Source organism: Marinoscillum sp. (assembly GCF_965229915.1).
Classification (GTDB): Bacteria; Bacteroidota; Bacteroidia; order Cytophagales; family Cyclobacteriaceae; genus Marinoscillum.
On sequence record NZ_CBDDJZ010000001.1, the window covers coordinates 57672 to 115342 of the forward strand.

Here is a 57671-nt window from a genome sequence, read left to right on the forward strand (position 1 = left end):
TGATTGATCTCTGTATTGTAAATAGCCAGCTTTATACTTGCTCACATCCCGATAAAAGACCGGGGTTCTAACCATATCTGAGATCCGGCGAAAACAAACCGACACGCTATCTTCAAACTCTGTCAAGAATATTAAACTTGTGTAGTCGTCACTTAACTCATAAGGCACTGATGGATCAATCGATACACTACCCGGTTCTACTGGTAGTGTATCCAGCACCATTTTGGGAGTGTAAGTGGTGGACTGGCAGACTCGATTCTGCGCTAAGGTGGTCTGTGATGTTAAAATCAGACTAGCTGGAAGAAGTAGTATAGACAGGTAGCGTGATAAAGAACGTAGTGCCTTCTCCCTTTTCAGATTCAAACCATATGTTCCCTCCTGCGTTCTCAATTCCTTTTTTAGCTACCGCCAAACCTATTCCGCTTCCGGTTGATTTCGTACTAAAATAAGGAGTAAAAATCTTTTCCTTCTGATCTTCAGAAATCCCTTTGCCATTATCAGCAATGGCCAATTGGACTTTAGCTCCAAGCTGCCTGACCGAAATCCTGATCTGTGGCTTCCCAGATTGTACGGACTGAATGGCATTAAGAATAATATTGGTAAGAGTCCGACTGAAAATCTTTGGGTCTATCAGCACAGTGACCTGTTCAAGCTCATATTCTTTATAGATGTCGGCATCCTCTCCGTGATACAGATTGAGCGTATTTTCCACCAGCGATAGCAAGTCTAGCTGTTCAGGTTTTGGGGCTGGCATTTTCGCAAATTCTGAGAATGAGTCGGCAATGCTAGACAAGGAATCCACCTGCGTGAGCAAGGACGTATAGACCTGGTATTCCCTGGATGACTGATCGGTCGATCGCATCAGCTGCTGCACTTTTAGGCGCATTGGTGTGAGCGGATTTTTGATTTCATGCGCTACCTGACGCGCTATTTCCTTCCACGCCGATTCTTTCTGACTGACTGCTAGTGCTTCTTTACTCTCTTCAAGCTTGAGCAGCATCTTGTTATATTCTTTCACCAGACTGCCTATTTCATCCTGAGCATCATACTGTATTGGCTGGTTGATTTCCTGCAGACTTGTTTTACTAATTCGGTCTCCGATTTTCTTGAGTGGCTTCACCAATTGACCTACTATGAAGTTGCCACCAATAAGTGAAATCAAAAATATGAAAGAGAAAATAACCACCAGATTATTGAATACTTCCACTTGTTGCCTTCTGAGATGGTTCTTGCTATCAAAATAGGGCATTGCCAACACACCCAACAAGCGACCATCTTTGTAGGATCGCAGAGCGGTATAGGACGTCTTAAAATCCAACCTACCGATCGATTGATCGGTGATAATGTTTTGCTCACGTTTATAATGGATCTTATAAAATGCTGCCGGGTTCAGTAGGCTGGACAAGAGGCCCAGTCTGAAGATTTCTGGCTGTGAAGTAGTCACCAGCTTGCCTTTAATGTCGTATATATTGAGATCAGATTGGGCCAAAGAGGCCGCCTTAGCTATCTCATTGGCATAATCATCAATATTGATTCGACTCGAGAAATAAGCGTCAGATACGTCAATTAGATTTTCTGCAATGTTGAATGATCTCTTTCTGAAATTTCGATCGATCTCTTCTTTGTAGGAAGTGTTCAGTGTGTTAATCAAAGCAATACTAATCACTATCATAGGCAGCAGGAATGACAACCCCAGAAAAAGCTGAATCTTAGTGGAAAGGTTGAAACGATTGTGTTTCAATGCTACTCTCACCACTACAAACACTAATCCCAGGCTAAATAGCTGGATAAGAAACAAAAAACTAAAGTTGGAGAGTGTCGCCTGCAAATCGTACGTTGGAGAAACTATGATCAAGTTCCTACCATCACTGGTCTTCAACCCAAAATAATGATACCCATCCTGCTCTAATCCCTGCTCATACAAATGTGGATTTTTAAAATCCGAACTGTACAGTTTGTTCTCAAATGTAACTCGTCCTTGCTTGTATAGAATCTCTCCATTCTTAAACACCCCATAGTCAAACTCATCCCGACTTCCCATATAGTACTTGCTCTCTAACAAGAGTTCGGGAAACACACTTGTTGGAATGTATTTTTTTAGTGTCAGGTCCAGCACAATATGCCCGACATCTCGACCATAGGCCTCAATATCCATGAAGCACACGTACTTATTTCGGACATTCTCCGCCTTATCTTCTACGAAATAGATGTTTTGATAGTCGGTGGCCAGCGAATCCCTGGCAAATTCATTGCGCCAATCGGCATAGGATTGTGTGTTATCATCCTGCAGGGACTCCCCTTCTGCATCAAATAAATACACATCGATATCATATTTTTTGAAATAAGAAGAAAGGAACTGACGCTTGATTTTCTCACGGATATTCTGCCGCGCAAGTAGCCTGCTTAGCAGGCGTGTTCTTACGTACCGATCATTCGCAATTTCATCAAGAATCTGAGACAAATAGTACTCACCCAGGATGTCGTTCCTAATCAACAATCTATTTGCAAAGCGTTCTTTAGCTATGAGTTCGTCTTTTTCATAATGCTTATAAATGGAAAAAGAGAACAGTGTGGACACGAACGTAAAAATCAATACCAGGTATATGAATGACTGATACCTGATGGTATTGATCACTCTGTTGAGATGCAGGGTATCTATGATGAAGGTTAGCAGTATGAGTAATCCAAATACGAACACCATCTCAAGTCCGATCCATAGATAACCAATACAGGCAACCAATGTCAATGACAGGTAATACTTCCAGTTGGCAATAGCGCTGGCATTTCTTATCTGATTGTTCAACGTACTCATCAATAAAAAGCTCATGGCAGTGAATAACACTACCAGAAACCCTGCGACGCGCAATTCATCAAACTGTATGGACTCGCTGATATCCAGACTTACCTGGGAGTGCTCCAATATCAACCATACGGTCTCATAAAAAAAGAATGCGAATACAGCCTGTCCCAACATGGCCAATAAGCTATACCAATAGTCAGTATTTGAAGACAAGCGCTTACCTCTTGTCCTGTATTTAGTTGTAAACTCAAAATACAAGACGATGATGACGGCCATTGTGAAGAGGGCATTCAAAGCCAGGTCACCTAACGAATAGTTGAGTGTACCGTAAGTAAAATAGATCGGGTTGAATAACTTAAGAGAAGAAACACTGAGTGTGGACCAGGCAAAGAGGATTAATCGCCCAGCAAACAAAACAGTCACCCCCCAAAGACCATTTGATTCGATCTTTATGGAATAAACCCAGGTCAACACTGTAACAATCAATAGCAGAATCAACAATAATTCTACCCATTCATTTGCCTCCTGATTTTGCAACCCAATGCTGAACTGAAATAAGTTAATGCCTCGATAACTGATTTGGTGAGAGCCTTGGTTACTGACTTCTACCGACTGTCCTTGAAATATCGTCTCATTGTAAGTAACATCAAGGTATTGATTGGTGACCGGTGGAAGAGTTACTACCGGTACCACTGAGAAGATCTCAATTAAATCTCTATTGGCTACTACTTCTCGCCGATGGACTATCTTTAGTCCTGTGGCATCATGTAAGGTGTACAGTGTATCAGGCTGCTTAATTGCACTGTATTCGGGAAAGTACTTGGTATCGTTCCAGTAAACCAAACCTCCATTGATAAATACCCGCTTCGGAAAAAGACCTTGATCATCTATACCAAAGGGATTGGTATAGACCGAGAGTTGATTTTCAAAATCATTGAGATCTGCCAGCTGCTGGTTCAACAGTTCTGAGGTTCTCTTTTCTACCTGATTGACAATAGACTCCTCAGATGGCTGATAGTAATGAACCAGCACCAGGGTTGCCAATAACATAATTACTAGAATTCCGTAGAAGAGATTTTTGCGCATTCTTCAGATTATTATCCGAAGATACATTATTTGCTTGGGTCGTATTTTATCCCTCCAAACACGTGTGCAAATAGTATCCTCGAAAACCTAAAATTAAGAGGATACAAAACCAATGCCACAACCACCACAGAAATAATATATGTTTCTAATGGTGGGTCACCGGCTAGAAAATAAAGAATGAAGGCTGTAACTAGAAAAATTCCTACAGACAATGCGTAACTCACGTACATAGCTCCATAAAAGTACCCCGGTTCTACTTCAAACCGATGCCCGCAGTGCGGACAGTTTTCATGCATTTTGTAGAACTTAGTGATCTTCTGCAGGGGATATTCAAACATATCTCCTTTTCTGCAGCGAGGACATTTACCCTGTAATGCGGCTTGCAAGGGACTTTTTGCGGTCATTTACTTTTGCATTCTTAAACCAAAAATAGGCTACGATCCCGATGGCGATGTATGGAGTAACAAACAGGTACAGTATGCCAAAATTCAACCCTGCAGCTAAGGCTGTTTCTCCATGACTAACATTGTTTACCACCTGGGTTCTACACATGGCACACTGAGCCTCCATCATCAAAGGAAGGAGAAGTATCAGCAGCAAAATGTAGGCTCTAAAAAAGACTTTCATACTGGATTAACCTTTTCTATGTGTGTTGAGTTCAAAGGTAGTATGGACTAATCATTAAATAAACCAATACACCCGTTATTGATACATACAACCAAACCGGAAAGGTGTATTTCACTATTTTCTGATGCCTGGATATTTGGTTAGACAGAGCGTAATAAAAAGCCAATAACACAAAAGGAACTACCACAATAGACAAACCAATGTGTGAAAGCAGTGTGAATAAATAAATTCCTCTCATACTTCCAAGCTCAGCCTTTTCCGCACTACTCAAAACGCCATCATGATCTACATCACCGAATACCGTAGAAGTAGTACTCGCATGATATATCACGTAAGATACCAGAAACAAGGTACCAAGCACAAGTGCTGATAACATCAATGTGCGATGCAGTCTAATGTTCTTTTTCTTGATAGCAATCAATGCCGCTATTAAGAGTACAGCCGTCAGCGAGTTGATAACAGCATTCACACCTGGCAGAGCCCTAACCCAACCCTGATCACCCAATGATAGATTAATAGGTGCAAAAAGCAAAACTGCCACGACCACAGGTATAACTACAGACACGATCTGTATCACCCGCAAATAGGTCTTGTTACTTTCCAGTACTTGTTCCATTTCTGTAATTCAATACGTATATATCTACCTCTGCTAAAAAACGATCTACCTCTTCTCGCTTCAAATCATAAATACCACGGATCATGCCATCATGGTCCACTAGACTCATCTCGTAGTTCCATTTACAGCTATCTTTATTGCCTTCTATCAGCTTTACCTCTCCTATATTCATCAGCTTTGTGATAACTCTTTGTCTTTCATTTGGTTTGGTGTTGGCAGCTATTGAATCCAATCTCACCACTGCGTAGCCCTGAGGCTCTTCGCAGTTGCCTTCTGATTTTTCAATCACTGGTAGGGCAAACTTGTTTTCTCCAAAAGCCTGTAAAAACAGATACCACCCAACAGGTAGTCCAAACACAAGGATGAAGAACCCTACAACAATTAGTTTCCTTTGATTCATAGCTAAAAAAAAATCATGTCGCTTGAAACGACATGATTTTCGTATCTCTTATTGTTGATTCAATTAGTAAAGCACATTGAATATTGCAGATCCCTGATACATCAGAATGAAGATCAAAAACACCACGAACAACATCGGGAGAATCACTGAATAAATCAATGACTTCTTCTCGTGCCCCAAGTGCATGAATTCCGCAACTATATAGAATGCCTTTACTATCGTCAAAAAGATGAAGACAAAGGTCTTAAACCCTCCAGCATCTATCGTAAAAGCGATTATGAACTCTACTATAGTCACCGCTGCAAGAATAGATGCTACCCTCCAAATCTTCTTTATTTTGTCTTTGTCCGCAGGGATCACCTGCACATTTGTATTCTCTTGTTCCATTGTAATGCTGTTTTAAGATTAGATAAGGTAGAAGAAGGTGAAAACGAATACCCACACAAGGTCTACAAAGTGCCAGTAAAGACCTACTTTCTCTACCATCTCATAGTGGCCTCTTTTCTCCATAATTCCGACAGTCACTTGATAGAAGATCACAAAGTTGATCATCACACCACTGAATACGTGGAAACCGTGAAAACCAGTAATAAAGAAGAACAGAGCTGCAAAATTAGATGGACCATATTGGTTCATGCTAAGGTTAGCTCCAATAAAATTATTGCTAGCAACATTTTTTGCGATATCCGTACCAGCGATAAAGTGTGACCACTCCCAGGCCTGGCATCCAAGAAAAGTCAACCCACCAACTATGGTCCATAGCATCCACTTTTCAACGGCTTGCTTGTCCATTCTGTGTCCTGCTTCCACTGCCAGTACCATGGTGACACTACTCAAAATCAAGATGAATGTCATGATACCAACGAAAACCAATGGCAAATGCACACCATGTACAAATGGAATAGCATCGTAAACCATCTCTGGTATCGGCCAGTATTCTTGTGAAAATGCAAAATCCGAAATAGCTCCTTCAAAAGCCGGATGGCTGTATCTGATCAAACCATAGGTGATCAATAGAGCTGAGAATGTAAACGCATCCGAAAGCAGGAAGAACCACATCATAAGCTTGCCGTAGCTCACTTTCATTGGCTCGACTCCACCACGCCATGGGCTGCCTTCTTTTACTACCACTGCAGTGTTTGCCATAGTTAAGTTAGTCTAATTATTTAGAATCAAAAATAAGTATAAATACAACCAAAGTCCACCTAGAAAGTGCCAGTATGTAGTACACATCTCAATTTGCACCATACTTTTTGAATGAACTCGATATCTAAATGCATTCACCAATACAATCGCTAAGAAAATAACTCCACCGATCAAATGCAATGCATGTAATCCCGTAAATATGTAAATGAATGAACCCGCTGGGTTACCAACAAAATATACATCCTGGGCAACTAACTGATTCCAAGACATATACTGACCGATTACAAAAGCTACCGCCAATATCCCAGTCAAAACCAGGTTGAGGCGAATTCCTAACAAATTGTTGCGCCGTGCAAAGAAATAGGACAATTGCATAGTAATACTGCTCAACACGATAACTACGGACGTCACGTTGAACAAAGTAGGAAAATCTACAATCAGCCAGTCTCCCTCGGCCCTTTTCACCACATAAGCACTTGTGAGGGACGCGAAAATCATCACCACCGTGATGATAAATAACCACATCGCAAACTTCTTGGGATGCACAGACTTTACTCTAGCCCTACCAATCAATGGAATATCTGCTGCTTTATCCATAGTTAAACCTTATCTAATAAATACGCTATTTGTACAATCGGTAAGTATATAAACGATCCAAACATGATCTTCAATGCTGACCTCCTTGAATAATCTTTCATTAATGAAAATGTTTGCGCTAAAAAAAGCACACCACAGATTGTCACGATCACACCACTAGTAATTCCTACCAATCCAAAGTAGGTAGGCAACAAGCCTAATGGAAGTAAGAACAACGTGTAGATCATGATATTGATAGCAGTATTTAAATCTTGCTTACCACCAGATGGTAGCAGCTTGAATCCTGCCCGTTTGTAGTCTTCATCTGCTACCCAGGCAATGGCCCAAAAATGCGGAAACTGCCAAATGAATTGGATTCCGAAAATGATCATTGCTTCGTAGGTGATGGAACCTGTGGCAGCTACCCAACCTAACAATGGAGGCAAAGCACCGGGAATTGCGCCAACAAATACAGCGATGGGTCCTACTCTCTTCAGAGGGGTATAAACAAATGAGTAGAGTATCATGGAAACAAACGACAGTACCACCGTCAGCATATTGGTTTGCCAAACAAGGATACCAAACCCTAACAGTCCAGTAAGAACTGCAAATTGTCTCGCTTCATTCACTGACAACCTTCCAGTAGGTAATGGTCGGTTCTGGGTCCTTGTCATTAACTTGTCGTATTCCTTTTCGGTAATCTGATTGATAACAATGGAAGTGCCAGAAATCAGAAAACCTCCTAACACCAACCATAGAAAATGTGCCCAATCAACAGTGCCCGTATTTCCGAGTAAATAGCCAAAACCACATGAGAAAGCCACCAAAAAGGAGAGCCTGAATTTCAAAAGCTCATAGAAACTTTTGGCTCTACTAATCATGGAAATGCTTGTCGTTCCTAATGCTTGCATTAATTGTTGTTTACTTTCAAATTGGTGCACAAAAATAAGTAAAATATCACTCCGAATGCCACGCTTGCCAGCAGCAAGTGAAGTGGCTGTGCAAAAGCCGGCATTCCAGCGTAGGTTAATACAATGCCTAGTAAAACCTCCATTCCGATAGCGCCAATCAATAGCTTTATTGGAGTTGTCAATGCTCCTTTCTTCCAGTTGTAGTAGGAGAACCAACCAACTATCGCCACTATCAATAAAGAATATGATCTGTGTACATAGAATAGCGTCCCTATTTCAGTCAGCCATTCGGATCGGACGATCTCAGTCATTGACTTCATCCAGTCAATCTCCTCTCTTACCTGAATACCCAGCACTATCTGAATCAAAAACAGTACAAACAGAATCAGTAATATGCCTTTACCATATACCAAGTTGGATTTGTCTGTATCCATTATAAAGTTTTGTCCAATAAGTAAACATACCAGCAGCAGTGCTAACAGCATATGGAAGGAGATAAACCCAGGTAATAAATTGGTTGATACCACCAGTGATCCTATCCATCCCTGAAATAACACCAAAACGAGAGATAATGCACTCAATAAAACAACTCTCCTATCGATTCTCCAATACTTCAATGAAAACCATAAATTAAGTATGATCAGCAATCCAATCAATACTCCAACCAAACGATTGATATATTCCACCCAGGCTTTGGTGGTATCAAACTTTGTAACTTCTTGTATGGTCGGGTCATCAGCAACTTTTGCGGCAAGTTGGTTAAAGCCGAATGTAGTGAGGGTTTTGGCCAAACGCTTATTCTTTTGCAGTCGAGAGTCTACATAAACCTGTTCGTACCCCTCTGGTAAAGCGGATTCATCTGAAGGCGGAATATACGATCCAAAGCACTTTGGCCAATCTGGACAGCCCATCCCTGCTCCCATACTACGAACAATGCCGCCCACTAAAATTAGAAGGTAGACGGCAATGATCGTAATGAGATTAATTCTATTCGCTAAACGGTTATTTTGATTCATTTGCCGGAGCTGGAGTCACGTTCTCGCTTTTAGCCAATTCAGCTTCGTGTGGCAAGTTTGATTCAGGTGTTTTGCTGTAAGGAACGTTCTGAGGAATGAAGTCATCAGCTGCTCCTGGCTTACTATAATCATATGGCCAGCGATACACTGAAGGTATTGCACCAGGCCAGTTTCCGTGACCGACAACTCTTGGTGTGGTCCACTCAAGGGTGTTTGATCTCCAAGGATTCAAAGGAGCTTTGCGTCCTCTGTATATACTATAGAAGAAATTGAATAGGAAGATGAACTGCGCACCGAATGTAATGATGGCCGCCACACTTACGAATGCATTCAAATCTGTAAATGAACTGAAAGCATCAAAACTTGTAAATGAATAGTACCTTCTTGGAAATCCTGCAATACCAATATAGTGCAGTGGGAAGAATACAAGATATACTCCTACGAATGTTAACCAAAAGTGGAGATATCCAAGTTTTTCATCCATCATGCGACCAAACATTTTTGGAAACCAGTGATAAACTCCTGCCAAAAGGCCGAAGAACGCTGCACTACCCATTACTAAGTGAAAGTGAGCCACTACAAAATAGGTATCGTGCAAAGTGATATCCACAGCAGAGTTACCAAGGAATAGTCCAGTTACACCACCTGAGATAAAGAAAGACACCAAACCAATGGAGAACAACATCGCAGGGGTAAACACAATGTTACCTTTCCACAAAGTGGTGATATAATTAAACGCTTTTACTGCCGATGGTACAGCAATTATCAATGTAAGGAACATGAATATAGATCCAAGGAATGGATTCAATCCTGACACGAACATGTGGTGTGCCCACACGATAAATGAAAGGAAAGCAATCGCTAGTATGGAACCAATCATCGCCCTATAACCGAATATTGGCTTTCTCGAATTAGTTGATATGATTTCAGAGGTGATTCCCAACGCTGGTAGAATTACAATGTACACCTCCGGGTGTCCAAGGAACCAGAAAAGGTGTTGATATAAAATTGGGCTTCCTCCTACATTAGGTAATGCTTCACCATTGATGTAAATTTCGGACAAATAGAAACTTGTTCCAAACGAACGGTCAAACACCAACAGCAGTGCTGCTGCAAACAATACTGGGAACGACAACAAACCAATTACCGCAGTAATGAAGAAGGCCCAGATGGTCAAAGGTAGTCTTGAGAAAGACATGCCTTCAGTTCGCATATTAATGACAGTAGTAATGTAATTGATCCCTCCCAACAAGGTAGAGGCAATGAAGAAAACCATTGAAACCAACCACATCGTCATACCAGCACCTGATCCCTGAATTGCCTGAGGTAACGCGCTCAAAGGTGGATAGATAGTCCAACCACCAGCTGCAGGTCCAGTCTCCAGGAATAAAGAAATGAACATGACCACACTAGACAAAAAGAAAAACCAGTACGACAACATGTTCATGAAACCAGAAGCCATATCTCTGGCACCAATCTGTAGTGGAATCAAGAAATTACTGAATGTACCACTTAGCCCAGCTGTTAAAACGAAAAAAACCATAATGGTACCGTGCATGGTAACGAGTGCTAAATAAAATTCTGAATCAAGCTTACCTGCGTCAGTGATCCATGTACCTAATATCGGCCGCAACCACTCCAGTTGCATTTCTGGAAAACCAAGTTGCAATCTGAATATAATAGATAGTGCACCCCCGATTATTGCCCAGAATATACCTGTGATCAGGAATTGCTTGGCAATAGTTTTGTGATCGGTACTAAAGATGTATTTGCTAATAAATCCTTGTTCATGATGCTCATGTCCATGATCATCATGTGCTAAATGCTCGTCTACTTTAATGTCTGCTACTGACATGTTATTGTCGTTTATTAATTATTGCTAACTACTGCGTTTTCAACCGGTTGTATTTCAGCATTGTTTTCAATGCCTGAAGCAATTTTTGCCATCTCTTGAAGTTCCTCTGGAACCTGGCTCAGGTAGTCGTCATTTTGCTTCAACCAGGCGTCTTGGCTTGCGTACCACTTATCATACTCTTCGGGTTCCACTACCTCAATGAGGTATTTCATGGCAAAGTGGCCTTTACCACATATTTTATTACACACAAGTTCGTATTCGAAATCAGGATTTCCTGTTTCCTGCCGCATCTCTGCTGTAGTTTTTGTAGGAACAAACCAGAACCTGGTCGGCATTCCGGGAACTGCATTCATTTGTAATCTAAAGTGTGGCTGGTACACCGAGTGGATAACATCTCTTGCTCTTATTTTTAGATGAACAGGACGACCTTTAGGTAGAATCAGTTTTGTAGGAATAAAGTCATCGAAAGAAGCCTTATCGCTAAAATCAATTCCTACCTGATTCACCACATCAATCTTCTTGTAGTCATAGTCACCGAGTTGCTTATCAGCACCTCCGTATCTTACTGCCCAGGAGTATTGATAACCCATTACCTCTATTACTTCAGACTCTTCAGGTGCTGGACCTGTTATCTTTGTCCAGGCTTTCCAACCAGAGATAATCAAAAGGGCAAGTACAATTGCGGGTACAGCTGTCCAAACAATCTCCAACGTATTATTGTGTGGGTAGAATGTCGCTTTGTTGCCTTCTTTGTACTGGTATTTGAATGCGAAGAAGAACAAGAATATTTGTGTCACAATAAACACAAAACTGGTGATGGCCATGGTGATCCAAAATAGTCGATCAGTCTCTACTCCATGCTCGGATGCCAATGGCTGTGTGAAGTCATCATCCAACCCTCCGAAAGAGTAGTAGAAGAACCCTACAATTCCAGCGAGTAGGAATAAAAGGCAAATAGCCGCCTGTACCTTGTTACCAGATGTAACATATTTACCGGCATCCCCTTTGACAATCCCTACCAATGTTGTTACCCTGAATACTGCAATCAAAATTGCCAGAACGAGGATTACAGCTAATATTATGATCAAATTCAACATATCGAGTTAATTAACTTTGCTCTTTCTTCAGATTAAATATGGTGATGTAAACTCTCTTCTAACATTGGGTGATTTTTCGCATAAAGAGGAGCTTTGGACATTTGATTTAAGAAAACATACACAAAAGCACCTGCGTAGACGAACATCATTCCAAGTTCTAAGAAACCAAACCCTCCGTTTTCCTTTAATGTTCCAGGAGTAATCATCAAATAAAAATCTAACCAGTGACCAATGATGATCAAAGGAGCTACTACTTTGATAAATCGAGAGTGCCTTTTTGCATCTCTGGTCATCAAAACCAGGAATGGGAAGAAGAAATTAATGACCAGATTTAGGTAGAACAATGGAGCGTAGTGTCCACTTTTCCATCTTTCTAAGAAGTAAATGGTTTCTTCCGGAATGTTTGCATAGTAGATTAACAAAAACTGAGAGAACCAGATATAGGTCCAGAATATGCTAAATGCAAAAACGAATTTACCAAGGTCATGTATATGATTGGAGTTAACAATGCTTAGGTATCCTTTATCCTTTAGAAACACAACCACCAAAGCTGTAAGAGCCAGACCACTCACCCACCAGCTAGCAAAGTTGTACCAACCAAACATGGTACTAAACCAGTGCGTATCGATAGACATTACCCAGTCCCAAGCCGCCATGGAAGATGACACGGCAAAGAAAACGATGAAAATAGCAGATAGCTTTCGTAGCTTGTACCATTTTTCAGTACCACCTACTGTATCCTCTTCATATGCTACTTTCTTCAATTTGGCAAACAACCAATACCATACTCCAAAGAAAATGATCATTCTAGCAATGAAGAAAACTGGAACAGATCCTTTGGCCAGTGGCCAAAAAAAGTATGCTCCCTTGCCGTCAATGATTGAATCATATTCGGCTCCACCCTTTTCATATAAACCACTGTGAGTCCAGTGGAATAAGTCATGACTAGCAGCAAAATAAGTAATGAGCATCAACACTCCTGCGATTGGAATCCAAGCACCAAAAGACAATGGGATTCGCTTGATACCTGCAGACCAACCTACTTGTGCAGCATACTGTATTGCGAAGAAGAGTACACCAACTAGCGCTACTCCCGCAAAGAATACATTGTTGATCCATAAGTTAGCAAATACACGTGTGTACCAATGATACTCACCATGACCACCTGCGGCAGCTTCCGCAGCTTCATGACCACCGTGACCGGCAGCCTCGGCTACTTCATGGTGCCCACCTCCCATCGACATAAAAATGCCTATCACCGTAAGAACAAGCCCTACCGCAATAAATATGAAGAGGTTCTTTTTGGTCTTTGCTGTAAATTCAAAAGTTTCTTCAGCCATATCTCAAATGGATAATTTCGTTGTTATTGTTTTTGAAGCGTTTGAACATAAGTGACGATTTTCCATCGATCGTCCACACTAATTTGAGAAGCATGTGCTCCCATTCTGCCTTTACCGTTGGTGATTACCCAAAAGATGTGTCCGGCTTTCTTGTCTTTCACAGTAGCTGAACTGTAAGCAGTAACACCTTTGTAAACTGCTCCTACTAGTCCATCTCCAAGTCCTTTAGTACCATGGCAGTGTTCACAGAATCGTTCATATAGCGCTTTACCTTCTTTCAACACTTCTTGCTGTCCTTCGTACGGATTCATCAATCGCTCCTCAGCAGTTGCATAATCAGTAGGATCTATTCCATTGTCAGCTAGATAGGTACCACGCTTGATTGTTCCTTCCACTGGCTCAATCATGTTCATCCCGAATTGGTTGTAAGGATTGGAGTTATAGAACTCTCCGTGCTCATCTTCTGGATTGGAGTCCAACCATGAGCCCGATTCTTTGCTTTGTATCTGAGACAATGGCTCATACGGAGTGGAATGGTACATCTGAGGTGCATACTCTACACCAGTATCGTCAGGACCTGCGGTACAGGCTCCCAGCACAGATACGATTACACCTAAAACAAATAGTCTATTAATACTTTTTAGCATTGTCATTAAAGTGTTTTCTTATTCACCTCTGAAGCACCGCTATCTTTCAACATTTTGTCAATAGCAGATTCCTCCAATTGATTAGTTCCTAGATCTATAGCCACAATGTGCTTATCATCTGTAATTCGCTTATCGAACAACTTAGGTTTGCCCCAGGGCTTTAGGTTACTGATGATCATAAAAGTACCAACCATACCAAATGAAGCCAGTAGTACGGTCAACTCAAATGTTACTGGAATAAAAGAAGGGATTGGAGCATAATCCTTACCACCAATAATCATTGGCCAATCCACAGTCATCATACCTAGCTGCATGGTTAGAGCTAAGGAGGTTCCCAGTAAACCGAACATGAAAGCAACGATTGATAATCTTGATCTTCTGTACCCAAGAGCATCTTCTATGCCGTGTACAGGAAATGGTGAATACACTTCGTGGATTTTTACTCCACCATCGCGCACGTTCTTGATGGCCTTTAAAAGCACATCTTCATCATCGTATACACCAAGGATATAATTACTTGTATGTGCCATTACGCTTTCTTTTCTCCAGTTGCTTTAATAATACTTTTAACCTCAGCCATGTTGATCACAGGGAAGAACTTCGCGAAAGCAAAGAACAAAGTGAAGAACAGACCAAAAGTGAATAGGTAAACTCCCACATCGTAGAACGTTGGATAGAACATCGCCCAACTTGAAGGAAGGAAATCTCTGTGTAGTGAAGTGACGATGATTACAAATCGCTCAAACCACATACCAATATTTACAATGATTGAAATCACGAAAGTCGCAGCGATATTCGTTCTGATCTTCTTTGACCAGAAGAGCTGTGGAGAGATCACATTACAGGTCATCATGGAAGCGTACGCCCACCAGTATGGACCTGAAGCTCTGTTGATGAAAGCATATTGTTCCGCTTCAACTCCAGAATACCAGGCAATAAAAAACTCTGTGATGTATGCAATACCTACAATCGATCCAGTGATAATGATCACAATATTCATCAATTCAATGTGCTGGATCGTGATATAGTCTTCTAGTTTGTAAACTCGTCTGGTGATGATCAGTAGAGTCAGTACCATCGCGAAACCAGAGAAGATCGCTCCTGCAACGAAGTAAGGAGGGAAAATCGTGGTGTGCCATCCAGGTATCACTGATGTAGCAAAGTCAAATGATACAATGGTGTGAACTGAAAGTACCAGTGGTGTGGCTAATCCTGCTAAAACCAATGCCACTGTTTCGTATCGTGACCATGTTTTAGCTGCTCCATCCCATCCAAAACTCAAAGCTCCGTAGATAGCAGCAGAAATTTTGTTAGTAGCTCTGTCCCTGATAGTAGCAAAATCTGGAATCAGACCGATATACCAGAAGACCAAAGAAACTGAAAAGTAAGTAGAGATTGCAAAAACATCCCAAAGTAGTGGCGAGTTAAAGTTCACCCATAGAGATCCGAACGTATTTGGGAGTGGTAGTGCCCAGTAAAAGCCTAACCACGGACGTCCCATGTGCAATACCGGGAACATCGCGGCACAGATTACTGCAAAAATCGTCATGGCCTCTGCAGCTCTGTTGATAGACATTCTCCATCTCTGACGGAATAGCAATAGAATCGCTGAAATCAATGTACCGGCGTGACCGATACCAACCCACCATACGAAGTTGGTGATATCCCACGCCCATCCTACTGTTTTGTTAAGACCCCACATTCCAATACCATCCCATAAAAGTCGACCAACGGCATAACCACCTACAGCAAGTGTTGCAAGTGATATGGCCATAGCCAACAACCAGGACTTAGCGGGCTTTTCTTCTACTCTGCCGGAAATGTCTTTAGTAACATCATGAACGGTCTTGCCGCCGGTTACTAAAGGTTCTCTAATGGCTGATTCTGCTATCATAGGTTATTATGCTTCTGCTTTTTCAGTTTTAGACTCTACATCTTTATTTCTGACTTTGGTCAGATACCAAACATTTGGCATTACTCTCAATTCTTCCAGTACGTGATAAGCACGATCCTCTTCTGCAGTTACACTCTTCTCATTCTGCTTGATTTTCAACATTTGAGAGATTTTGCTATTTGGATTTTTCATATCACCGAATACCAATGCTTCTGAAGGACAAGAGCTTGCGCACGCAGATGTTACTTCGCCATCTTCCGGTCTGCGACCTTCTCTTTTGGCTTCCAGCTTGCCTGCCTGGATTCTTTGTACACAGAAGGTACATTTCTCCATCACGCCTCTAGCTCTTACGGTAACATCCGGGTTCAATACCATTTTACCCAGATCGTTGTTCATCGCCATGTTCTTATCGAACTGCTTGTTATCATGGTATTTAAACCAGTTGAAACGACGAACTTTATATGGACAGTTGTTGGCACAATATCTTGTACCGATACATCTGTTGTAAGTCATTTGGTTAAGACCTTCACTACTGTGAGTAGTTGCAGCAACAGGACAAACCGTCTCACATGGAGCGTTGTTACACTGCTGACACATCATTGGTTGGAAAGTCACTTCTGGATTCTCAGCAGCTTTTTCCATCGCCTCGTATCCATCCTCTTTAGTAGCATCCGAACTGTAATATCTATCAATTCGGAGCCAGTGCATCTCTCTTCGATTGAGCACCTCTTGCTTACCTACAACCGGAATGTTGTTTTCCGTTTGACAAGCCACGGTACATGCTCCACACCCAGTACATGAGTTTAGGTCGATCATCATTCCCCAGTGGTGGTTAGGATATTCATGTCCTTTCCAAAGAGAAACCGCGTAGGGCTTCTTCATTCCTTCTGAAGTCGCAATCTTAGGAAAATGTCTTCCAGCCTGATTGTCTTTTTGATACTTACTCAGTACTGTTTCTTGTATCACTGTCTCACGCCCCATGTAAGTTTGGTGAGTCTGTGTCTGAGCAATCTTGTATTCTGATCCACTAATTAACTCAGCGCTTACACCAGAAGTCGCCGTGAAGCTTACAGCTCCGTTTACAATTGAAGCAAACTGATAAGCATTTACACCCACTTCATTGGCTACTTTACCAGCTTTGGTCCTACCATATCCAATAGCAAGCCCTACTGTATTGTAAGCCTGACCTGGTTGTGCCAAAACAGGGATTTCAGCTGATTTACCGTTTGCAGTAAATGTCACCAGCTGAGTAGACATATCACCCAACTCTATGCCCCATTCTGCTGCTTGCTTTGGAGAAACAGTTAGATAGTTATCCCATGTAGCTTTAGTGATCGGATCTGGCATCTCTTGTAACCATGGGTTATTTGCTTGAATGCCCTCTCCAACACTATTGTTTACATACAATGCCAATTCCAAACCAGTGTTGTTTGCACTGTAGGTTTTAGCAATAGCAGATGCAGCACTTGTTAAATCTACATTGACCTCTGGAGACTCAGCTTCAGCTGGTGCTTCGAAAACACCGTCGTGCAGACACTTGTCCCAGAAAGAATCAAAATTGAAATATTCTATGGTAGTAGCTTTTGAGAAAACGTTAGCTTCCCAATTAGCTCGTACAAAATCGTAATAAGAAGTAGTATCTCCTGCCCATGTCAAGAAAGACTGCTGTGCCTGTCTTGTATTGAAGATATTTCTGATAGCGGGCTGAGATAAACTATAAAAACCAGTCACCGGTTCAAAGTCATTCCATGACTCTAGATAGTGATGATCAGGTGCGACATACTTGGTTAAAGAGGCCGTTTCATCTGCTCTATCTGATGTTGACAATGCAAATTTCGCTTTTGCCAATCCAGCTGCAATTTCTGCTCCCTGAGCAGAGTCATACACTGGATTACAGTTGTAGAAAATCACACCACTAACTGCTCCAGAATTAAGTCCTTTAACAAATGATGCAAATGCAGCATCGTTACCTTTTCGCAGGTTGACCGATTTAGATGCATCAATAGTATTTCCATATGCTCCAAGTACAGAGTTAATGGCAATAACCATCAGCTGTACATTGGCATCATTAGATCCTGACGCTACAATGCTCGCACCTTTTGACTTCACCAAATCTGCAGCGGCCTTCATCAACACAGCATCATCCTCTACTTTGGGTACATTCACTTTTTGTGCACCCAGTTTGGAAGCAATAGCGTTGTAAAGATTCGCTACGTACAATCCTTCCTGAGAAGGTTTTATTGGTGTTCTATAGTCAGCATTCGAACCAGTCAAAGACAAGTTGGACTCAAAAGCGTAGAGTCTTGACATGTCTTGCTTGCTCTTTGATAATTTTCTTGTAGAAGCGAACTGCTTATTATTGGCAGTTCTGTTTGGCCATGAGCCTAGAAAATCAGCTCCAAAAGACACGATAGTCTTGGCTTTGGAAAAATCATGATGTGGCATCATTCGTGTGCCAAATGCAGTTTCGTATGCATTCAACATTCCACTGAAAGATACCTGATCGTAGCTCACATGAGTTGCTCCATATTTCTCTGCCAAAGCATTAATTGATGCCTGAGTGGACGGTGAAGCGATGGAATTAGATACAATGGTAAGTTTACCATTTACAGCTGCCAATTCTTTAGTAACTGCAGCATCCAGTTCTTCCCACGTAGCCTTGTTGCCATCAATAGTTGGTTGCTGAAGTCTTTCCTGATCATATAAAGAAAGCACAGATGCCTCAACCTGAGGGGAAGTACCTCCACCACTGATCGTCGATAGCTTGTTGCCTTCTAGTTTAATTGGTCTACCCTCTCTGGTTTTGACCAATACACTGCAATAATCACTACCACTCACATATGTAGAAGCGTAATAGTTAGGAAGCGTTGGATCCACAGCCTCAGGCTTTTTCACATAAGGAATGGCTTTTTTCACAGGGGTCTCGCATGCCGCTAGTGATACTGCAGCAATTCCAAACCCCATCAATTTCAAGAAGTCCCTTCTTGATGGCTCTTCACCATCACCAATCGGTAGGTACTCAGGGAATTCTTTGTTTGCCTGCTCTTGAAACTCAGCGCTGTTTTTAAGCTGTTCTAATCCTTTCCAGTATTTCTTAGTTTCTTTCATATTGCTGGACTAATATCCTTTTTCAAGCTAGATTAATAGTGACATTTTGAACATTCCAAACCACCAATATCTTCTACTTTCATTGGCTCTTTACTATGCTCATTATGCAACTCCACTAACTTGGAGTAGTATTCGTTATCTTTTGTATTCACGTTAGTCTCTCTATGACAATTGATACACCATCCCATTGTCAACGTAGAGTATTGATAAACCACATCCATCTCTTCGATAGGTCCATGACACGTTTGGCATTCAAGTCCACCTACTTTTACGTGCTGTGAGTGGTTGAAATAAGCCAGGTCAGGAAGGTTGTGGATTCTCACCCATTCTATTGGCTGGGTGTTATCTCCATATTCACCCGTAGATGGATCGTAATCTATCGCTTTGTAAATCTTAGCTATTTCTGGAGATTCTGTCTTGATGGCTGTGTGGCAGTTCATACAGATATTGGCTGAAGGTATATTAGCTGCTTTAGATTTTCTAACACCTGTATGGCAGTAATTACAATCAATTTCGTATTGACCTGCGTGGATCTGATGTGAAAAAGCAATAGGTTGAGTAGGCTGATAGCCCTGCTGCACACCGATAGAGAATGCTCCGTCGATTGCTGTTTTTAACAGAACAGCCACAAAAATGAACACCACCGCACCAATGAAGAAATCACTCATGATCAGCTTCTGAAGATCAAATCTTTGTGAAACCACTTCCTGATCTTCTTCGTCAAGCTCCGCTTTTTGGTCTTTTAGGTATTTGGTCAATACCGAAACAATCAAACCAAGCACGACCAGAATCAACACCAATACAACTATCAACACCACCAAAACAGCTGTAAGATATCCAGAGGCTACCTGATTACCTGCCTGAGCTGTTGTGCCATCGCCTCCTCCATCGGTTGCTGCTACTTCAGCTGCTGGCTCTTTTGCTGATTCTACTTTTACGTATGATAATATAGAAGTGATCTCCTCGTCTGAAAACGGATAAGCCGGCATAGCGGTCTTGTTGTATTCTTCCCACAGACTAACCGCCGTTTCGTCACCACTTTGGATCATCTTCTGCGAGTTCTTAATCCAGCTAAGCAACCACGACTTTTCTCTTCTTTCGTGCACATCTTTCAGTGCTGGTCCAATTACCTTCTCATGGATGGCGTGACACTGTGTACAATTTGCCTTGAACAAACTTTCACCAGCTGAAACCACGGCATCATCCGTAGGAATGCCGTCAGCAGCAGCTTCTCCACCTCCAGCATCTTGAGCAGAAAGTGATATAGACAACAATAAGGTAAGGGTGAAAATCAGTGAGGTTAGGACAAATCTGGGTGTTTTGGACATGGATTGTTTCTTTGTCAACATGTATTTTTCTACCGTTCTAGATCAAACGGGTACAAATGTAATACCGTGGGTTAGTATTTCAAAGGCGGTTTTGCAACCTCAAAAAGACTTTCCCGTATGTGGATAACCCCTGTGGATAAATCAGACTGATTATCAGTCGTTTAGATGACATAAATCAGCATTTAGGATCTCTATTTAGAATAATTATAAATAAGCGACGGGTGAAATATTTCTTTTTCCTCGTTTATTCGACGATTTTGTCTATGTAATTGGAGTTCAATAAGCCTAACGCTCCCATGTATTTTAACTTGAATTTAACCCAATCTCCAACTTTATAATTGCGCTTGGTACTGCCCAGGTCTATGACAATCATGTCTGAACTCGCACCAGTGATTTCTATACCTTTATCAATTGGTGTGAGGAAATCAGTAGAGATGTCTAACAAGCCAAGATCCAGTATAGCTCTGTAACTCATTTTACCATAGTCTTCTTCATTGATTTCAAACTGCTCACCAGAAGGGTTTGAAGCTAGCTCTCCAGTAGGAACTTTGGGTTTTTCGATAAGCTCTATTATTTGGGCATGCAATGTGAAAACATCGGTTTTCATTCCCTTGACGGTCTTTTCAGTAAACAGGTTGTTACCGAAGTAAAGCATCTCTCCTATTCTGAAATGATTGATTCCTTTCGGCAATTGCCGATTCAGCAATAACGGAAAAACAACTGATGTTCCTCCAGATACCCATTCAATTTTTCGATTGAATTTGGCTTCTACCAACTGTTTATATAGGCTCAGTTGAATTAGTTTATCCTGTGACGGCATAACTCCATACAGGCAGTTAAGGTTAGTGCCCAATCCAACCACCGTGATGTTTGGCAATTCAAAGATCTTTCCATAAAAATCCAACAGGTGTTCGCCCAACACTCCTTCGCGCAGATCACCCATCTCGATCATGATGATGATTTTGTGAAGTTTGCCCTGTTTACCAGCTTCTTCTGACAGCAGACGAATGGTTGAAAGTTCAGTATTGAAGCTTACATCGGCATACTGTACAATATTCTTGATGGCCTTTTTTGCAGGAGGTTTGATGTAGACTGTTTGAACATCTTTATTGATTTCCTTGACCTTTTTGAGGTTACTCACACGGGAGTCATGTATCTCGGTAACACCCAGATCAATCAATTCCTGAATGTACTTGACTGTACCACAAAGTAGCTTGGAGACCACTCCCCACTCAATGCCTTCTTTGTCGAGTCGTTTAGCAATAAACTGATAGTTATGTTGTAGTGATTTACGCTTAAGCTTTAGATAGGCCATTCGTTGTTGTTTTGTGAGTTAACTCATTTTGGTTGACGACTGTTCTTGGGATGTTTCTTGGAAGTCTGGATAGCAGCTCGTAATTCAGCTGGTTACTGAGCTCACCAAATGAAGCAACAGAGATGGAATTATCACCCTGATCTCCTATTAATACCACTTCATCACCTTTCTCTACCTGAGGACATTCGGATATATCTACAATGAGCAAGTTCATGTTCACGATACCGATTACAGCCAGTCTGTGACCCTTGATCAAAACCCTTCCTTGATTGCTAAGTGATCGGCTGTATCCGTGACTATACCCAACAGGGACGGTGGCAATTTTCATGTTGTCGGTAGCCATAAAAGTGGTTCCATACCCCACAAATTCTCCTGTGTCTACTTCCTTTACATCCATCACTGTACTCTTCCACTTGATCACCCGTCTCAAAGGATCCAATCGGTTTTCCGAATGTTTGATGCAGTCGATAAACGTTTCTTTGCTTGGCCAAAAACCATATTGGAGAATCCCGATTCTCACCATGTCCATCCTACTCTTAGGGTAAGAAATAGCGGCCGCAGAACATGCCGTATGCCGTATATTAGGTGTCAGGCCTTTGGTGGTCAACCACTTATTGACCTTATTGAATCGTTTGATTTGATTTTTGACCCGCACAAAATTGGCGATGCTTTCTGCGCCAGCATAGTGGGTACAACTTCCCATTAGTTCGAAGAGTTCTTCATTGCCCGACAGTAGGTCGATGACATCCGCTAACTGCGTTTTGCTAAATCCAGTTCGATTGAGCCCTGTTTCGTATTCTATGTGAATTTTAGCCTTCTTGCTAAATTTTTTAGCGATCTCCAGTGCTTTGCGCAATCTGTCTCGTTCAAAAACAAAGAATTCAATATCATTCAATATGGCCCACTCCAATTCCTCATTTCCGATGTAGCCCATAATCATGATTGCTGAGTTTGGGCTTATATTGTTGACCTCCAATGCCTCATCGGCACTAAATACAGAGAAATGATTGATGCCAGCTTTCGCCACCATGGGCACAAACTCAAATATGCCATGCCCGTAGGCATTTCCTTTTACTACAGAAGAAATTCGAATATCCGGACCAACTACCGATCGAATAAATTGAATGTTGTTTTCTAATGCAGATTGATCTAATTCTATTTCAGAAGTAGCAAACATGCTTTAGTGTTGTAGGTTGGAGATCACCTGGTAAAAAACATTTGTTGCAGTTTCGATGATTTCATCCGGAAAGTCATAATCCGGATTGTGCAGTGCAGGCCAGTTTTCTCCAGAGCCGATCCCAAACATTGCACCTGGAAACTTTTCTGTAAATATACCAAAGTCTTCGCCCCATTTAAATGGAGTCTCTCTTTCGATGCTCTTTAAACCCAAATCGTCAGCTGCTTTCTTTACTGCGCTGATCACTTCTCCATTGTTTTTATTAGCAAAAAAGCTCTGTGTCCATTCAATTGTCACTTTTAATCCATGCTTTTCACCAATTTCCCGTGCGATACGCTCACACTCATTTTCGAAATCCTGAATGATTTCATTTTGCCATGCTCTCAGAGTGAAATGGAGCTCACCATAGCCTGCAGAGACTCCATAAGAGAAATCTCCCATGGTCGTGTAAATAGGTGTGGCAATTTTAAACTTAGGATCCTTTAAATCCGGAACATTCCGATCCAGAAAAGCCTTCGTCATTTCAGCCATAGCCAAAGCCGGGTTGATGCCCTTCTCGGGTTCCGCAGCATGAGAAGTCTTACCATGTAGTTTGATAATGATGCTATTGGCAGCTGCAGTAAATGTCCCCTCCTTCCAAACGATGGTATTGGTCGGATAACCCGGCAGATTGTGCAAAGCCACCACATGATCTGGTTTTATGTCCTCAAATTTAGGATCGTTGATGACTCCTTTCGCACCCTCGCCGTTCTCCTCAGCCGGTTGAAATAGAAGGATGACATCCCCTTTCTCGACTGGCTTATCGGAGAGCGTTCTGGCCAGGGCATACAATATGGAAGCATGACCATCATGACCACATTTGTGGCTTATTCCATCTTTGGTCGATTTGTATTCAAAGTCATTGGTCTCCTGAATGGGCAACGCGTCAAAGTCACCACGTATCATGATTGTTTTGCCGGGTTCCTTCCCTTTGAATATAGCGGCTATGCCATATTGATCAAATTCAATTAGTTCATCAGGCTGACAATCAGACCGCAATTTTTCCTTAAGTGTATGGGATGTTTCTTTTTCCTCGCAGGATAATTCGGGGTGTTGGTGCAAATGTCTCCTGAGAGCAATTGCATCCTCCAAAATTTGGTTAGTCATTAACTATGATTTATTTAAACGCATCTCCAGATACTTGTTGGTGAACCCAAGCTTCTCATATAAATGCTTTGCAGGGTTATCTGGTTCCACGTGTAAAGCTATATTGCCTTCAGCAGTTTCAATAGCTTTTTGCATCATGGCTTTACCATATCCTTTGCCACGCTTTTCTCTGTGGGCCGCGATATATACGAGGATGTTTTCAGGAATGTAGCCTTCCATGCCGGTTTTGTTGACTACTACGGCTCCTACAATCTCTCCTTCATCACGACCTACTACCACAAAACCACCAGGGGTAATGCCTTTATTTAATGCATAATTGATTGCCTTCATGATGTCCGATTTCTCATCACCATACTGATCGAGGTGGTCGAATAGAAAATCACGGACTTGCTCCATTTCCACAAGTCCAACAGTATCTGAAGGTCTAAGAACTTTTATATCTAACATTCTACTTTAAATTATGAGTGAATTGATTTATAACAACAAACGATACCAGGGAGGCGCTGATTCCGAAAATATTGGCATCCAAACCTAACGGCAACTCGATACCTGTAATAATGAGAGTAATGGTGGTTCCACCTCCTAAAAGCATTGACCAAAATGCAGCATTTGGACTTGGTTTATGGACGAACAGGCCTCCCAGCACTGGAATAAACAATCCAGAAACCATAAACGCATAAGAATACAGCATCAATTCCAGCACACTTTGCATCATGGATGCCAGGATCAGTGCAAATGCTCCGATGACAAAGGTAAGGATTTGTGACAGCCTCAAGAATTTCTTCTGATCGGCATTTTTATATCCCAGTATATCAGTCACCAGATTACCTGATGAAGCCATCAAACAACTATCAGCTGTAGAAAGTACCGCTGAAAAATAGGAAGCCATCATCAGTCCCATAAGACCAGCAGGCAAGATAGTCCGGAGCAGCATGGGCAAGCCTGTTTCGGCATCCATTCCCTCAGCACTTTCATAGCCGAGATAGGCAAACATACCTGTCTCTGCTCCTACCCGGGCAAACATTCCCAGCATCACTCCCATAAACGCCATGATGGGCCATTCAAACAAACCGGCTATATACCAGGCCTTCTGAGCCTCTTTTTCACTTTTGCAGGCATAGATGCGTTGGTAGAGTGTCATTCCCACAAACCAAATAGGAATGATCGTTACACTCCAGTTCACAATATCCTGCCACGTGATATTGGAGAGACTCAGGAATTCATTTGGTAAAATCTCACGAATCTTTTCGTATCCACCTACTTCAATGTACCCAAGAGGCAAGCCAATGAAGACCAATCCTGAAAGTAAGAGTGCCCACTGAATGGTATCGGTATAAATGACCGCTTTTAAGCCGCCCATTACCGTATAAACCACGGCAATCACACCCATGATGATCAGGGCATAATTCAGACTTAATCCTTCGAAAGTTGATGAAGCAAGTTTAGCTCCTGCTAGTAACTGAGAGCTGGTAAATCCCGCATATCCGATGGCAGAAATGATCCCTGCAAGCAATGCTGTTTTCTTGTCATAGAATATACTGAAGATCTGTGGAAAAGTGAACAGCTTGCTGAACTGAGGCAAAGCACTCAGTCTAGGAATAAGAATAACTGCTGCCAGCCAGGCACCGATCAGTCCGGTAAATAGCATCCAGGATCCTGATAATCCCATGGTAAACCCAAGTCCACCCAGACCTATAGAGAAGCCTCCACCAACATCCGTTGCAACTACTGAAAGCCCCACGTGCCAGGAAGACATAGTTCGCCCTCCAACATAGTAATCATCAGTACTCTTGTTTTTATTCAGGAAGAAGACCCCCACTCCCAGCATTGCAACCATGTATATAAAAAAAATGAGGAGGTCGACCCAGTGGATACTCAAACCGATTTGTTGATTTTTAGGTTAAAAGAAAGCTTTTTAAAGCAACGAGCCTTGTAAATGATTGTTTAAAATATTTTCAATTTTCCCGTATCGCATCAAGGTAATCGTAAATCAACTGGTGTATGGTAGGGCGAATATTCAGTTCATATAGAAGACGATGCGTTCGATCCGGATAGACTCTGTTGGATAGGAATACAAATACTAGATCATAATCTGGATCTGCCCATGCCAGAGTACCTGTATATCCAGTATGACCAAAGCTTCTGACACTAGCAGATTTACCCACACTGCTGCGGATAGAGTCGTACTCAAGTAGTGGCTTGTCAAACCCAAGAGCCCTTCGGTTATCTAGGTTGCCATACTGAGTAGCTGTAAACAGATCTACTGTGGATGGAGACAAGTACTGATATCCATCCAGATTTCCATCGGCCAGCAGCATCTGCCAAAGAGTGGCCACATCTATAGCATCTCCAAACAAGCCTGCATTACCAGAAACCCCATTCATCATGATGGCTCCTTCGTCATGTACTCGACCATGGATAGCCTCATGCCTAAAAAAAGTGTCAATTTCAGTAGGAACGATTCGCTCTAGCGGAAATTCACTTGCTGGGTTGAAACAGACCGTTTGCATATCCAAAGAATCATAAAAGAAGGTCTCTAAATATTCTTCAAATCCCATCCCTGAAAGGTTTCGGACCATTTCTGGTACCAGGTAAAAAAACAGCCCCGAATACACATAATGAGGCTGTTTTTCTATTGGAGCTCTTTTGATCATTTTCTTGATTTTCTTTTCATAAAAATCTCTGTGAAGAAACAAGTTGTCTGTGAGTTGAATTGGGAATTTTTCAGAGTACTCTGTTGAAATGGTATTGCGCTTGTACGTCCCATTTCCTCTTTTGATTTCATTATAGTATTGTATCCAGCTTTTGATTCCTCCCTGATGCGCGAGTGCTTCTCTGATTGATACCTTTCCAAATTTACTCCAGCCCATTCCATTCACATACTCTTTAATGGGTTGATCAAGCGCTACCTTACCTTGATCGTATAGCTTCATGAGTGCTAGGGTGGATGCCATCACTTTGGTGAGAGAAGCCAAATCATAAATATCAGATACGTAGACCGGATTCAGGCTATCATAGGTGTGATATCCATACGATTCATACACCAAAGGTTTGCCTTGATAACTAGCGTAAACAACCGCTCCAGGAAAAGCTTCTTTTGAAATTGCGGAATTCACAATAGAATCTATGTCTTTTTGCAATTTTCTTAAAATCAGTGAAGAGTCACTTTTTTGAGAGTATACCTTTTGAAAAAAAAAGAGTAATAATGTGAAAATGATTGTTTTATATGCCATCAAGCTACTTAATTTTGGGGCCTTTCAGAGATAGCGAACTTATGGAAAATCAGAAACATTTCGTAATTGATTTTGATAGTACTTTCACGAGAGTTGAGGCGTTGGATGTTCTCTGCGAAATCTCTCTTCGGGGACAGCCCGATGCGACAGAATCACTACAGAAGATAAAGGACATTACGGATTTGGGAATGGAGGGTAAGATCTCTTTTCGTGAATCTCTGGAACAGCGCTTGGAAATATTAAAAGCACACCGTTCCCATCTTCCTGAACTCATTGCCCGATTGAGCGATCAGGTTTCAGAATCGTTTCAGCGAAACCGTGAGTTTGTGAAGAAATATGCCGATCAAATCTACATTCTATCGAATGGATTTAAAGATTTCATCGTACCAATTGTAGAACATTTTGGTATCACCGAGGATCGGGTATTTGCCAATGAGTTTGTTTATGATGATGCAGGGAACATTGTTGGATTCAATAAAGACAACATGCTTTCTGAAAACAATGGTAAGCCCAATAAAATCAAATCTCTGAACCTAAAGGGAGAAGTGTATGTACTGGGTGATGGCTACACTGATTATGAAATCAAAAAAGCAGGAATTGCTCATAAATTCTATGCTTTTACTGAAAACGTACGGAGGCAGAATGTATTGGAAAATGCCGATCATGAAGCACCAAACTTAGACGAAGTACTTTATTTGAATAAAATGGAAAGAGCACTCTCCTACCCTAAAAGCCGAATCAACGTGCTGTTGCTTGAAAATATCCACGAGCATGGGGTAAGAAAACTACAAGAAGAAGGCTATAATGTAAAAGTTCATCCAGCTGGAATGGATGAAGATGAGTTGTGTGAGGCCATTAAGGATGTATCCATCATCGGTATTCGATCCAAAACACAGATTACCAAGAAAGTGTTGGACAATGCAAACCGTCTGCTGGCGGTAGGTGCATTTTGTATTGGTACCAATCAAATAGACCTGGTTGAATGCCAGCGAAAAGGTGTAGCCGTATTCAACGCTCCTTTTTCTAATACGCGCTCTGTAGTAGAGCTGGCCATTGCTGAGATCATCCTACTGATGAGAAACATTCATGACAAGTCAATGGGCATGCACAATGGCCGCTGGGATAAATCAGCAAAAGGAAGCTTTGAGGTCAGAGGTAAAACCCTCGGAATCATTGGCTATGGCAACATTGGTGCTCAGCTTTCAGTGGTGGCTGAATCAATTGGTATCAAAGTGCAGTTTTACGATCTGGAAGAAAAACTCGCTCTGGGCAATGCTGTGCAATGCAAGTCGCTTGATGATCTGTTGGAAACATCTGACATGATCACGCTTCATATTGATGGCCGACCTGACAATTCGGGCTTTATGAAGGAAGAGCACTTTGCCAAAATGAAAGATGGGGTAATTTTCCTGAACCTGGCCAGAGGTCCAGTAGTAGATATCGCAGCACTGAAGAAATATGTACTCTCAGGTAAGATCAGAGGTGTAGGTGTGGATGTATATCCTGAAGAGCCTAAAAGCAATGATGAAGAGTTTACTTCAGAGCTCAGAGGCCTGCCGAACACGATACTCACACCACATATTGGAGGAAGCACACTGGAAGCTCAGGAGAATATTGCCGATTTTGTGCCTGGCAAAATCATGGAATACATCAATACCGGATCTACCAACAACAGCGTGAACTTTCCTAATATCGTACTACCTACTCTCAAGGATGCGCATCGTTTCATTCATATTCACAAAAATGAGCCAGGAATCCTGGCTAAGATCAACCATATCCTGGCAAATCATAACCTGAATATTGTTGGGCAATACCTGAAAACGAATGAGGAGATCGGATATGTGATCACTGACATCAACAAAAACTACGATGAGGAGGTCATTAAAAATCTAAAAAACATAAAAGAAACTATTAGATTCAGAGTATTGTATTAGTTTGGATGTCAATTATTATTTAAATTGAAAAATCTATCCGTAGTAAGCGTTGAAAAACGTATCTTGAAGAAGTATAGTTAGTAGTCGCCAATGAGTCAATCACCGTTTTGGAAATCCATCGGAAGTCTTGATGCCCTCGAACAAGTGATTCAGGGATCTAAGACCAAACCTGCTTTAGTCTTTAAGCATAGGGCTTCATCACCAGACAGTATTGAGAAGAAAATCGAGCTGGAGAATAATTGGAATATTTCCAAAGAGATTGTTGATGTCTACATCGTTGACGACATCAAGGATAGAGACGTATCGCTCGAGATAGCAGAACTAGCTGGTATCCAACACGAATTCCCACAAGTAGTACTTTTTGCAGATGGTGTCACCATGTATGATGAGTCTCATGACATGATCAGTGTGAAGAAAATCAAACTCGCGCTCAAGATTGTCAACCGTACCTTCAAATGGATGGAGACCAGAGCATAAAAAAAGCTTTCGGTGTCCGAAAGCTTTTAATACCGTTCAGAGTGATTTTAACCCCATAATTAATAGGATTTGAGCTGTGAAGATGGGTCAAAGATCCACTGTTATCCTGAATCAGCAAGCTGATACGAGGCCCCGACGTATCGAGGTGAGGCCCAATTTTGCCATCCCACTTGACTCGGTATTGTTTTAGTGTTAGGTTAAAAACAATGTTCCGAACGATTTTACAAACTTAAAATTAGCGTATCAATAAACCAGATGAAACACCAGATATATTTCACACCAGGTCCCTCCCAAATCTATTACACAGTACCTGACCACCTCAAAAGTGCAGTTAAGGAAGACGTAATGTGCATCTCACACCGTGGAGCAGCATTTCAGAAAATCTTCGGGCAAACGAGATCCTCATTAAAAACGCTGCTTAATGTACCGGACGGATATGATATCTATTTTACTTCGTCAGCAAATGAAATCTGGGAGCGCATTATTCAAAACCTGGTCATTGAGTCTTCGCACCATTTCATCAATGGCTCCTTTGCAAAGAAATTCTATCAGTTTGCTCAGAGTTATCAAAAGTCCTCTACTCACACAACAGTGGCGGATGGTCAGGATTTTGAAGATCTCAGTATTCCAGAGGGTACTGAGTTGATTTCAGTAACACTAAATGAAACGAGTATTGGCTTTGGCTTTGACCAAAACAAACTAAAGCAACTCCGAGAAGCACATCCCGATAAGCTCATTGCCTTGGATGGAGTGAGTGCCTTCCCGGCAGTAGGGCTTGACCTAAACCTGGTGGATACTGCTTATTTCTCAGTACAGAAGTGCTTTGGACTGCCTGCAGGTCTTGGTGTTTGGGTTGTAAATGAGCGTTGTTTTCAGAAGTATGAAGAAGTAAAAAAAGCCGGAGTTGTTACGGGAAGCTACCACGACCTCAGTGATTTGAAGTCTAATGGAGATAAAAACCAAACACCAGAAACGCCAAACATTCTGGGTATCTATTTACTGGGAAAAGTATGTGAAGACATGCTCTTTAGGGGAGCAAAGATGATCCAGAATGACACCATCTACAAAGCAACTATTCTGTATCAAGCGCTGGAAAGGAGCCCTAAATTTAATCCCTTTATCGATCAAAAAACGACCCGATCCAAAACGGTAATTGTAGCTAATTGTGAAGGAGGAAATGCTGCCATACTCAAAGCACTAGCAGCGAAAGGATTCGTTATTGGGAAAGGATATGGCAGCTACAAAGACAGCCATATTCGTATTGCCAATTTCCCGGTTCATTCTAAAGAGCAAGTGGAACTAATTTGTGATTTGATCGATTCATTTTGACGAAACAAAAATTTGTTTAGCGCAGTATATTGATGTGAATTCAAGAGATTCGAAAAGAAGATTTACTAATACCTGAAGATTCTTCTGAATATTTATTCAAGTTTTAAAAAATGGTATCTTGTTTTCATTATAGCTTTGCAAACAAATCGCTTTACTCGTTAAATAACCATGTATAAATACAGTAAAATCCTTGTAGGACTTGATAACACTGAAGTTGATAAAAACCTGATAAAGGCAGCTTCAGATGTATGCAAACTTTCGGGATCCAAAGTTGTCTATTTTGTCAATGTGCTTCGAGAGATGAACCTGCCTGAGCAGGTGAAAAAGGAGTTTCCAGATTTGCTGGATAGAGCCATTTCCGAGCGACAAAAGGAACTTCAAACCACTATTGATAAGTACTTTGATTACAGCAATGCGGAGATCATTGTAAACGTGATAGTGGATGAAGGTCAGGTGACGAAGACTTTGCTGAAATATGCTGGCAATGAGAAAATCGACCTGATAGTGCTGGGTAGAAAAAATGAAAGCAAAGGTGGAGGTGTCGTGATTAGCAGAATTGCGCGCAGAATTGCCTGCTCTTTGTTAATCATTCCTAAAGGATCAGATTTCAAAATAGGTAACGTACTCGTCCCTACAGACTTTTCTGATTATTCCAAAAAGGCATTGGAAAAGGCCACTACACTCATTAAAAAGTCGAAAAATGAATCTGCTAAGATGTTCATCCAGAATGTCTATCAGGTTCCGGTTGGTTACCACTATACAGGAAAGTCATTCAAGGAATTCTCGGAGATCATGAAGCAGCACGCCAAAAGTGACTATGAGAAATTCACTAAAACGGTTGACTTAAAAGGTGTAAATACAGAGCAAACTTACACGCTAGACAAAGACGATGATATCATCACCGACATCTATAAAACAGGTAAAAAAATCAATGCGGATCTCATCGTTATTGGAGCCAAAGGCCGTACAGCTGCAGCTTCGTTGTTTATTGGTAGTAAGGCAGAAAAATTGATTCAGGTAGATTCAGATATTCCACTGTTAGTCGTAAGACCAAAAGGTAAGATTGCTGGATTTATGGAAATGATCCGGGAGATTTAATCTTCCTGATCAGTTGCTTCAGGTGCTACTCTCAGCTTATCCAACAGATTGTTGAGTGTAGCACATTCATCTTCCGAAAGGTTTTGCATTAGATTTTCCCACTCTCCCATTTGGCCATCTATTTCTGAGAGTAAGTCCAGTCCTTTTTGTGTGATTAAAACATCCACCGCCCTACGGTCTTGAGAGCACTGCTTTCGTTCTACCAGACCTTTCTTCTCTAGCTTATCTACAATCCTGGAAGCATTGGAACTCTTATCAAGCATACGCTCGATGAGCAAATTCACTGTTGCTGGATTTGGGTATTGCCCTCTTAGTATTCTTAATATGTTGTATTGCGGAGTGGTAACATCAAACTTTTTGAAAAACCCAATTTGCGTTTGATTGAGCCAGCTATTGGTATAGATAATATTAATCAGAGCTTTATTAAATTCACTCTTGAAATGTGATTGCTTAATGTCTTCAGAGATACCCATTCAGTTAATCAAAATTATTTACAACTACATTAAATGTAACAACACAAAGAAGTTTTCTGTTCTGCAAAATAAAAAAATTCCATCATTGATTAAACCTTTTAACCAAGTAGTCATCTAATGAGCGTATCGCCTTTAACTTGGAAGATTCACAGATCATAGCCAAACTACAAGATCCTGACACTCGTCATTACGGGTTCAACCTGATGTTAAATACCTATCAGCAGCGAGTGTATTGGCATATACGCAAAATGGTCATCATACATGAGGATGCGGATGACCTCACACAAAACACCTTCATCAAAGCCTGGAATAGCCTGGACAAATTCAGAGGAGATTCGAGCTTATACACCTGGCTATACCGCATCGCAACCAACGAATCATTAAATTTCCTCAAGAAAAAGAAACGGTGGAGTGTTTTCTCTGCCAATAGTTACCAGGAAGTGTTGGAAGGGCAGCTAGCTACTAGCGATGGGATATCAGGTGATGCCATAGAGTTGAAACTACAGAAAGCTTTGCTGACACTACCTGATAAGCAACGTCTGGTGTTTAACCTCAAGTATTTTGATGAAATGAAGTTTGAAGAAATTGCTGACATTACCAACACGAGTGTTGGAGCATTAAAAGCAAGCTATCACCATGCTGTAAAAAAAATTGAGAATTATTTGAGATTGGATTAAACCATTCTGAATCAGAACAATCTAAATGAATAGATGAAACGCAGACTTGACGATATTGACAAAATAAATCACCCTTTTACAGTGGAGGATGGCTATTTTGATGATCTCACTCAGAAAATTCAAAGTAGAGTGAGTAGTAGGTCGTCAGCTACTTTTTATTTACAGTGGAAGTGGGCCGTTGCTCCTGTTATAATCGCCATTATTTTTGTTGGTGCGTACTGGTTAAACTATAGCTACTCCACTCCAACCAGTTCAGAACTTATCGCTGAGTTATCAACAGATGAGATACTCAACTATCTAGAGTATGCAGAGCTTACAGAGCAAGAACTACTCTCCATTACTCCTGAGGGCACATTGGAGGACATGTCTGATCTTGATGAAATCAATCTATCCGACGAAAACCTCAACGAACTAATGAACACATTTGACTTAAATGAACTAGACATATAGCCATGAAGACTTTATTGTATACCCTCGCCATACTGGCGTCATCTCTAGCAATGGCTCAAGTGGACGCTATGGATAAGCTGGAAGCAGCAAAAATCGCACTCATCACAGAACGACTCGAACTTACTCCAGAGCAGGCGGAGAAGTTTTGGCCCATTTATAGACAGTATGCTCAGGAACAGCAAAACATCAGGAGGGAGTTTCAGGAGTTGAAACAAGGTTATGACCCACAAAAAGCGTCAGATCTCGAAAACAAGCAAATGCTTGATAAGGGATTGAAGCTACGCGAACGCCAATTGGATCTGGATAAGACTTATACCAATAGAATGCAGAATGTCATTACTACCAGACAGCTTATGAGTCTGAGAAAAGCCGAAGATGATTTCAAGCAGATGCTTATCAAGCGAATCAGACAGCAGCAGCAACAGCGCCAGGACATGCAGAATCAGCGTCAGAGAAACAACGAAAACATGCAACAAAGGAAGAATTAACACCTACCAACTACCTGATTTTGAAATATTTATTTTCCTTGATTCTGTTTTTGCTGATCGATTCATTTAGCTATGGACAGCAAGCCGACAGCTTAAGCTTTGAAGAGCAATTTGCTCAATTGGAAGCGGAGATGGACTCTCTTTCTATCTTCTTTCTGCTCGACAGCATGATGAATAACCTGTCAATGCCCAGGTACTCAGAGCTGAATATCCGCACCAGTTACAATAGCAATCTGACCAGTGCCGGACGAAACTATGACTTCAATCAACAGAATGTAAGCCCTGGCTTATCATTTTACCATTCCTCAGGTGCCTTCATTGATTATTCAGGATTTTGGAATTCCGGAATCAGTCCTCGCTATAACCTTTCGGTATTTACTCTTGGTTATATGGGAAGGATCAACCAGAGATGGAATTTTAGCAGTTCGTATGAGCGTTGGTGGTATCACGGAGAGCATTCAAACCCACTCAACAATGTCCTGGGCAACACCATCACCTACTCTCGCAAGATAGGATATGCTTCTCTGGATTATAGCGTGCTTTTCGGTGACGAGTTGGCACATCGGTTAATTGGTTCTGTCACTGGAATCATCGACCTGCACAAATGGTGGATTTTTGAATCGATCAAATTACTTCCCAGCGGCACCATGATCTTCGGCAATGCGGACATCACTACTCGCTATGATGGCAGTTTGATCGATGCTCTAAGATCGGATAGCTATGTCCGGGACAACCTGGACTCCAGGGAATTCATACAATACGTCAACTCTGTATTGACAGAAGAAGAAAAAGCACTGCGCCGGCAGATCATCGAAAACAGGTCGCTCAGTAGGCGCGAGCGCAGAGAACGTCTCACCCTACTCTACTTTTCAAACCCAGATGTTTATGGGTATGTAAATGACCTACTCTCCACCACGGAAAACCAATATGGCATCATGAATTACAGCTTTTCCCTCCCACTTTATCTGTCTACCAAGTCTTTCAACTTCATTTTTAACTATACTTACTCCATACCTGTAAGCCTGCCCGGCGAACAATTTGAAATGGATCCAATCGGATTTTTCGGGGCCTCAGTCATTTACAGAATTCCTTTCAATAATAAATAGATAGATCATTCATATTTAGAGGAATACTCTATCTTTGCATCCCGTAACAATACGAACAGAACAACACATACTTAATGTCCAAAGTAAAATACATCTTCGTTACGGGCGGCGTAACTTCTTCGCTGGGAAAAGGCATCATTTCGGCTTCACTTGGTAAACTCCTTCAGGCTAGAGGTTATTCCGTAACCATCCAAAAATTCGACCCATATATCAACATAGATCCGGGTACGCTTAACCCATATGAACATGGGGAGTGCTACGTTACTGATGATGGAGCAGAGACAGACCTTGACCTTGGACATTATGAACGATTTCTAGGCATTCCTACCAGCCAGGACAACAATGTTACCACTGGAAGAATCTACTACAATGTTATCCAGAAGGAGCGTGAGGGCGAGTTTTTAGGAAAAACTGTTCAAGTAGTTCCACACATTACCGATGAGATCAAGAACAATATCTACAAGCTGGGTGAGACTGGTAAATTCGATATAGTGATTACAGAACTTGGTGGCTGTGTCGGTGATATCGAATCCCTTCCCTTTATAGAGGCTGTTCGTCAGGCTCGACTGGAACTTGGACCTTCTAATTGCATATCAATTCACCTGACTTTGGTTCCTTACCTGAAGACTGCTGGTGAACTCAAAACCAAGCCTACTCAGCACTCCGTCAAAGAACTTTTGGAAGCTGGAATTCAGCCAGACATCTTGGTATGTCGGTCAGAATATCCATTGACTACTGAAATTAGAAAAAAGCTAGCATTGTTCTGCAACGTACCGATCAACTCGGTAATTGAATCCCTTGATGCAGAAACCATCTACGACGTACCAATCCTCATGCGTAAGGAGAAGCTTGACGAGCGGGTATTGGCTAAGTTCAAGCAATCCTACAAAAGAGAGCCGAAAATTGATGCCTGGAAGGAATTTCTAGGCCGATTAAAAAACCCAACCAGCCAGGTGAAGATTGGCTTGGTAGGTAAATACGTGGAGCTAAAAGATGCCTACAAGTCAATAGCTGAAGCGTTTGTTCACGCTGGTGCTGTGAATGAATGCAACGTGGTGCTGGATTGGATCCATGCAGAAGAAGTGGAGGAGAGTAATGCAGATAAATTATTTAAGGAACTTGACGGAATTTTAGTGGCTCCAGGATTTGGCGAGCGAGGCATTGAGGGTAAGATAGTTACCGTAAAATATGCTCGTGAAAACAAGGTCCCATTCTTCGGAATTTGCCTGGGAATGCAAGTAGCTGTAATAGAATTCGCCAGAAATGTACTAACGCTTAAGAAAGCAAACAGTACAGAGATGGATCCTAAAACCAAACACCCTGTGATTGATATCATGGAGGATCAGAAGAATATTAAAAACATGGGCGGTACCATGCGTCTTGGCGCCTATGACTGTAACGTGAAAAAAGGGACAAAGGCCTACAACGTATATGGTCATGCCAAGATATCCGAAAGGCACCGTCACCGATACGAGTTCAACAACCAATACCTGGAACAATACGAAAAAGCAGGTATGATTGCATCGGGTACTAACCCAGATACGGGATTGGTAGAAATCATGGAAATCCCAGATCATCCTTGGTTTGTTGGGTCTCAGTATCACCCAGAACTCAAATCAACAGTGGTGAATCCTCACCCACTTTTTGTGAAATTCGTGAAAGCCGCGATCAATTACCGAAGAGAAAAAGAAAGCAATTAATAAGTAAGAGATAAGAAGAATAATGGATAGAAATCAATTAATTGGTTTGATTTTGATGTTGGTGTTTATCACCATCTATTTTCAATTTTTTGCACCAGAAGCAGAGCCAACAGACGTGGCAGAGATTACTGCTGACTCTGTAATCGTCCAAAACAAAGATGCAGAAGTCAGCTCTACGCCGACTACCACCCTATCAGATAGTGCACGAGCCAAACTGAATGAAATGAAATTCGGTATGTTCTCCCCTGCATCTGTAGGAACTGAACAAATCACCACTTTCGAAAACGAGCAAATGATTGTTTCCTTTTCATCCAAAGGTGGTACAGTACAGAAAATCGTATTGAAGGACTTTGTAGACTTCAAGGGAGATCCGCTGGTACTGATTGACGACCAGCATGCAGCTCAGCACATCTATGTAGAGCATTTGTCCCGATCTATTGATTTGTCAAACTTGTACTATGAGACCAAAGGCTCAGGCCAAAAGCTTCAAAGTGGAGATACTGCCACTTTGGTTTACACAGTGAGCCTGCCAGAAGGTCAATCCATCACTTACACTTACACCATACCAGGTGAAGGATATGAAATTGGAATGACGGTCAGACAAAGTGGGTTGGAGTCCTTGATAGGACAGAAAGTTCAATTTGCCTGGAATCAACGGATGAACCGACTGGAGAAAGACTTCAAAGATGCGCGTAACCGATCCACAGTGAAGTACCGATTTACTGATGGGGATGTAGACGAATTGTCGGGTACATCTGCTGAAAAAGAGGAAGAGAGTTTGGAACTAGCCACTTCATGGGTCTCGTTCAGACAAAAGTTTTTCACTTCAGCCATTATCGCTGAAAAGCCCTTTACTGGTGGTTATGTAAGTAGCTACATTAACCAGGCAGACACCAATGCAGTAAAAAACGTGGAGATGTCCATGACCATGCCCTATGGTGATTTCATTGGTAATCAGACCAACTTTAAGTTCTATTACGGACCGAATAACTACAGCATCTTGAAAGATGTGGCGCCGGACTTCTCTGAAAACGTAGAGCTCGGCTGGAGTATCCTCCGATGGATCAACAAGTTTGCCATCATACCGATCTTCCACTTCCTGGAGCAATACATCGGTAACTATGGGATCATCATTATCATCATGGTCTTTATCGTACGACTGGTTCTGTCTCCATTGACTTACAAGTCACACATCGGGATGGCGAAGATGCGCGTATTGAAGCCTGAGCTGGATGAAATCAAAGCCAAGCATGATGGAGACATGCAGAAGGCGCAGCAAGAGCAAATGGCACTTTACCAGAAAGTGGGAATCAATCCTCTAAGTGGGTGTATCCCGATGGTGCTACAAATGCCGATTCTTTTTGCGATGTTCTACTTCTTCCCTAACTCCATCGAGTTGAGACAAGAAAGCTTCTTGTGGGCACATGATCTATCTACCTATGATAGTATTTTAAACTTACCGTTCACCATTCCATTTTATGGGGATCATGTGAGTCTGTTCACTCTACTAATGACCGCTTCTACCATATTATACACATGGTCAAACAGCCAGGTAACTACGGTACAAGGGCCAATGAAATCCATCCAATATGTGATGCCAATCATGTTCTTGTTCTTCCTAAACAGTTACTCTGCTGGATTGACGTTTTACTATTTTGTTTCCAACATCGTTTCATTTGGGCAGATTACTCTCTTCCGAAGAGTAATAGATGAGGACAAGATTTTGAGAAAGCTGGAAGAGAACAAAAAGAAGAACGCCAACAAGAAAAAATCATCGTTCCAACAGCGGCTCGATGAAGCAATGAAAGCTCAAGAACAAAAGAAGAAAAAGAAGAAGTAATTCTAGCAGAAATAATTCCCACTGAACGCTCAGGCCTCTGGTCTGAGCGTTTTTTGTTTCGTAGATATCCAGGTTCTAATTAGTTTTATTGTTGCTTATTTTGAATACCATCAACCAAATCTTTGTCCAATGAAAATCTATGGATACCTCTCGAAAGTGCCCTTTCTCAAGCGTTATTCATTCAAATTCTTATTTGTTGCCTTTTTAGGTATACATATCCCTTTGCTAGCAGTAATAGGTGTCATTCTCTACAACCAGGGAGGAGACTTCTCTGCTCTGAATATTTTTCTTCTCGTGTTGGTTTTTACTTTGCTGGCAACAGTCATCACCTTACTAACACTCAATAGTTTATTGGCTCCATTGGTGGAGACCAAAACATCTCTGGAACGATATGCAGACACTGGAGAAATCCCCAACATACCCACCGAGTTTGAGGATGAAGCCGGGATTGTGATGCGAAATGTTCAAAACACAATAGTCAAAATAGAGAACATGCTCTCCACTCAGAGAGACATTACGTCCCTCCTTTCTCATGATCTGAGAACCCCGGTAGCAGAAATCATCGGTGTAGCTCAAGTGATGGATCCAGAAGACAAGGAAGAACATGCCTTACTTTCCAAACAAATCGTGAAATCCGGAGAGAGTCTCATGGAAATGCTCCAATCAGTGCTTACCATGTTGAGACTGGACACACTGGAATTGCAGGAAGAAGATCTAAGCGAAGTGAATCTAAGAGAGTTTGTGGAGGAGCTGCTGGAAGAGTCACAGGTTCGGATGAACCGCAAGCGCATCAAAGGGATAAATGAAGTGCCTGAAGGAATTATTGTTTCTGTCAACGAAATCACTTTCAAACATGTGTTGGAAAATCTGATCAATAATGCTATCAAATTCACTCCAAAAGATAGTGAAATCAGAATTGGAGCTTCTGTATCGGATGACCAAACGAGTATTTATGTCAAAGATTCGGGTATAGGACTTGAGCCAGGAACGGAAGAAAAAATATTCGACCGATTTACCAGACATGGTAGGTTAGGTACGGAAAACGAAAAAAGCACTGGTTTGGGACTTTACCTGACCAAGCGCATTGTAGAAATGCACCACGGCCACATCTCAGCATCAAGCCAGGGAAAAAACCTGGGCACTACACTGACGATCAGCTTACCATCAGCAAAACGAAAAACGTCGTGAAGACTTCAACTACTTTTTGCGTGAAGCAACTAAAAGGGCCAGACCAGCTCCAATTGCAAAAGAGCCTATAATTGGTGGACCGTTTACGATCCATTCCAACTGGTCCCCTCTTACACCTCCCTGATACCAACCAAATGCCAGCACCAAGATGCAAATGATTCCAATGGCCAAAAATATATAAGCTAAAGATTTCATAATGAACTCTTTATCATGTTCAACAGGGATAACCAGTGATTGTTTCACGTAAGACAACTACCTTTTCCATTAGAATTTCATGCTCACTGTGATGTATTTCATGTCTCCCTCCATGGAATGATCTATTGACAAGCATAAGAGAAAGTAATCAACGATTTATACACAATTGAAATGTTAATTACCTGATTATTAAGACTGTAGATGATAGCTTAATCTTCAAGACATCAATTCTTTCCATGCTTGTCTTTATCTTGTCTTTAGGTTAAATATATTTGTGTCCTTTTCATTTTTAGAAAAGATCCTAAACTCTTCGATACTATGGGTAAAATCATTGCGATAGCAAATCAAAAAGGTGGTGTTGGTAAAACAACTACTGCAATAAATCTCGCTGCAAGTCTTGCTGCACTGGAACTAAAAACGTTGATAGTGGATGCAGATCCACAGGCCAATGCGACTTCTGGTGTGGGAAAAAACCCTAAAGAAGTAGAAGTAAGCATCTACGAATGCATGGTAGATGGTGCGGATGCTGAAAAAAGCATCGTGAAAACCGATATTAAATTCTTAGATCTATTACCATCACACATAGACCTGGTAGGTGCGGAAGTGGAAATGGTGAGTATTGCTCAGCGTGAGGAGAAGATGAAGCAGGCATTGGGTAAAGTGGTGGATCAATACGATTACATCATCATTGACTGCTCCCCATCTTTGGGGTTGATCACCGTAAATGCACTGACTGCAGCTGACTCAGTGATTGTACCTGTACAATGTGAATACTTTGCATTGGAAGGTTTGGGCAAACTGCTCAACACCATCAAGATCATCCAAAACCGCTTGAACCCAGATTTAGAAATTGAGGGCATTTTGCTGACTATGTATGATCTCCGTCTAAATCTATCCAATCAGGTAGTAGAAGAAGTGAAAACACACTTCAAATCAATGGTATTTGATACGTTGATTCCAAGAAATATCAAGCTCAGTGAATCCCCAAGCTTTGGCGTGCCAGCCATCTCACATGATGCTGAGAGCAAAGGTTCACTTGCTTATCTCAACCTGGCGCGTGAGATCATGCAACGAAACGAAGTAACCGCATAGCATTTAGCAGATGGCAGACAAGAAGTGGAAAAAGAAGACTGGATTAGGTAGAGGGCTTGGCGCACTTCTGGAAGATTCAGACGAGAAGAAAGAAATAAGCGGATCTGGCGCTACCATAAGAGGTGCTATAAACGAAATACCCGTAGAGGCGATTGAGGTGAACCCATTTCAGCCAAGAACAGACTTCAATGAAGAAGCACTTGAAGAACTGGCTGAATCAATTCGGGTACAAGGCATCATTCAGCCAATTACGGTAAGGGCACTTTCTGAAAATGAATTTCAACTAATCTCAGGAGAGCGAAGACTACAGGCGAGTAAGCGCGCAGGACTGGAGATGATTCCTGCTTACATTCGTACTGCGGATGACCAGCAGATGCTGGAGATGGCGTTGATTGAAAACATTCAGAGAGAAAACCTCAACGCTATTGAAATAGCGCTCAGTTACCAACGTTTACTATCCGAATGTGATCTAAAGCAAGAGCAGCTAGGTGACAGAGTAGGCAAAAACAGAACAACGGTAAACAATTACCTAAGACTGTTAAAACTCCCTCCAGACATCCAGATTGCTCTTCGGGACAACACACTTTCCATGGGCCACGCCAGAGCGTTGATTAGCATAGAAAATGTAGATCAGCAGCTTGATATCTTCAAGAAGATCATCAATGAAGGTCTGTCTGTGAGAAAAGTGGAGCAGCTGGTAAGAGATCTCAGTAAAAAGAAAGAAGCTCCAGCTGCAAAAGAAGAAGTTAATCCCGAGATTACTAACTTGCAGAAAAAATTAACGTCGCACTTTGGGACTAGCATCAAGATCAAGGCAGATAAAAACAATAAAGGTGAAATCAAGATCCCTTTCGTATCAGCTGAAGAGTTGGAACGAATTCTCGAACTGCTTCAAGTCTAACAAGACATTGAGAGTCATTTGCTACCTAGCATTAATGACTCTCTCCTATTACAGTCAGGGCCAAATCACTCGTTCGGACTCTATTTTCCTCAACCGCGAGGATATCGAAACCATCGAAACTTACTCGGAGTTAGATCCAAAAAAGGCAGCCATATTATCCGCAGTGTTGCCAGGCTTGGGACAAGCTTACAATAACCAGTACTGGAAAATTCCTCTTGTGTATGGAGGGGGCTTACTCATTGGCCACTACATCGAGTACAATCATCGCATTTACAACGAGTTTAAAAATGCACTTACCGCCGAGGCAGATGGCAATGACCTGACTATCAATCCATACGCAGGTAGGTTTAGCCAGGAGGCACTCACACGAAACCGCGATGCGTTCAGAAGAAACAGGGACATGCTCATTATTATTGCCGGTGCCTTTTATTTGCTCAACATAGTAGATGCACACGTTTCGGCCCATTTGCACGAATTTGACATCAATGAGAACCTTTCCATGAAAGTATCCCCTTCGATTCAGCCAACTCCATTATTTTCGCAAGCTGTAGGAGTTTCTGTTTCATTAAGATTGAAATAATGCGCATAGCACTGATAGGATATGGAAAGATGGGAAAATCCATCGAAGCAATAGGTAAATCAAGAGGACATCAGATTAGCTTCATCATTGATCAAAACAACCAGGATGAGATCAATGATATCTCTCCGGAGAATACCGATATTGCTATCGAGTTTTCACAGCCTGACTCAGCCTATTCCAACATTGTCACACTGCTGAATAATGGTGTTAAAACCCTCGCTGGAACAACTGGGTGGTTAGAGAAATATGAAGACGTTACCACTCTGTGTGCTGAGAAAAACGGCACCTTTCTTTACGCTTCTAATTTCAGCATTGGTGTCAACCTGTTCTTCGAACTAAATGAATGGCTCGCCAAAAAAATGGCTATGCTGGAAGGATATGAAGTCAGTATGGAAGAGATTCATCATGTACACAAAAAAGATGCTCCTTCAGGTACAGCCATTACTCTCGCTGAAGGCATTTTGGACCACAACAAGCGTCTGAGCAATTGGGTTAACGAACCTTCGAAAGACACTCATCAACTTGGTATAGTTTCGAAAAGAGAAGGTGAAGTTCCAGGAACACATTCCATACGTTATGATTCCTCTTTGGAGTCTATCGAAATCCAGCATATAGCCCACGACCGAAAAGTTTTCGCAGAGGGTGTAATAAAAGTAGCCGAGTGGGCGACTAACCAAACTGGTGTTTTATCTATTAAAGACTTTCTAAATCAAGATTGATCAATGTATTTAAATGATTTCAGCCTCACGTTTACCCTGGTGTTCATCATCGGGTGGTATGCGTTGCAATCCATAGCCTATTATAAATTCTTCGAAAAAGCCGAAAAGCCAGGATGGATAGGATTTGTTCCCTTTTACAATTACTATGTACACCTGGAGCTGGTAGGTCGACCAAAATGGTGGGTTTTCCTCTTGTTTGTACCAGTAGTGAACTTCTTCATTGCCCTGACCATCCATTTGGATTTGCTTAAGTCATTTGGTAAGTATTCTTATTTCGATCAAAGTGTAGGTGTGATCCTGGCTCCTTTTTACATGACCTATGTAGCCTGGAGTGATACCAAATATTTAGGAAAGGCGACAGAATTACCCAAGCGTAAGCGAACCTTCTCACAAGAGTGGTTTGAAGCAATCGTATTTGCTGTCTTTGCTGCTACGTTCATCCGATGGATATTCATGGAAGCCTACGTGATCCCTACTCCTTCAATGGAGCGATCACTTTTGGTTGGTGACTTTTTATTTGTGAGTAAGATCAATTATGGTCCGAGAACACCTAAAACACCAATACAAATACCACTAACACACGCGAAAATCTGGGGAACAGAAATCCCCTCTTACATAGACTGGATCGAGCTTCCACAGTTTCGTTTACCGTCATTAGGTAAAGTGGAGCGAAATGATGTGGTTGTGTTTAACTATCCTGTCAACGACAACTACAATCAGCGCCCAGACGGTGATTATCATCCATTGGATCTGAAGACACATTATATCAAGCGATGTGTGGCTGTTCCAGGTGATGTGCTAGAAGTGAGAGAAGGTGCTGTTTACATCAATGGAGCGAAGGGCGAAGACCCAGAACTTATGCAACATCGCTACTTCATTGAGACGGATCAAGTCATTAGAGATCGAGTTTTTAGTGACTATAAGATATGGGAATACGGCCCTGCAATGCGACCAAACGGATCTAAAGGCTACATAGCCTTGACCACTGCCGAGATGGCTAAAAAATTGGCTGCTCTGGATTTTGTCAAATCCGCCGAACCGATGTTCATGGATGCCGACAAACCAGAACCAAGGATTTTCCCGGATGCACGCTATTTTCCCTGGAATGCAGACAACTTTGGCCCATTGGAAATTCCTGGAAGAGGATTCACCATACAAGTGGATGAGTACAGTCTAGCCAAGTACGGTTCTACCATTCAGGACTATGAAGGCCTTGAAGACGTCAAAATAGATGTGGACAAACTAACTATCAACGGACAAGAAGTAAGTGAATATACGTTCACTAAAGACTATTACTTCATGATGGGTGACAACCGTCACAATTCAGAGGATTCACGCTACTGGGGATTTGTACCTGAAGATTACGTGGTTGGTGAGGCTTCTTTCATCTGGATGTCTATGGATGAGAAAGGATCCTTCCTGAACAAAATAAGATGGAGTAGGTTGTTTAATCCTATTGACTAATCACATAAAAATTTTTCTATTATCCCGGGTATCGGTATCATCTTTTATATCGATATTCGGGATTTAGCATTTAATAGGCTCAGGTATGTTAGAATTAGCAAGCATTTTTGTACTGGGAATCTTTGCACAGTGGCTAGCCTGGAAAATCAAGCAGCCAGCAATACTTCCGCTGATCCTAATAGGACTGGCTATTGGTCCGCTATCCACATTCTTCACCGAAGATGGTAGCAAGCTCATTGATGGAGATGCCATTTTTACTGGTGATTTACTCTTCTCATTTGTGTCTATCGCGGTGGGGGTTATCCTATTTGAAGGGGGACTCACTCTCAACATCAAAGAGATTCGTAGCCTGGCGGGCACCGTAAGGAACTTGCTAATCATTGGTGCCCTGGTGACCTTCATTGGTGGAGGACTGGCCGCTCATTACATTATGGAACTGAGCTGGCAGATTTCCTTTTTATTCGGTGCACTGATCATTGTATCAGGTCCGACAGTAGTTATTCCGATTTTGCGAAACGTTCGCCCCAACTCCAATGTAAACACAGTTCTGAAATGGGAAGGTATTTTGATCGATCCACTAGGTGCCTTAGTCGCCGTGTTGATGTACGAATTCATCTTGTCATCCAAGCATGGAAATGAATATCCGATGGAGGTCTTTCAAGACTTTTTCATCACCATCTCAGCAGGAATTGTAGCTGGAGGACTAGGAGCCTTCTTTCTTTACTCTTTGATTAAAAACAAGGCATTGCCCGAATATCTTCGCAACGTATTCACGCTTGCGTTGGTCATATTCACCTTCGCCTTTTCCGAATTGATACATGCAGAAGCAGGTCTGATGGCTGCCACAGTGATGGGGATTGTACTTGCCAATGTCAAACTGGAAGAGCTTAAAAAGATCTTGTCATTCAAAGAGGATATCTCAGTTATACTCATTTCCGTTCTTTTCATTCTCCTCTCATCTCGTATCGATTTCATCCAGATACAGAAACTAGGCTTGTCAAGCATCGTGCTGTTTTTTGTGGTCATTCTGGTCATCAGACCACTTGGTGTCCTTCTAAGCTCTTATAAATCTCACCTCAACTGGCAGGAGATCACCTTTATTTCCTGGATTGGTCCAAAGGGTATAGTAGCTGCTGCAGTGGCTTCGTTGTTCTCCTTAGACCTGATCAATGAAGGCAGCTATGTAGACCCAAAGGAGGCCGAGATGTTGCTGCCCTTGGTGTTTTCGATTATCGTTGGAACAGTAGTGCTTCAAGGATCGTCTGCCAAGCTAATTGCTAAATGGTTAGGCGTGGTGCGTGCTGAGCCTACTGGTTTTATCATAGTAGGTGCCAATGAACTGGCCAGGAAAATTGCTCAAAAGCTCAAAGATGAAGGGCTGTATGTCCTACTGGTAGACACCTCCGCTCCTAATGTGAAGGAAGCCAAAAAAAGTGGATTGAAAGCGGTTCAAGCCAATATCCTTGCCGAATCAATCTTTGACGACATTGATTTGTCCAAGATTGGAAAGCTAGCAGCGATTACTTCCAACTCAGGATTAAATGATCTGGCCTGCAAGTGGTTTGAAAAGGAGCTCGGTGAAGAAAACGTATTCCGATTGGCTAGCAAAGAGGAATCTGACAATGCAAATTTGCCTCTACCTGACAATGTGCTCTTCCACACCAGAGTGGACTTTGTGTTACTAGTTCAGATTTTGAGACATAAGGAAGCTTATCACGAGGTGCATTTTGAAAATAATGCCGAGTATGAAGAATTCATTGATAAGCATGAATCCAAAATCATTCCACTATTCTTTAAAGGAGAGGATCACATTAAGTTGATCACTGGATTGACCAAGAGAGGTGACAAAGATGACACTTTGATTTATCTCACAAAACCTGGCGTGGTAATGGATGAAGAAGATGAAGACTCACCTGACAATAGCGCATCATCCACTTCCAAGGATGAGGAATAACTTGTCAGAATGACAACTTAACTGTCAGGTTTTCAGCAATTTACCTACCAAAAGTCTTTGTAAGCTGTTGGCATGGCCTTTGCCCCTTTCACTATGAACTAAAATGAAAGGAGTAAACATGATGAGATTCATTAAGTCAACATTTCTAAACGGTGTCTTACTTGTTTCTTTGACGGCAATAGGACTAACATCTTGTAATGATGATGAATCAGACGAAATCATTGTCCCTGAGACCGCTTTCGTGTCTCTTTATCACGCCTCGCCCAATACCGGCGGGTTGGATATTGTAGTGGACAATCGTCAGATTAACTCATACCCTTTTGAATACAGCGAAGGAACTGGATACCTTAGATTTTACCCGGGAGAAAGACAAATCAAATTTACGCCGTATGACGCTAACAACAGCGTAATTGATACCACGGCGACTTTTGACGTTGCTAATGCTTACTCTCTGTTCGTTTCAGGCGATTACCCTGATATCAAAACTTTACTACTCAATGATGAAAGTGAAACCGAACAAGGTAACAGCGCCATGATACGAGTAGTAAATGTGTCACCAGACACGCCAGCTTTTGACGTGCTGAAGGAAGGTAACTCAGAGCCCCTTGTTGAAAGCCAAAGTTTCAATACGGGTTCAGACTTTATGACCACATCTACAGGATCAGTCAATTTTGACGTGATCAGTGATGATGATACCTTGCTCAACGTTGACGACATTTATTTGTCTCCTGGCATTTATTACACAATGATCATTAGAGGTTATGAAAATCCACCAAGCGGAAACGAACACTATCTAAGTGCTGAAGTGATTGTGAACTAAAATGCATCCTTAACACATGGCTATGAACCTACTTCATTTTTGGAGTAGGTTTTTTTACAATGCTGGATTAAACAAATCATTCAGATAGACCGCCACCCGCTGAATCACCCAAATGCACGCGATGATAATACCTACAAGCATCAAAAATCCTGGTAATGTATTCTTCGACTCCCGCCGACTCTGGTAGGGATTATTACTCATATGCTACCAATTTATCACATCCTTGCCGTTTAATGCTAGATATTCGTTGGTTTTTGAAAATGGTTTACTACCGAAGAACCCTTTGTGTGCTGCAAATGGAGACGGATGCGCTGACTGTATGACATAATGCTTGTTAGCATCAATCACAGCTCCCTTCCGCTGAGCATAGGCTCCCCATAGGATAAATACGAGCCCAGTCTTTTCTTCAGACAATTTGCGAATTACTGCATCCGTAAATTCTTCCCAGCCTTTGTTTTGATGTGAGCCGGGAGTACTGGCTCTAACCGTCAGCGTCGCATTTAGCAACAGAACACCTTGCTTTGCCCAACGCTCCAAGCTACCATGAGGTGGCATGTCCACGCCCAGATCATCTTTTAGCTCCTTGAAAATATTCACCAACGATGGAGGCATTCTCACTCCCTCTGCAACTGAAAAGCATAGTCCGTTGGCCTGACCAGGTCCATGATAGGGATCCTGACCGATGATGATCACTTTAGCATTGTCTAAAGTGCAGAAGTTAAAAGCATTAAATATTTTCTTGCCAGGCGGATAAACCTGATGGTCTTGATACTCCTGCTTCACGAACGAGACCAATTTGACAAAGTAGTCTTTCTCAAATTCGTCTTGTAATAAAATTTTCCAACTTGGCTCTATTCGTACATCCATTATTCAAAAAGAAAACTTTCGTGTTTTTTGTTGGCAATTTAACAGAGAAATCCTATAAATTTCACTTGAGAATATGGCAATGACTACTGACACAACAAAGGGAATCAAAGTGACCGTTGATACGGAGTATCAGCAGGAGTACTCCAATCCTGTGCAAAAGCATTACGTATTCACCTACCAGATTACCATTGAAAACCTCAGTGACAAAACCATTCAACTCATTTCACGTCATTGGGACATTGTAGACCTTACTTTTCCAAAACGTGAGGTAGATGGCGAAGGTGTAGTTGGTAAACAACCCATTTTAGAGCCAGGGCAAATGCATCAATACGTTTCAGGGTGCAATCTCAAATCTGGATTTGGAAAAATGTATGGCTATTATACCATGGAGCGATTGGTAGATGGCAAGCAATTCGAGGTAAATATACCTCAGTTCGAGATGGTGGTACCATTCAAGCTCAACTAGTTTATTGGCCTCTCCCCTTTTTACGTATGCCTCTTATCTTAACTATCGGCTGAAAGCGGTCAATGCACATGGATTACATTCTCCTTTCTTATTCGAACTTTACAACTTTGTATTCCATCACTGGGATGACCAAGAGAGCCAGCGCCTCAAACAGCTGAGAAACATCGACAACCCGAACGAAATCCTCAAATATACGGATCCCAGATACCTGGAAGACATTACCACTAGTGTAGGAAGAATTGCACGTCGGGTGACCAGCACCCACAAGTTCTCTTATTTACTTTATAAGCTCATCAATCACCTCAGGTATGAGCGAGTGCTGGAAGTAGGCACCTCTCTTGGCATCAATGCCGCCTATCTGGGAAGCTCCAAAGCACAAAGAGTTTGGACCATGGAAGGTGTGGAGGAGATTGCTGATTTGGCCATAAAGAGACTAAAAAAGTTGGAGTATGATCACGTGAGAGTAGTGAAAGGGTTGGTGGAGCATACATTCCGAGATTCTTTGACATTGAACCCTGAATTGATATTTATTGATGCGGATCACCGATCGGAAGCGATCTTTTGGTACCTGAGGATCATCAAAGAAATGAATGTGCCTGTTCAGTGCATCGTCATTCATGACATCTACTGGTCTCGTGACATGAACAAAGCCTGGAAGCAAATAGTAGCTGACGATCGTTATTCACTTACTATTGATTTGTTTCAGGCAGGAATTATTTTTCCAAACCACCCAATGGAAAAGCAACATTTCGTCGTTAAGTTCTGAGAATAGAGACAATTATTATTTTCTCACTCAATCTTCTATTTTTGCACGAAATTTTGATTTTAACACATGGAGAATAATCAGCAACAAGGCATACCACAGGAAGCAAATCAATCCAAAAACAGAAACCCTATCTTCGTTATTGTGGTTTCTGTGCTTGTAGTTGCACTTGCATTTTTGGCTTATTTCTATTTCAACCTGCAAGAAGACAAGGAAGCTCAGGCGATCGAATTGAACAATACCTTATTAAAACTTGATAGCATTTCTACCGAGCTGGATGAAAAGATCCTGACGATTCGAGATCTAGGAGGCGAGATTGACACGTTAGTGAAAGTGAAGGAGAAACTGCAAGCAGAGCGCAAACTGTTGTTGACAGAGATCAGCAATCGTAAGAATATGATCTCCGAGCTTGAGGGCCGGGTGGATGGCTATCGGGAGCTTTTGCTTGCTAAGGATATCGAAATAGAGAAGCTGCAGCAGATCAACGATCAATTGATGACAGAGAATACCGAGTTGAAAACAGAAAAGCAACAACTCAACGAATCGCTGACTGAAGTAAACAAGGCCAAGGAAGAGCTAGCGGAAAAAGTTGCCTTTGCCTCAAGGCTTAAACTGGAAGGAATGACTGTATATGCAGTAAATGAAAGTGGCAAAGAAAGAGAGAACGAATTCCGCAACCGTCATATCGATCAGCTCAAAATCGCTTTTACCATAAGCGAAAACAAAGTAGCTCCTATCGAGGGGAAAGAAATACTTATACGCATCGTAGCTCCTGATGGCAATGTTCTCTTTGATGTAACTCGCGGTTCTGGTTCCTTTATGTTTGAAGGAAGAGAGCTATTCTACACGGCCAAGCAGGAAATACTATACGATAAAAACAGCCAGGCAGTGACCATGTTTTATGACAAGGGCAGCGAATATGCAGAAGGCAGACATATCGTAGAAGTGTACACCGATGAGTACCTGATGGGTTCGGGGACATTTATTGTGAAGTAATCTTCCTAAAGTCTATACAAATAGCTTTTTTCTAAAAAAATTAGCTAATTTTGCACTTCAAATTTTTATAGTTCATAGAAAAGCAATTATGAAACGAGATTACGAAACAGTATTCATTTTAACTCCCGTTTTGTCTGAAGCTCAGATGAAGGATGCTGTTGAAAAATTCAAGAATGTGTTGGTTGATGCTGGCGTAGAGCTAATCAACGAGGAAAACTGGGGCTTGAAAAAGCTCGCTTATCCGATCCAACACAAGACTACAGGTTTCTACAACCTATTTGAATTCAAGGCAGAACCATCCGTAATCAACAAACTTGAGACAGAGTACAGAAGGGATGAAAAAGTAATGAGATTCCTTACCACAGCTCTTGACAAGCACGCAGTTGTTTACAACGAGAGAAGAAGAAAAGGAGAATTCAACAAGAAAAAAGAGGAGGTAGCGTCATGACATTACAGAACGAACCTATCAACAGAGAGCAGAAAAAAGAAAAGTACTGCCGATTCAAGAAAAGTGGTATCAAATACATTGATTACAAGAACCCTGATTTCTTGTTGTCATTTGTAAATGAGCAGGGTAAACTTCTCCCAAGAAGAATCACCGGCACCAGCTTGAAATACCAGAGAAAAGTATCTCAGGCCGTAAAAAGAGCAAGACACCTTGCTTTGTTACCATATGTTACAGACTCTCTAAAGTAAGCGAAGGATGGATATTATATTAAGAGAAGATATCAAAGGTCTAGGATACAAAAACGATATCGTGAGCGTAAAGCCAGGATATGGTAGAAACTTCCTTATTCCTCAAGGTATGGCGATCATCGCAAGCGATAGCAACAAAAAGATGATTGCTGAGAACGTAAGACAGGCAGCTCACAAAGCAGAGAAAGTCAAAGGTGATGCTGAGGATCTTGCTAAGAAAATTGGTGATACTGCATTGGAGATCAAAACAAAAGCTGGTGAATCCGGTAAGATCTTCGGAGCGGTAACTGCACTGCAAGTAGCTGATGCTCTTGCTGCAAAAGGTTTCGATATTGATCGAAAGAAAATCAGTTTCGTTGGATCTATCAAGGAACTTGGCGAGCACAAAGCTGTTCTTGATTTGCACAAAGAAGTACATCATGAAATTACCTTGAACGTAGTTCCTGAGTAATTACCATATACATTTTTAAGAAAACCCTGATTTCTCACGAGATCAGGGTTTTTTATTTCATCTTCAGTAAATTGGTCTTGTGTTTACACTTCCTTTTGACATATCACCCTGCCCAACCAAGATCAGGTTGAAAGATCCGATCTTTAGTATTGGATCGTGCTTTTCTGATAACATAGGATCTAAACTGCGTGAAAACAAGTTTGATGTAGTCACCAACCCATTAGGTATTATCTACAACCCCTACTCCATTTTCAAGAACCTGAAACTACTACTTAGTGAAGGTCTAGATCCCAACAATTTCATCAAACGTGGCAATATATACTTTCACTGGGATACGCACAGTGCTATTTCGGGTACGGAGATTAACCAGTTCAAAGAACTGCTGGAGGAAAAAAGCAGACTATCCAAACAAAGTTTGATAGCTGCCGAATGGTTGGTCATAACACTAGGAACCATCTACACCTACCGATACCGAGGCAATGACATGATCGTGGCTAACTGCCACAAAGTACCTCAGAAAGAGTTTGAAAAGCAGACCCTTACTCATGAGGAAATTGTGGAGGACTACCAGGAGACAATGGAGCTGGTTCGCTCAATAAACCCACGCATCAAGGTGATATTGACAGTGAGCCCTGTTAGGCATATACGCGATGGACTGATTGCAAATAACATCAGTAAAGCCACTTTGTTGCAGGCTGTTCACGACATTGTACGTTCGGATAAGGACTCCTACTATTTCCCATCTTATGAAATCATGATCGACGAGTTGAGAGATTATCGTTTTTACAAAAGCGATATGATCCACCCTTCGGAGCAAGCCATTAATTACATTTGGAATAAGCTCTCTAAGGTGTTTTTTGATCAGGAAACCCAACGATTCATTGACAATTGGTCCAAAATACTCAAGTCATTGAGTCACAAGCCTTTTCACCCCAATACGCCGGAGCATCAAAAGTTCCTGAATTCAACTATCAAGAAACTGGAGGAACTTGAAGACAAAGTAGATGTTACAGAGGAAATAAGCTTTGTCAAAAACCAGTTGATCGAATGAACAGAGTAGTTCATCTACTTCCACTTCTCATTCTTATAAATTGCCAGCAAATGTCTTCAGAACGCACTGCAAACAATCAGAACAAACTTGCTAATACTTCAAGCCCCTATTTATTACAGCATGCCGACAACCCGGTAAACTGGTATCCGTGGGGTCAAGAAGCTTTGGAAAAGGCCGAGAAGGAGAACAAACCTATACTTCTCAGCATAGGCTACTCCTCTTGCCATTGGTGTCACGTAATGGCTCATGAGTCCTTTGAAAACGAAGAGATTGCAGCCATTATGAACGAAAACTTCATCAACATCAAGTTGGATCGCGAAGAACGACCCGACATTGACAATATCTACATGGATGCAGTGCAGGTGATGGGTTTGCGTGGTGGCTGGCCGCTTAATGTCTTTCTCACCCCAGATCAAAAGCCGTTTTATGGAGGCACCTATTTCCCTCCAGACCAGTGGAAAAGGCTACTCACCTCCGTAGCTGATGCTTACACTAACAAGTACGAACAGCTGGCTCAGTCGGCTGATCAGTTTGCAGAAAATCTCAATCAAAGTGAGGCTCAGAAATACGGGTTAATGTATGCAGAAGAACAACTGACGATGCATGATTTTGACTCTGCCTACCAAAGTTTGGCGAAAAAGTTTGATCCGAAATGGGGTGGATTTCAGCGAGCACCCAAGTTTCCCATGCCAGTAGTGTGGAACTACTTGCTGACCTATGCCGACCTCTCAGGGTCAAAAGAAGCGATCGATCACCTCACTTTCACACTTGATAAAATGGCCTATGGAGGCATTTACGATCATCTTGGCGGTGGCTTTGCCAGATATAGCGTGGATGGTCAATGGCACGTTCCGCATTTTGAAAAAATGCTCTATGACAATGGACAGCTACTTTCACTTTATGCTGATGCTTACAAATTGACCAAAAAACCACAATACCTGGAGGTCATTTCTGGAATTACTGACTGGCTAGAGAGAGAAATGACAGATACGTCCGGCGGTTTTTACAGTGCGCTGGATGCAGACAGTGAAGGTGAAGAAGGTAGATTTTATGTGTGGACTTTTGAGGAATTCAAGGACATAGCAGGCAAAGACTTCTCCCTGCTGGCAGAGTACTATGATGTCTCCAAGAAAGGCAACTGGGAAGATGAAAAAAATGTACTCAGAATGCTGGAATCGAAAGAAGTCTTTGCTGATGACATGGAAATGCCTGTAGAAGAAATAGAAAAAATCCTGGAAGCGTTTAAAACCAATGCCATGAAGGTCAGATCTCAACGTATCCGACCAGGTCTTGACTCTAAAATACTCACGGGCTGGAATGCCCTCATGCTGTCTGGGCTCTGCAAAGCCTATCAAGCCACTGGCTCTAGTACCGCCAAAAAGCTAGCCAGGGAAAATGCCAGATTCATCACCGAGCAGTTAACTAAAGATGGCCATCTCATCCGAGTAAAAGGCGAAAACATACCAGCGTATCTGGAAGACTATGCAGCGGTGATTCAGGCGTTTATATTGTATTACGAGACCTTCTTTGACGAGGCTTATTTGCGCCAAGCCAGGATACTTGCCAACAGAAGTTTGGAAAGATTTTTTGATCCGGATGAACAACTCTTCTACTATACCAGCAACCAATCCGAACAACTGATTGCCAGGAAAAAAGAGATCTTTGACAATGTAATACCCGCCTCCAACTCTATAATGGCCGAAAACCTCTACAAGTTAGGCTTGATGTACGATGATGTTGACTATAAAAGTACTGCGCTGCAAATGGTTTTGATGGTCAACAAACTGATCAAACAAGAGCCAGAATACCTTGCCAATTGGGCCTCTACCTCTCTGAAGATGATTCGTCCGACAGCTGAAATACTCTGTGTTGGGGATGATTACAAACAGCAGATGCAAGCGATGAACAGGCACTATTTCAGCAACGTCATTCTGATGGCTAATGCCGGTACAAGCCAACTTCCATTGTTCGAATACAAAGAACCTCTCAACGGTCGTACTACCTTCTTTGTCTGTTATGACAAGGTTTGTGAAAAACCAGTGCATGATATTTCAATTGCAATCGAAAAGGTTCATGAGGTGAAATAACAAGTTCATCCGTCGGTTTTTCGGTTTCGACCAAATTCAATATGATTGTTAACGAATAATCCCTAATTTCAACAAATAGAAATTATAAACCGGCACCTTAACCATGAAGTTATATCACGAGGAGAAAGCATATCTTGAGGCATTCAAGAAAAAGGTTACCAGCGATGCGGACATCAGCAAAGAAGAAATCATGGAGATGATTACCAAATTTGAGGATGTGGTGGAGATGACTACTGTAACTGTCAAAATCATCGATCGACTCATGAATAACATCGACCGTCTGAAACAAGACACTCAAAAAGAAATAGCCTCCATTAAGAAGCCTTAATCATTTTTCCCTTCTCTGTGCGCTTTGTGAATTAGATTTGTGCACTTGAGATTTCTTGAAGTCATATTACCCCTTCCCCTTCCGGGTACATTTACTTACAGTTTTTCAGAAGTATTATATCCTGACCCCAAAGTTGGTGCGCGGGTGATCGTACAGTTTGGAAAGCGCAAGATCTATACTGGTATCATAGCGTCTATCCACTCCGAATCTCCAACTGGTTACGATCCGAAAGAGATCATTGACCTGGTGGATACTGAACCAATCGTCAATGATGTTCAGCTCACTTTCTTCAATTGGATCAGTCAATACTACATGTGTTCGGTTGGTGAAGTGATGAATGCGGCACTTCCCGCTGGTTTAAAAATCTCCTCTGAATCCTACCTTTCACTAAATCCAGATATCGATCTGGAGGAGCTGGAATTGACCGAAAAAGAAGAGGTAGTCATTCGCCATTTGATCTCTGGGGACGTCAAACTGAACGAAGTTGGACCTATCCTGGACATTAAGTCGCCCTACAACTACATTAAAAAACTCAAGGATAAAAATGCCATTCAGGTATTCGAGCAAGTAAAGGATAAGTACAGCCCTAAGAAAGAAACCTGGATTCGACTCAATGAAGTGTACAACAATGAAGATGCTCTTGATCAATTGAGTGAATCACTTGAAAGCAAAACTAAACAACTCGAAGTGCTAGTCGCTTATTTGAGATTGGTCCCTCTATTCGAATTTCCGAGCAAAAATCAAGACGGCATTTCCAAAAAGGCATTGACCAATGAAGGAATTAGTCAATCCTCACTCAAAACACTCACTAAAAAAGGATTCTTCGAAGAATGGGAAAAAAATGTCTCCCGATTAGAAGGAATTTTAGGCACTCCAGATACTTCTGGCATAGATCTCTCTGCTGCTCAAACTACTGCTCGAGAGGAAATACTGAAGGCATTTGAAAGTAAATCCACTGTGCTCCTACACGGAGTAACAGGGAGTGGTAAGACGGAAGTATACATATCACTAATATCTAGTATACTGGATAATGGTGGCCAGGTGCTCTATTTACTCCCCGAAATTGCTTTGACCACCCAAATAATCAAACGCCTATCGAAAGTATTCGGCGATCAATTCGGAGTATTTCATTCCAGATACTCAGACAATGAGCGAGTAGAAGTCTGGCAAAAAGTGCAGCAAGGTGAATACAATTTTGTAGTGGGTGTACGAAGTGCTGTCTTTCTGCCCTTCAGTGACTTGTCACTGATCATTGTAGACGAGGAGCACGAGCCTAGTTTCAAGCAACACGAACCCGCTCCACGTTACCATGCCCGGGATGCGTCTATTTACCTGGCTTCTATGTTTCATGCCAAAACCCTTCTTGGCACCGCTACACCTGCTCTAGAAACTTATCACAATGCCCTGGATGGTAAGTATGGTCTGGTCAAATTGGAAGAGCGATTTGGCCAAGTATCTACACCACGAGTCAAGTTTGCCAACCTGGTGATGGAGCGCAAGCAAAATAAAATGAAAGGCAACTTCAGCCACACCCTGCTGAAGGCAATCAATGATACGCTCAACCGTAACAAACAGGTCATTCTTTTCCAGAACCGTCGGGGCTATGCTCCGTATGTTACCTGTCATAATTGCGGGTACATCCCAAAATGTGCTCAATGTGACGTGAGTCTCACGTATCACAGCTTTCAAAACCTACTGGTCTGTCACTACTGTGGCTATAAGTCAGAGATGATCACGGAGTGTTTTCAGTGTCAAAGTACCGAGATTAAAACCATGAACTTTGGTACTGAAAAGATTGAAGAAGAATTGGAGATTATGATTCCAGAAGCACGTATTCGGCGGATGGACCTGGATTCTACCAGAAGTAAATACAGCTACCAGAAAATCATTGATGAATTTGAAAATGGTGAAATAGACATCCTGGTGGGTACTCAAATGGTCAGCAAAGGGCTTGATTTTGGAGGAGTGGAACTGGTCGGAGTATTTGATGCTGATCGAATGATTCATTTTCCTGATTTCAGATCACACGAACGCGCTTACCAGCTGATGCATCAGGTAAGCGGCCGGGCAGGAAGAAGAGCAGATCAGGGACAGATAATCATTCAAACCAACGATCCAGACCAGCCTATTCTTCAGCGCCTCAACCACCAGGATTATGTTGGA

The 57671-nt window shown here is 41.8% G+C and carries 57 protein-coding genes (2 of these 57 cut by a window edge); 28 read left to right on the top strand and 29 right to left on the bottom strand.

Annotated features, from left to right (window positions below; translation table 11 throughout):
• From ACO067_RS00230 to ACO067_RS00350, 25 genes are all read right to left on the bottom strand, one after another.
• Positions 1-390, bottom strand: the beginning of a protein-coding gene (locus tag ACO067_RS00230) for a hypothetical protein (protein WP_421868991.1). The gene continues 3072 nt to the left of window position 1, outside the view; 390 of the gene's 3462 nt are visible here — the first part of the coding sequence; it begins with the start codon at positions 388-390; its stop codon lies off the left edge, out of view.
• Positions 293-3886 carry an ATP-binding protein gene (locus ACO067_RS00235; protein ID WP_421868994.1) on the bottom strand — a complete coding sequence of 1198 codons (3594 nt, stop codon included), beginning with the start codon at positions 3884-3886 and terminating at the stop codon, positions 293-295. The genes ACO067_RS00230 and ACO067_RS00235 overlap by 98 nt, the downstream gene beginning before the upstream one ends.
• Positions 3887-3912: 26 nt before the next feature.
• Positions 3913-4290, bottom strand: coding sequence for a DUF983 domain-containing protein (locus ACO067_RS00240; RefSeq protein WP_421868997.1), 378 nt, complete (start codon positions 4288-4290; stop codon positions 3913-3915).
• Positions 4250-4513 carry a hypothetical protein gene (locus tag ACO067_RS00245; protein ID WP_421869000.1) on the bottom strand — a complete coding sequence of 88 codons (264 nt, stop codon included), beginning with the start codon at positions 4511-4513 and terminating at the stop codon, positions 4250-4252. Before ACO067_RS00245 ends, ACO067_RS00240 begins: the two co-directional genes overlap by 41 nt.
• A 31-nt stretch (positions 4514-4544) precedes the next feature.
• On the bottom strand, positions 4545-5129 hold the full coding sequence (locus ACO067_RS00250) for a DUF420 domain-containing protein (protein WP_421869003.1): 585 nt from the start codon (positions 5127-5129) through the stop codon (positions 4545-4547).
• Positions 5107-5529 (bottom strand): hypothetical protein, encoded by a 423-nt coding sequence (locus tag ACO067_RS00255; RefSeq protein WP_421869006.1) that lies wholly within the window; start codon positions 5527-5529, stop codon positions 5107-5109. Before ACO067_RS00255 ends, ACO067_RS00250 begins: the two co-directional genes overlap by 23 nt.
• A gap of 63 nt (positions 5530-5592) precedes the next feature.
• Complete coding sequence (locus tag ACO067_RS00260; RefSeq protein WP_421869009.1) at positions 5593-5916, bottom strand: cytochrome C oxidase subunit IV family protein; 324 nt, start codon at positions 5914-5916, stop codon at positions 5593-5595.
• Between the two features lie 18 nt (positions 5917-5934).
• Complete coding sequence (locus ACO067_RS00265; protein ID WP_421869012.1) at positions 5935-6675, bottom strand: cytochrome c oxidase subunit 3; 741 nt, start codon at positions 6673-6675, stop codon at positions 5935-5937.
• Between the two features lie 12 nt (positions 6676-6687).
• A complete protein-coding gene (locus ACO067_RS00270) occupies positions 6688-7272 on the bottom strand; it encodes a cytochrome c oxidase subunit 3 (protein WP_421869015.1) in 585 nt (194 codons plus the stop codon).
• A gap of 2 nt (positions 7273-7274) precedes the next feature.
• The gene (gene cyoE, locus ACO067_RS00275) at positions 7275-8162 is read right to left on the bottom strand and encodes a heme o synthase (RefSeq protein WP_421869018.1); all 888 of its coding nucleotides are present in this window, start codon (positions 8160-8162) and stop codon (positions 7275-7277) included.
• On the bottom strand, positions 8162-9178 hold the full coding sequence (locus tag ACO067_RS00280) for a COX15/CtaA family protein (protein ID WP_421869021.1): 1017 nt from the start codon (positions 9176-9178) through the stop codon (positions 8162-8164). The genes cyoE and ACO067_RS00280 overlap by 1 nt, the downstream gene beginning before the upstream one ends.
• Complete coding sequence (locus ACO067_RS00285) at positions 9165-11033, bottom strand: cytochrome c oxidase subunit I (protein WP_421869024.1); 1869 nt, start codon at positions 11031-11033, stop codon at positions 9165-9167. The genes ACO067_RS00280 and ACO067_RS00285 overlap by 14 nt, the downstream gene beginning before the upstream one ends.
• 14 nt (positions 11034-11047) lie before the next feature.
• Entirely contained in the window at positions 11048-12130 is a 1083-nt protein-coding gene (locus ACO067_RS00290) for a cytochrome c oxidase subunit II (RefSeq protein WP_421869027.1), read from the bottom strand.
• A gap of 32 nt (positions 12131-12162) precedes the next feature.
• Positions 12163-13470, bottom strand: a complete 1308-nt coding sequence (locus tag ACO067_RS00295) for a quinol:cytochrome C oxidoreductase (protein WP_421869030.1) — start codon at positions 13468-13470, stop codon at positions 12163-12165.
• 23 nt (positions 13471-13493) lie between these two features.
• Positions 13494-14117: a c-type cytochrome gene (locus ACO067_RS00300; RefSeq protein WP_421869033.1), complete on the bottom strand. Its 624-nt coding sequence runs from the start codon at positions 14115-14117 to the stop codon at positions 13494-13496.
• A 5-nt stretch (positions 14118-14122) separates the two neighbouring features.
• Complete coding sequence (locus tag ACO067_RS00305) at positions 14123-14647, bottom strand: DUF3341 domain-containing protein (protein WP_421869036.1); 525 nt, start codon at positions 14645-14647, stop codon at positions 14123-14125.
• The gene (gene nrfD / locus ACO067_RS00310; RefSeq protein WP_421869039.1) at positions 14647-16011 is read right to left on the bottom strand and encodes an NrfD/PsrC family molybdoenzyme membrane anchor subunit; all 1365 of its coding nucleotides are present in this window, start codon (positions 16009-16011) and stop codon (positions 14647-14649) included. Before nrfD ends, ACO067_RS00305 begins: the two co-directional genes overlap by 1 nt.
• A 6-nt stretch (positions 16012-16017) precedes the next feature.
• Entirely contained in the window at positions 16018-19119 is a 3102-nt protein-coding gene (locus ACO067_RS00315) for a TAT-variant-translocated molybdopterin oxidoreductase (RefSeq protein ID WP_421869042.1), read from the bottom strand.
• 32 nt (positions 19120-19151) lie between these two features.
• The gene (locus ACO067_RS00320) at positions 19152-20468 is read right to left on the bottom strand and encodes a cytochrome c3 family protein (protein WP_421869045.1); all 1317 of its coding nucleotides are present in this window, start codon (positions 20466-20468) and stop codon (positions 19152-19154) included.
• A gap of 223 nt (positions 20469-20691) precedes the next feature.
• The gene (locus ACO067_RS00325) at positions 20692-21762 is read right to left on the bottom strand and encodes an alanine racemase (RefSeq protein WP_421869048.1); all 1071 of its coding nucleotides are present in this window, start codon (positions 21760-21762) and stop codon (positions 20692-20694) included.
• Positions 21743-22939: an alanine racemase gene (gene alr / locus ACO067_RS00330; protein WP_421869051.1), complete on the bottom strand. Its 1197-nt coding sequence runs from the start codon at positions 22937-22939 to the stop codon at positions 21743-21745. The genes ACO067_RS00325 and alr overlap by 20 nt, the downstream gene beginning before the upstream one ends.
• Positions 22940-22942: 3 nt before the next feature.
• Positions 22943-24085 carry a M20 metallopeptidase family protein gene (locus tag ACO067_RS00335; RefSeq protein ID WP_421869054.1) on the bottom strand — a complete coding sequence of 381 codons (1143 nt, stop codon included), beginning with the start codon at positions 24083-24085 and terminating at the stop codon, positions 22943-22945.
• Between the two features lie 3 nt (positions 24086-24088).
• Complete coding sequence (locus tag ACO067_RS00340; protein ID WP_421869057.1) at positions 24089-24532, bottom strand: GNAT family N-acetyltransferase; 444 nt, start codon at positions 24530-24532, stop codon at positions 24089-24091.
• A 1-nt stretch (position 24533) separates the two neighbouring features.
• Positions 24534-25922, bottom strand: coding sequence for a sodium:solute symporter family protein (locus tag ACO067_RS00345; RefSeq protein ID WP_421869060.1), 1389 nt, complete (start codon positions 25920-25922; stop codon positions 24534-24536).
• 118 nt (positions 25923-26040) lie between these two features.
• The gene (locus ACO067_RS00350; RefSeq protein ID WP_421869063.1) at positions 26041-27225 is read right to left on the bottom strand and encodes a serine hydrolase domain-containing protein; all 1185 of its coding nucleotides are present in this window, start codon (positions 27223-27225) and stop codon (positions 26041-26043) included.
• Positions 27226-27359: 134 nt separating this feature from the next.
• Here ACO067_RS00350 and serA point away from each other — a divergent pair, with 134 nt between their 5' ends.
• From serA to ACO067_RS00370, 4 genes are all read left to right on the top strand, one after another.
• Positions 27360-29252: a phosphoglycerate dehydrogenase gene (gene serA / locus ACO067_RS00355; RefSeq protein ID WP_421869066.1), complete on the top strand. Its 1893-nt coding sequence runs from the start codon at positions 27360-27362 to the stop codon at positions 29250-29252.
• 90 nt (positions 29253-29342) lie between these two features.
• Positions 29343-29729 (top strand): monothiol bacilliredoxin BrxC family protein, encoded by a 387-nt coding sequence (locus ACO067_RS00360; RefSeq protein ID WP_421869069.1) that lies wholly within the window; start codon positions 29343-29345, stop codon positions 29727-29729.
• Between the two features lie 255 nt (positions 29730-29984).
• A complete protein-coding gene (locus ACO067_RS00365; RefSeq protein WP_421869072.1) occupies positions 29985-31058 on the top strand; it encodes an aminotransferase class V-fold PLP-dependent enzyme in 1074 nt (357 codons plus the stop codon).
• A gap of 168 nt (positions 31059-31226) precedes the next feature.
• Positions 31227-32156, top strand: a complete 930-nt coding sequence (locus ACO067_RS00370) for a universal stress protein (RefSeq protein WP_421869075.1) — start codon at positions 31227-31229, stop codon at positions 32154-32156.
• Here the strand turns inward: ACO067_RS00370 and ACO067_RS00375 are convergent.
• Positions 32153-32629, bottom strand: a complete 477-nt coding sequence (locus tag ACO067_RS00375; protein ID WP_421869078.1) for a MarR family winged helix-turn-helix transcriptional regulator — start codon at positions 32627-32629, stop codon at positions 32153-32155. The genes ACO067_RS00370 and ACO067_RS00375 overlap by 4 nt on opposite strands.
• 137 nt (positions 32630-32766) lie before the next feature.
• Between ACO067_RS00375 and ACO067_RS00380 the strand changes: the two genes are divergently transcribed.
• The 7 genes from ACO067_RS00380 to ACO067_RS00410 all read left to right on the top strand — a co-directional run bounded on the left by ACO067_RS00380 (position 32767) and on the right by ACO067_RS00410 (position 40078).
• Positions 32767-33306: an RNA polymerase sigma factor gene (locus ACO067_RS00380; RefSeq protein ID WP_421869081.1), complete on the top strand. Its 540-nt coding sequence runs from the start codon at positions 32767-32769 to the stop codon at positions 33304-33306.
• A gap of 33 nt (positions 33307-33339) precedes the next feature.
• On the top strand, positions 33340-33756 hold the full coding sequence (locus ACO067_RS00385) for a hypothetical protein (protein ID WP_421869084.1): 417 nt from the start codon (positions 33340-33342) through the stop codon (positions 33754-33756).
• 2 nt (positions 33757-33758) lie between these two features.
• Positions 33759-34244: a hypothetical protein gene (locus ACO067_RS00390; RefSeq protein WP_421869092.1), complete on the top strand. Its 486-nt coding sequence runs from the start codon at positions 33759-33761 to the stop codon at positions 34242-34244.
• Between the two features lie 20 nt (positions 34245-34264).
• Positions 34265-35350, top strand: a complete 1086-nt coding sequence (locus ACO067_RS00395) for a hypothetical protein (protein ID WP_421869095.1) — start codon at positions 34265-34267, stop codon at positions 35348-35350.
• A gap of 74 nt (positions 35351-35424) precedes the next feature.
• Positions 35425-37050, top strand: a complete 1626-nt coding sequence (locus tag ACO067_RS00400) for a CTP synthase (protein WP_421869098.1) — start codon at positions 35425-35427, stop codon at positions 37048-37050.
• Positions 37051-37072: 22 nt separating this feature from the next.
• Complete coding sequence (gene yidC / locus ACO067_RS00405; RefSeq protein ID WP_421869101.1) at positions 37073-38890, top strand: membrane protein insertase YidC; 1818 nt, start codon at positions 37073-37075, stop codon at positions 38888-38890.
• A gap of 129 nt (positions 38891-39019) precedes the next feature.
• Complete coding sequence (locus ACO067_RS00410; RefSeq protein ID WP_421869104.1) at positions 39020-40078, top strand: sensor histidine kinase; 1059 nt, start codon at positions 39020-39022, stop codon at positions 40076-40078.
• 9 nt (positions 40079-40087) lie between these two features.
• On the opposite strand, the gene ACO067_RS00415 is transcribed toward ACO067_RS00410, so the two are convergent.
• Positions 40088-40273, bottom strand: coding sequence for a hypothetical protein (locus ACO067_RS00415; protein ID WP_421869107.1), 186 nt, complete (start codon positions 40271-40273; stop codon positions 40088-40090).
• Positions 40274-40591: 318 nt separating this feature from the next.
• Here ACO067_RS00415 and ACO067_RS00420 point away from each other — a divergent pair, with 318 nt between their 5' ends.
• The 7 genes from ACO067_RS00420 to ACO067_RS00450 all read left to right on the top strand — a co-directional run bounded on the left by ACO067_RS00420 (position 40592) and on the right by ACO067_RS00450 (position 47803).
• The gene (locus tag ACO067_RS00420; RefSeq protein WP_421869110.1) at positions 40592-41365 is read left to right on the top strand and encodes a ParA family protein; all 774 of its coding nucleotides are present in this window, start codon (positions 40592-40594) and stop codon (positions 41363-41365) included.
• A gap of 10 nt (positions 41366-41375) precedes the next feature.
• A complete protein-coding gene (locus ACO067_RS00425; RefSeq protein ID WP_421869113.1) occupies positions 41376-42266 on the top strand; it encodes a ParB/RepB/Spo0J family partition protein in 891 nt (296 codons plus the stop codon).
• Between the two features lie 34 nt (positions 42267-42300).
• Positions 42301-42846 carry a DUF5683 domain-containing protein gene (locus ACO067_RS00430; RefSeq protein WP_421869116.1) on the top strand — a complete coding sequence of 182 codons (546 nt, stop codon included), beginning with the start codon at positions 42301-42303 and terminating at the stop codon, positions 42844-42846.
• Positions 42846-43565, top strand: coding sequence for a 4-hydroxy-tetrahydrodipicolinate reductase (gene dapB / locus ACO067_RS00435; RefSeq protein ID WP_421869119.1), 720 nt, complete (start codon positions 42846-42848; stop codon positions 43563-43565). The genes ACO067_RS00430 and dapB overlap by 1 nt, the downstream gene beginning before the upstream one ends.
• 3 nt (positions 43566-43568) lie before the next feature.
• Entirely contained in the window at positions 43569-45029 is a 1461-nt protein-coding gene (gene lepB, locus ACO067_RS00440; protein WP_421869122.1) for a signal peptidase I, read from the top strand.
• 85 nt (positions 45030-45114) lie between these two features.
• Complete coding sequence (locus tag ACO067_RS00445) at positions 45115-46983, top strand: cation:proton antiporter (RefSeq protein ID WP_421869125.1); 1869 nt, start codon at positions 45115-45117, stop codon at positions 46981-46983.
• A 118-nt stretch (positions 46984-47101) separates the two neighbouring features.
• Positions 47102-47803: a DUF4397 domain-containing protein gene (locus ACO067_RS00450; RefSeq protein WP_421869128.1), complete on the top strand. Its 702-nt coding sequence runs from the start codon at positions 47102-47104 to the stop codon at positions 47801-47803.
• 54 nt (positions 47804-47857) lie between these two features.
• On the opposite strand, the gene ACO067_RS00455 is transcribed toward ACO067_RS00450, so the two are convergent.
• Together ACO067_RS00455 and ung are read right to left on the bottom strand one after the other, a co-directional pair.
• Positions 47858-48004: a hypothetical protein gene (locus tag ACO067_RS00455; RefSeq protein ID WP_421869130.1), complete on the bottom strand. Its 147-nt coding sequence runs from the start codon at positions 48002-48004 to the stop codon at positions 47858-47860.
• Between the two features lie 3 nt (positions 48005-48007).
• On the bottom strand, positions 48008-48670 hold the full coding sequence (ung, locus tag ACO067_RS00460) for a uracil-DNA glycosylase (protein WP_421869133.1): 663 nt from the start codon (positions 48668-48670) through the stop codon (positions 48008-48010).
• Positions 48671-48749: 79 nt separating this feature from the next.
• Between ung and apaG the strand changes: the two genes are divergently transcribed.
• The 10 genes from apaG to priA all read left to right on the top strand — a co-directional run.
• A complete protein-coding gene (apaG, locus tag ACO067_RS00465) occupies positions 48750-49136 on the top strand; it encodes a Co2+/Mg2+ efflux protein ApaG (protein ID WP_421878252.1) in 387 nt (128 codons plus the stop codon).
• A 4-nt stretch (positions 49137-49140) separates the two neighbouring features.
• Positions 49141-49902, top strand: a complete 762-nt coding sequence (locus tag ACO067_RS00470) for a hypothetical protein (RefSeq protein WP_421869136.1) — start codon at positions 49141-49143, stop codon at positions 49900-49902.
• A gap of 66 nt (positions 49903-49968) precedes the next feature.
• Positions 49969-50895, top strand: coding sequence for a coiled-coil domain-containing protein (locus ACO067_RS00475; protein ID WP_421869139.1), 927 nt, complete (start codon positions 49969-49971; stop codon positions 50893-50895).
• An 88-nt stretch (positions 50896-50983) separates the two neighbouring features.
• Positions 50984-51343 (top strand): 30S ribosomal protein S6, encoded by a 360-nt coding sequence (gene rpsF, locus ACO067_RS00480; protein ID WP_421869142.1) that lies wholly within the window; start codon positions 50984-50986, stop codon positions 51341-51343.
• Positions 51340-51591 (top strand): 30S ribosomal protein S18, encoded by a 252-nt coding sequence (gene rpsR / locus ACO067_RS00485; RefSeq protein WP_421869146.1) that lies wholly within the window; start codon positions 51340-51342, stop codon positions 51589-51591. Before rpsF ends, rpsR begins: the two co-directional genes overlap by 4 nt.
• A gap of 7 nt (positions 51592-51598) precedes the next feature.
• On the top strand, positions 51599-52042 hold the full coding sequence (rplI, locus tag ACO067_RS00490; protein WP_421869148.1) for a 50S ribosomal protein L9: 444 nt from the start codon (positions 51599-51601) through the stop codon (positions 52040-52042).
• Positions 52043-52169: 127 nt separating this feature from the next.
• Positions 52170-53093, top strand: coding sequence for a GSCFA domain-containing protein (locus tag ACO067_RS00495; protein ID WP_421869151.1), 924 nt, complete (start codon positions 52170-52172; stop codon positions 53091-53093).
• 50 nt (positions 53094-53143) lie between these two features.
• Entirely contained in the window at positions 53144-55180 is a 2037-nt protein-coding gene (locus ACO067_RS00500; protein ID WP_421869153.1) for a thioredoxin domain-containing protein, read from the top strand.
• Positions 55181-55283: 103 nt separating this feature from the next.
• Entirely contained in the window at positions 55284-55508 is a 225-nt protein-coding gene (locus tag ACO067_RS00505) for a hypothetical protein (RefSeq protein ID WP_421869156.1), read from the top strand.
• 45 nt (positions 55509-55553) lie between these two features.
• Positions 55554-57671: the 5' portion of a replication restart helicase PriA gene (gene priA / locus ACO067_RS00510; RefSeq protein ID WP_421869159.1), read on the top strand. It continues 348 nt past the right edge of the window; only the first 2118 of its 2466 coding nucleotides appear in the window; the start codon lies at positions 55554-55556; its stop codon lies off the right edge, out of view.

What these genes read in the sequence shown, in the direction of transcription:
- ACO067_RS00235 (WP_421868994.1), bottom strand. Translation starts at nt 3,886, where the DNA reads ATGCGCAAAAATCTCTTCTACGGAATTCTAGTAATTATGTTATTGGCA.
- ACO067_RS00240 (WP_421868997.1), bottom strand. Translation starts at nt 4,290, where the DNA reads ATGACCGCAAAAAGTCCCTTGCAAGCCGCATTACAGGGTAAATGTCCT.
- ACO067_RS00245 (WP_421869000.1), bottom strand. Translation starts at nt 4,513, where the DNA reads ATGAAAGTCTTTTTTAGAGCCTACATTTTGCTGCTGATACTTCTCCTT.
- ACO067_RS00250 (WP_421869003.1), bottom strand. Translation starts at nt 5,129, where the DNA reads ATGGAACAAGTACTGGAAAGTAACAAGACCTATTTGCGGGTGATACAG.
- ACO067_RS00255 (WP_421869006.1), bottom strand. Translation starts at nt 5,529, where the DNA reads ATGAATCAAAGGAAACTAATTGTTGTAGGGTTCTTCATCCTTGTGTTT.
- ACO067_RS00260 (WP_421869009.1), bottom strand. Translation starts at nt 5,916, where the DNA reads ATGGAACAAGAGAATACAAATGTGCAGGTGATCCCTGCGGACAAAGAC.
- ACO067_RS00265 (WP_421869012.1), bottom strand. Translation starts at nt 6,675, where the DNA reads ATGGCAAACACTGCAGTGGTAGTAAAAGAAGGCAGCCCATGGCGTGGT.
- ACO067_RS00270 (WP_421869015.1), bottom strand. Translation starts at nt 7,272, where the DNA reads ATGGATAAAGCAGCAGATATTCCATTGATTGGTAGGGCTAGAGTAAAG.
- cyoE (WP_421869018.1), bottom strand. Translation starts at nt 8,162, where the DNA reads ATGCAAGCATTAGGAACGACAAGCATTTCCATGATTAGTAGAGCCAAA.
- ACO067_RS00280 (WP_421869021.1), bottom strand. Translation starts at nt 9,178, where the DNA reads ATGAATCAAAATAACCGTTTAGCGAATAGAATTAATCTCATTACGATC.
- ACO067_RS00285 (WP_421869024.1), bottom strand. Translation starts at nt 11,033, where the DNA reads ATGTCAGTAGCAGACATTAAAGTAGACGAGCATTTAGCACATGATGAT.
- ACO067_RS00290 (WP_421869027.1), bottom strand. Translation starts at nt 12,130, where the DNA reads ATGTTGAATTTGATCATAATATTAGCTGTAATCCTCGTTCTGGCAATT.
- ACO067_RS00295 (WP_421869030.1), bottom strand. Translation starts at nt 13,470, where the DNA reads ATGGCTGAAGAAACTTTTGAATTTACAGCAAAGACCAAAAAGAACCTC.
- ACO067_RS00300 (WP_421869033.1), bottom strand. Translation starts at nt 14,117, where the DNA reads ATGCTAAAAAGTATTAATAGACTATTTGTTTTAGGTGTAATCGTATCT.
- ACO067_RS00305 (WP_421869036.1), bottom strand. Translation starts at nt 14,647, where the DNA reads ATGGCACATACAAGTAATTATATCCTTGGTGTATACGATGATGAAGAT.
- nrfD (WP_421869039.1), bottom strand. Translation starts at nt 16,011, where the DNA reads ATGATAGCAGAATCAGCCATTAGAGAACCTTTAGTAACCGGCGGCAAG.
- ACO067_RS00315 (WP_421869042.1), bottom strand. Translation starts at nt 19,119, where the DNA reads ATGAAAGAAACTAAGAAATACTGGAAAGGATTAGAACAGCTTAAAAAC.
- ACO067_RS00320 (WP_421869045.1), bottom strand. Translation starts at nt 20,468, where the DNA reads ATGTTGACAAAGAAACAATCCATGTCCAAAACACCCAGATTTGTCCTA.
- ACO067_RS00325 (WP_421869048.1), bottom strand. Translation starts at nt 21,762, where the DNA reads ATGGCCTATCTAAAGCTTAAGCGTAAATCACTACAACATAACTATCAG.
- alr (WP_421869051.1), bottom strand. Translation starts at nt 22,939, where the DNA reads ATGTTTGCTACTTCTGAAATAGAATTAGATCAATCTGCATTAGAAAAC.
- ACO067_RS00335 (WP_421869054.1), bottom strand. Translation starts at nt 24,085, where the DNA reads ATGACTAACCAAATTTTGGAGGATGCAATTGCTCTCAGGAGACATTTG.
- ACO067_RS00340 (WP_421869057.1), bottom strand. Translation starts at nt 24,532, where the DNA reads ATGTTAGATATAAAAGTTCTTAGACCTTCAGATACTGTTGGACTTGTG.
- ACO067_RS00345 (WP_421869060.1), bottom strand. Translation starts at nt 25,922, where the DNA reads ATGGTTGCAATGCTGGGAGTGGGGGTCTTCTTCCTGAATAAAAACAAG.
- serA (WP_421869066.1), top strand. Translation starts at nt 27,360, where the DNA reads ATGGAAAATCAGAAACATTTCGTAATTGATTTTGATAGTACTTTCACG.
- ACO067_RS00360 (WP_421869069.1), top strand. Translation starts at nt 29,343, where the DNA reads ATGAGTCAATCACCGTTTTGGAAATCCATCGGAAGTCTTGATGCCCTC.
- ACO067_RS00365 (WP_421869072.1), top strand. Translation starts at nt 29,985, where the DNA reads ATGAAACACCAGATATATTTCACACCAGGTCCCTCCCAAATCTATTAC.
- ACO067_RS00370 (WP_421869075.1), top strand. Translation starts at nt 31,227, where the DNA reads ATGTATAAATACAGTAAAATCCTTGTAGGACTTGATAACACTGAAGTT.
- ACO067_RS00375 (WP_421869078.1), bottom strand. Translation starts at nt 32,629, where the DNA reads ATGGGTATCTCTGAAGACATTAAGCAATCACATTTCAAGAGTGAATTT.
- ACO067_RS00385 (WP_421869084.1), top strand. Translation starts at nt 33,340, where the DNA reads ATGAAACGCAGACTTGACGATATTGACAAAATAAATCACCCTTTTACA.
- ACO067_RS00390 (WP_421869092.1), top strand. Translation starts at nt 33,759, where the DNA reads ATGAAGACTTTATTGTATACCCTCGCCATACTGGCGTCATCTCTAGCA.
- ACO067_RS00400 (WP_421869098.1), top strand. Translation starts at nt 35,425, where the DNA reads ATGTCCAAAGTAAAATACATCTTCGTTACGGGCGGCGTAACTTCTTCG.
- yidC (WP_421869101.1), top strand. Translation starts at nt 37,073, where the DNA reads ATGGATAGAAATCAATTAATTGGTTTGATTTTGATGTTGGTGTTTATC.
- ACO067_RS00410 (WP_421869104.1), top strand. Translation starts at nt 39,020, where the DNA reads ATGAAAATCTATGGATACCTCTCGAAAGTGCCCTTTCTCAAGCGTTAT.
- ACO067_RS00415 (WP_421869107.1), bottom strand. Translation starts at nt 40,273, where the DNA reads ATGAAATCTTTAGCTTATATATTTTTGGCCATTGGAATCATTTGCATC.
- ACO067_RS00420 (WP_421869110.1), top strand. Translation starts at nt 40,592, where the DNA reads ATGGGTAAAATCATTGCGATAGCAAATCAAAAAGGTGGTGTTGGTAAA.
- ACO067_RS00425 (WP_421869113.1), top strand. Translation starts at nt 41,376, where the DNA reads ATGGCAGACAAGAAGTGGAAAAAGAAGACTGGATTAGGTAGAGGGCTT.
- ACO067_RS00430 (WP_421869116.1), top strand. Translation starts at nt 42,301, where the DNA reads ATGACTCTCTCCTATTACAGTCAGGGCCAAATCACTCGTTCGGACTCT.
- dapB (WP_421869119.1), top strand. Translation starts at nt 42,846, where the DNA reads ATGCGCATAGCACTGATAGGATATGGAAAGATGGGAAAATCCATCGAA.
- lepB (WP_421869122.1), top strand. Translation starts at nt 43,569, where the DNA reads ATGTATTTAAATGATTTCAGCCTCACGTTTACCCTGGTGTTCATCATC.
- ACO067_RS00445 (WP_421869125.1), top strand. Translation starts at nt 45,115, where the DNA reads ATGTTAGAATTAGCAAGCATTTTTGTACTGGGAATCTTTGCACAGTGG.
- ACO067_RS00450 (WP_421869128.1), top strand. Translation starts at nt 47,102, where the DNA reads ATGATGAGATTCATTAAGTCAACATTTCTAAACGGTGTCTTACTTGTT.
- ACO067_RS00455 (WP_421869130.1), bottom strand. Translation starts at nt 48,004, where the DNA reads ATGAGTAATAATCCCTACCAGAGTCGGCGGGAGTCGAAGAATACATTA.
- ung (WP_421869133.1), bottom strand. Translation starts at nt 48,670, where the DNA reads ATGGATGTACGAATAGAGCCAAGTTGGAAAATTTTATTACAAGACGAA.
- apaG (WP_421878252.1), top strand. Translation starts at nt 48,750, where the DNA reads ATGACTACTGACACAACAAAGGGAATCAAAGTGACCGTTGATACGGAG.
- ACO067_RS00475 (WP_421869139.1), top strand. Translation starts at nt 49,969, where the DNA reads ATGGAGAATAATCAGCAACAAGGCATACCACAGGAAGCAAATCAATCC.
- rpsF (WP_421869142.1), top strand. Translation starts at nt 50,984, where the DNA reads ATGAAACGAGATTACGAAACAGTATTCATTTTAACTCCCGTTTTGTCT.
- rpsR (WP_421869146.1), top strand. Translation starts at nt 51,340, where the DNA reads ATGACATTACAGAACGAACCTATCAACAGAGAGCAGAAAAAAGAAAAG.
- rplI (WP_421869148.1), top strand. Translation starts at nt 51,599, where the DNA reads ATGGATATTATATTAAGAGAAGATATCAAAGGTCTAGGATACAAAAAC.
- ACO067_RS00500 (WP_421869153.1), top strand. Translation starts at nt 53,144, where the DNA reads ATGTCTTCAGAACGCACTGCAAACAATCAGAACAAACTTGCTAATACT.
- ACO067_RS00505 (WP_421869156.1), top strand. Translation starts at nt 55,284, where the DNA reads ATGAAGTTATATCACGAGGAGAAAGCATATCTTGAGGCATTCAAGAAA.